The organism is Thalassobaculum sp., assembly GCF_040219615.1.
GTDB lineage: Bacteria > Pseudomonadota > Alphaproteobacteria > Thalassobaculales > Thalassobaculaceae > Thalassobaculum_A.
Genome location: NZ_JAVJSE010000029.1, coordinates 230,687 through 287,817 on the forward strand (window position 1 = coordinate 230,687; position 57,131 = coordinate 287,817).

The 57,131-nt window shown below is 69.9% G+C and carries 49 protein-coding genes (2 of these 49 running past the window's edge); 27 read left to right on the top strand and 22 right to left on the bottom strand.

Features of this window, described 5'->3' with window-relative positions; genetic code table 11:
• Positions 1–317 carry the 3' end of a serine hydrolase domain-containing protein gene (locus tag RIC31_RS15905; RefSeq protein ID WP_350109614.1) on the top strand. It extends 736 nt beyond the left edge of the window, so only the last 317 of its 1,053 coding nucleotides appear in the window; its start codon lies off the left edge, out of view; the stop codon is at positions 315–317.
• 17 nt (positions 318–334) lie between these two features.
• Here the strand turns inward: RIC31_RS15905 and RIC31_RS15910 are convergent, their stop codons facing one another.
• The gene (locus RIC31_RS15910; protein ID WP_350109617.1) at positions 335–1,141 is read right to left on the bottom strand and encodes a potassium channel family protein; all 807 of its coding nucleotides are present in this window, start codon (positions 1,139–1,141) and stop codon (positions 335–337) included.
• A 113-nt stretch (positions 1,142–1,254) separates the two neighbouring features.
• Between RIC31_RS15910 and RIC31_RS15915 the strand changes: the two genes are divergently transcribed.
• Complete coding sequence (locus RIC31_RS15915) at positions 1,255–2,181, top strand: aminotransferase class IV (protein WP_350109620.1); 927 nt, start codon at positions 1,255–1,257, stop codon at positions 2,179–2,181.
• A gap of 162 nt (positions 2,182–2,343) precedes the next feature.
• Here RIC31_RS15915 and RIC31_RS15920 read toward each other — a convergent pair whose 3' ends face one another.
• The gene (locus tag RIC31_RS15920) at positions 2,344–3,099 is read right to left on the bottom strand and encodes a class I SAM-dependent methyltransferase (protein ID WP_350109623.1); all 756 of its coding nucleotides are present in this window, start codon (positions 3,097–3,099) and stop codon (positions 2,344–2,346) included.
• Between the two features lie 152 nt (positions 3,100–3,251).
• Positions 3,252–4,160 (bottom strand): LysR substrate-binding domain-containing protein, encoded by a 909-nt coding sequence (locus RIC31_RS15925; protein WP_350109627.1) that lies wholly within the window; start codon positions 4,158–4,160, stop codon positions 3,252–3,254.
• Positions 4,161–4,255: 95 nt separating this feature from the next.
• On the opposite strand from RIC31_RS15925, the gene RIC31_RS15930 reads away from it, so the two are divergent.
• Together RIC31_RS15930 and RIC31_RS15935 are read left to right on the top strand one after the other, a co-directional pair.
• Positions 4,256–5,812, top strand: coding sequence for a trimethylamine methyltransferase family protein (locus RIC31_RS15930; RefSeq protein ID WP_350109630.1), 1,557 nt, complete (start codon positions 4,256–4,258; stop codon positions 5,810–5,812).
• A gap of 39 nt (positions 5,813–5,851) precedes the next feature.
• A complete protein-coding gene (locus RIC31_RS15935) occupies positions 5,852–7,888 on the top strand; it encodes an oxidoreductase (protein ID WP_350109633.1) in 2,037 nt (678 codons plus the stop codon).
• A gap of 47 nt (positions 7,889–7,935) precedes the next feature.
• On the opposite strand, the gene RIC31_RS15940 is transcribed toward RIC31_RS15935, so the two are convergent.
• Positions 7,936–8,946 (bottom strand): HNH endonuclease, encoded by a 1,011-nt coding sequence (locus RIC31_RS15940; RefSeq protein ID WP_350109636.1) that lies wholly within the window; start codon positions 8,944–8,946, stop codon positions 7,936–7,938.
• Positions 8,947–9,239: 293 nt separating this feature from the next.
• Between RIC31_RS15940 and RIC31_RS15945 the strand changes: the two genes are divergently transcribed.
• Together RIC31_RS15945 and RIC31_RS15950 are read left to right on the top strand one after the other, a co-directional pair.
• Positions 9,240–9,704, top strand: a complete 465-nt coding sequence (locus tag RIC31_RS15945) for a GNAT family N-acetyltransferase (RefSeq protein ID WP_350109640.1) — start codon at positions 9,240–9,242, stop codon at positions 9,702–9,704.
• A gap of 95 nt (positions 9,705–9,799) precedes the next feature.
• Positions 9,800–11,059: a serine hydrolase domain-containing protein gene (locus tag RIC31_RS15950; protein WP_350109643.1), complete on the top strand. Its 1,260-nt coding sequence runs from the start codon at positions 9,800–9,802 to the stop codon at positions 11,057–11,059.
• Between the two features lie 205 nt (positions 11,060–11,264).
• Here the strand turns inward: RIC31_RS15950 and RIC31_RS15955 are convergent, their stop codons facing one another.
• The 5 genes from RIC31_RS15955 to RIC31_RS15975 all read right to left on the bottom strand — a co-directional run bounded on the left by RIC31_RS15955 (position 11,265) and on the right by RIC31_RS15975 (position 16,174).
• Positions 11,265–13,193 carry an acyl CoA:acetate/3-ketoacid CoA transferase gene (locus tag RIC31_RS15955; RefSeq protein WP_350109646.1) on the bottom strand — a complete coding sequence of 643 codons (1,929 nt, stop codon included), beginning with the start codon at positions 13,191–13,193 and terminating at the stop codon, positions 11,265–11,267.
• 412 nt (positions 13,194–13,605) lie between these two features.
• The gene (locus tag RIC31_RS15960; protein WP_350109649.1) at positions 13,606–14,625 is read right to left on the bottom strand and encodes an energy transducer TonB family protein; all 1,020 of its coding nucleotides are present in this window, start codon (positions 14,623–14,625) and stop codon (positions 13,606–13,608) included.
• Positions 14,622–15,032 carry an ExbD/TolR family protein gene (locus tag RIC31_RS15965; protein ID WP_350109652.1) on the bottom strand — a complete coding sequence of 137 codons (411 nt, stop codon included), beginning with the start codon at positions 15,030–15,032 and terminating at the stop codon, positions 14,622–14,624. Before RIC31_RS15965 ends, RIC31_RS15960 begins: the two co-directional genes overlap by 4 nt.
• A 10-nt stretch (positions 15,033–15,042) precedes the next feature.
• Positions 15,043–15,474, bottom strand: coding sequence for an ExbD/TolR family protein (locus tag RIC31_RS15970; RefSeq protein WP_350109655.1), 432 nt, complete (start codon positions 15,472–15,474; stop codon positions 15,043–15,045).
• Positions 15,428–16,174 (bottom strand): MotA/TolQ/ExbB proton channel family protein, encoded by a 747-nt coding sequence (locus RIC31_RS15975; RefSeq protein WP_350109658.1) that lies wholly within the window; start codon positions 16,172–16,174, stop codon positions 15,428–15,430. The genes RIC31_RS15970 and RIC31_RS15975 overlap by 47 nt, the downstream gene beginning before the upstream one ends.
• A gap of 279 nt (positions 16,175–16,453) precedes the next feature.
• Between RIC31_RS15975 and RIC31_RS15980 the strand changes: the two genes are divergently transcribed.
• Positions 16,454–16,990 (top strand): RNA polymerase sigma factor, encoded by a 537-nt coding sequence (locus tag RIC31_RS15980; RefSeq protein WP_350109662.1) that lies wholly within the window; start codon positions 16,454–16,456, stop codon positions 16,988–16,990.
• Between the two features lie 10 nt (positions 16,991–17,000).
• On the opposite strand, the gene RIC31_RS15985 is transcribed toward RIC31_RS15980, so the two are convergent.
• Positions 17,001–17,315 (bottom strand): Mpo1-like protein, encoded by a 315-nt coding sequence (locus RIC31_RS15985; RefSeq protein ID WP_350109665.1) that lies wholly within the window; start codon positions 17,313–17,315, stop codon positions 17,001–17,003.
• Positions 17,316–17,612: 297 nt separating this feature from the next.
• Here RIC31_RS15985 and RIC31_RS15990 point away from each other — a divergent pair, with 297 nt between their 5' ends.
• The 4 genes from RIC31_RS15990 (at position 17,613) to lpdA (ending at position 22,715) form a co-directional block, all read left to right on the top strand.
• On the top strand, positions 17,613–18,845 hold the full coding sequence (locus RIC31_RS15990; RefSeq protein ID WP_350109668.1) for a 3-methyl-2-oxobutanoate dehydrogenase (2-methylpropanoyl-transferring) subunit alpha: 1,233 nt from the start codon (positions 17,613–17,615) through the stop codon (positions 18,843–18,845).
• 2 nt (positions 18,846–18,847) lie between these two features.
• The gene (locus RIC31_RS15995) at positions 18,848–19,861 is read left to right on the top strand and encodes an alpha-ketoacid dehydrogenase subunit beta (protein WP_350109671.1); all 1,014 of its coding nucleotides are present in this window, start codon (positions 18,848–18,850) and stop codon (positions 19,859–19,861) included.
• Position 19,862: 1 nt separating this feature from the next.
• Positions 19,863–21,128 carry a dihydrolipoamide acetyltransferase family protein gene (locus RIC31_RS16000; RefSeq protein ID WP_350109675.1) on the top strand — a complete coding sequence of 422 codons (1,266 nt, stop codon included), beginning with the start codon at positions 19,863–19,865 and terminating at the stop codon, positions 21,126–21,128.
• 192 nt (positions 21,129–21,320) lie between these two features.
• Positions 21,321–22,715 carry a dihydrolipoyl dehydrogenase gene (lpdA, locus tag RIC31_RS16005; protein WP_350109678.1) on the top strand — a complete coding sequence of 465 codons (1,395 nt, stop codon included), beginning with the start codon at positions 21,321–21,323 and terminating at the stop codon, positions 22,713–22,715.
• 17 nt (positions 22,716–22,732) lie between these two features.
• Here the strand turns inward: lpdA and RIC31_RS16010 are convergent, their stop codons facing one another.
• Both RIC31_RS16010 and RIC31_RS16015 read right to left on the bottom strand, forming a co-directional pair.
• A complete protein-coding gene (locus RIC31_RS16010; protein ID WP_350109681.1) occupies positions 22,733–24,136 on the bottom strand; it encodes a phospholipase D-like domain-containing protein in 1,404 nt (467 codons plus the stop codon).
• On the bottom strand, positions 24,133–24,903 hold the full coding sequence (locus RIC31_RS16015) for an endonuclease/exonuclease/phosphatase family protein (protein ID WP_350109684.1): 771 nt from the start codon (positions 24,901–24,903) through the stop codon (positions 24,133–24,135). The genes RIC31_RS16010 and RIC31_RS16015 overlap by 4 nt, the downstream gene beginning before the upstream one ends.
• A gap of 122 nt (positions 24,904–25,025) precedes the next feature.
• Here RIC31_RS16015 and RIC31_RS16020 point away from each other — a divergent pair, with 122 nt between their 5' ends.
• The 5 genes from RIC31_RS16020 (at position 25,026) to RIC31_RS16040 (ending at position 30,165) form a co-directional block, all read left to right on the top strand.
• Positions 25,026–25,799, top strand: a complete 774-nt coding sequence (locus tag RIC31_RS16020; RefSeq protein WP_350109687.1) for a GntR family transcriptional regulator — start codon at positions 25,026–25,028, stop codon at positions 25,797–25,799.
• Positions 25,800–26,025: 226 nt separating this feature from the next.
• The gene (locus RIC31_RS16025; protein ID WP_350109689.1) at positions 26,026–27,204 is read left to right on the top strand and encodes an acyl-CoA dehydrogenase family protein; all 1,179 of its coding nucleotides are present in this window, start codon (positions 26,026–26,028) and stop codon (positions 27,202–27,204) included.
• Positions 27,201–28,376, top strand: a complete 1,176-nt coding sequence (locus RIC31_RS16030; protein ID WP_350109692.1) for a CaiB/BaiF CoA transferase family protein — start codon at positions 27,201–27,203, stop codon at positions 28,374–28,376. Before RIC31_RS16025 ends, RIC31_RS16030 begins: the two co-directional genes overlap by 4 nt.
• A gap of 174 nt (positions 28,377–28,550) precedes the next feature.
• Positions 28,551–29,663, top strand: a complete 1,113-nt coding sequence (locus RIC31_RS16035; protein WP_350109696.1) for a CaiB/BaiF CoA transferase family protein — start codon at positions 28,551–28,553, stop codon at positions 29,661–29,663.
• Between the two features lie 10 nt (positions 29,664–29,673).
• Positions 29,674–30,165 (top strand): MaoC family dehydratase, encoded by a 492-nt coding sequence (locus RIC31_RS16040; RefSeq protein ID WP_350109699.1) that lies wholly within the window; start codon positions 29,674–29,676, stop codon positions 30,163–30,165.
• A gap of 159 nt (positions 30,166–30,324) precedes the next feature.
• Here RIC31_RS16040 and garD read toward each other — a convergent pair whose 3' ends face one another.
• Positions 30,325–31,881 carry a galactarate dehydratase gene (garD, locus tag RIC31_RS16045; protein WP_350109702.1) on the bottom strand — a complete coding sequence of 519 codons (1,557 nt, stop codon included), beginning with the start codon at positions 31,879–31,881 and terminating at the stop codon, positions 30,325–30,327.
• A gap of 202 nt (positions 31,882–32,083) precedes the next feature.
• On the opposite strand from garD, the gene RIC31_RS16050 reads away from it, so the two are divergent.
• Positions 32,084–32,572 carry a VOC family protein gene (locus RIC31_RS16050; RefSeq protein ID WP_350109705.1) on the top strand — a complete coding sequence of 163 codons (489 nt, stop codon included), beginning with the start codon at positions 32,084–32,086 and terminating at the stop codon, positions 32,570–32,572.
• A 65-nt stretch (positions 32,573–32,637) separates the two neighbouring features.
• Here the strand turns inward: RIC31_RS16050 and RIC31_RS16055 are convergent, their stop codons facing one another.
• The 5 genes from RIC31_RS16055 to RIC31_RS16075 form a co-directional block, all read right to left on the bottom strand.
• Positions 32,638–33,216, bottom strand: a complete 579-nt coding sequence (locus RIC31_RS16055) for a HigA family addiction module antitoxin (RefSeq protein ID WP_350109708.1) — start codon at positions 33,214–33,216, stop codon at positions 32,638–32,640.
• Between the two features lie 9 nt (positions 33,217–33,225).
• Entirely contained in the window at positions 33,226–33,507 is a 282-nt protein-coding gene (locus tag RIC31_RS16060) for a type II toxin-antitoxin system RelE/ParE family toxin (protein WP_350109711.1), read from the bottom strand.
• Between the two features lie 51 nt (positions 33,508–33,558).
• A complete protein-coding gene (gene arsB, locus RIC31_RS16065; protein ID WP_350109714.1) occupies positions 33,559–34,641 on the bottom strand; it encodes an ACR3 family arsenite efflux transporter in 1,083 nt (360 codons plus the stop codon).
• A gap of 38 nt (positions 34,642–34,679) precedes the next feature.
• On the bottom strand, positions 34,680–35,537 hold the full coding sequence (locus RIC31_RS16070; protein WP_350109717.1) for an arsenate reductase/protein-tyrosine-phosphatase family protein: 858 nt from the start codon (positions 35,535–35,537) through the stop codon (positions 34,680–34,682).
• A gap of 72 nt (positions 35,538–35,609) precedes the next feature.
• Positions 35,610–38,483, bottom strand: a complete 2,874-nt coding sequence (locus RIC31_RS16075; RefSeq protein WP_350109720.1) for an ATP-binding protein — start codon at positions 38,481–38,483, stop codon at positions 35,610–35,612.
• Positions 38,484–38,679: 196 nt separating this feature from the next.
• On the opposite strand from RIC31_RS16075, the gene RIC31_RS16080 reads away from it, so the two are divergent.
• On the top strand, positions 38,680–40,971 hold the full coding sequence (locus RIC31_RS16080; protein WP_350109723.1) for a DUF3604 domain-containing protein: 2,292 nt from the start codon (positions 38,680–38,682) through the stop codon (positions 40,969–40,971).
• 26 nt (positions 40,972–40,997) lie between these two features.
• Entirely contained in the window at positions 40,998–41,702 is a 705-nt protein-coding gene (locus RIC31_RS16085; RefSeq protein WP_350109726.1) for an aspartate/glutamate racemase family protein, read from the top strand.
• A 4-nt stretch (positions 41,703–41,706) separates the two neighbouring features.
• Here RIC31_RS16085 and RIC31_RS16090 read toward each other — a convergent pair whose 3' ends face one another.
• Positions 41,707–42,210, bottom strand: coding sequence for a hypothetical protein (locus RIC31_RS16090; protein WP_350109729.1), 504 nt, complete (start codon positions 42,208–42,210; stop codon positions 41,707–41,709).
• A gap of 137 nt (positions 42,211–42,347) precedes the next feature.
• Here RIC31_RS16090 and RIC31_RS16095 point away from each other — a divergent pair, with 137 nt between their 5' ends.
• Genes RIC31_RS16095 through RIC31_RS16105 form a run of 3 tightly spaced genes read left to right on the top strand, consistent with a single transcriptional unit; the run spans position 42,348 to position 44,386 of the window.
• Positions 42,348–43,826: an efflux RND transporter periplasmic adaptor subunit gene (locus RIC31_RS16095; protein WP_350109734.1), complete on the top strand. Its 1,479-nt coding sequence runs from the start codon at positions 42,348–42,350 to the stop codon at positions 43,824–43,826.
• Positions 43,823–44,164 (top strand): hypothetical protein, encoded by a 342-nt coding sequence (locus tag RIC31_RS16100; RefSeq protein ID WP_350109737.1) that lies wholly within the window; start codon positions 43,823–43,825, stop codon positions 44,162–44,164. The genes RIC31_RS16095 and RIC31_RS16100 overlap by 4 nt, the downstream gene beginning before the upstream one ends.
• Positions 44,165–44,182: 18 nt before the next feature.
• Positions 44,183–44,386 (top strand): hypothetical protein, encoded by a 204-nt coding sequence (locus RIC31_RS16105; protein ID WP_350109740.1) that lies wholly within the window; start codon positions 44,183–44,185, stop codon positions 44,384–44,386.
• Positions 44,387–44,407: 21 nt separating this feature from the next.
• Here RIC31_RS16105 and RIC31_RS16110 read toward each other — a convergent pair whose 3' ends face one another.
• On the bottom strand, positions 44,408–45,025 hold the full coding sequence (locus tag RIC31_RS16110; protein ID WP_350109743.1) for a hypothetical protein: 618 nt from the start codon (positions 45,023–45,025) through the stop codon (positions 44,408–44,410).
• Between the two features lie 213 nt (positions 45,026–45,238).
• Between RIC31_RS16110 and RIC31_RS16115 the strand changes: the two genes are divergently transcribed.
• The 5 genes from RIC31_RS16115 to RIC31_RS16135 all read left to right on the top strand — a co-directional run bounded on the left by RIC31_RS16115 (position 45,239) and on the right by RIC31_RS16135 (position 52,410).
• Positions 45,239–46,174 (top strand): metal ABC transporter substrate-binding protein, encoded by a 936-nt coding sequence (locus RIC31_RS16115; protein ID WP_350109745.1) that lies wholly within the window; start codon positions 45,239–45,241, stop codon positions 46,172–46,174.
• Between the two features lie 240 nt (positions 46,175–46,414).
• Positions 46,415–47,353 (top strand): metal ABC transporter substrate-binding protein, encoded by a 939-nt coding sequence (locus RIC31_RS16120; protein ID WP_350109748.1) that lies wholly within the window; start codon positions 46,415–46,417, stop codon positions 47,351–47,353.
• Entirely contained in the window at positions 47,340–48,197 is an 858-nt protein-coding gene (locus tag RIC31_RS16125; RefSeq protein ID WP_350109751.1) for a metal ABC transporter permease, read from the top strand. Before RIC31_RS16120 ends, RIC31_RS16125 begins: the two co-directional genes overlap by 14 nt.
• A 21-nt stretch (positions 48,198–48,218) precedes the next feature.
• Positions 48,219–51,335 carry an efflux RND transporter permease subunit gene (locus RIC31_RS16130; RefSeq protein WP_350109754.1) on the top strand — a complete coding sequence of 1,039 codons (3,117 nt, stop codon included), beginning with the start codon at positions 48,219–48,221 and terminating at the stop codon, positions 51,333–51,335.
• 70 nt (positions 51,336–51,405) lie between these two features.
• Positions 51,406–52,410: a hypothetical protein gene (locus tag RIC31_RS16135; protein WP_350109757.1), complete on the top strand. Its 1,005-nt coding sequence runs from the start codon at positions 51,406–51,408 to the stop codon at positions 52,408–52,410.
• 54 nt (positions 52,411–52,464) lie between these two features.
• On the opposite strand, the gene RIC31_RS16140 is transcribed toward RIC31_RS16135, so the two are convergent.
• Together RIC31_RS16140 and RIC31_RS16145 are read right to left on the bottom strand one after the other, a co-directional pair.
• Positions 52,465–54,504, bottom strand: coding sequence for a PAS domain-containing hybrid sensor histidine kinase/response regulator (locus RIC31_RS16140; protein ID WP_350109760.1), 2,040 nt, complete (start codon positions 54,502–54,504; stop codon positions 52,465–52,467).
• 38 nt (positions 54,505–54,542) lie between these two features.
• On the bottom strand, positions 54,543–57,131 hold the 3' portion of the coding sequence (locus RIC31_RS16145; protein ID WP_350109763.1) for a HAMP domain-containing protein. 2,934 nt of this gene lie beyond the right edge of the window; the window shows 2,589 of its 5,523 coding nt (coding positions 2,935–5,523); its start codon lies beyond the right edge, outside the window; the stop codon is at positions 54,543–54,545.

Below are 57,131 nucleotides of genomic sequence, written 5' to 3' on the forward strand. Positions count from 1 at the left end.
CGTGGCGCGCCGGCGGCGTGTGGAACGGCGCGCGGGTACTGAGCCGCGACTGGATCGAGGCGTCCTGGACACCGCGTACCACCTCGGTGTTCTCGGGCGACGACTACGGATACGGCTGGTTCCTGACCCGGGCCGGCGGCCACGACGTCGCTTACGCGCGCGGCTACGGCGGGCAGATGATCTACGTGGTGCCGGGCGCCGGGCTGACGGTGGCCGTGACCTCCGATTCCACGCAGTCGGCGCGATCCGAGGGCTATGCCGGCGATCTCAAGGCGATGCTGGCCGAGGACATCATCCCGGCGCTGGCAGCCGCCTGATACCCGGAGGAGGCGCCTCAGTCGGCGCCCTCGGTGTCGAGGTGGACGATGTTCCCGCAGTGCTTGCAGTGCACGGCGTCCGCCTCGTGGCGGTTGAGGCCGCAATGCTCGCACTCGTGGCGGACCTTCGCCGGGCGGAACAGCACCTGCGCCAGCCGCAGGAACAGGGTCACCCCGAATATCATGATCACGACGGCGAGGAGATGGCCGCCGGTACCCTCGAGCGTGATGTCGCCGAAGCCGGTCGTCGTCAACGCGGCGACCGTGAAGTAGAGCGCGTCGACGTAGTTGTTGATCTCGTCGTTGTGCGAGACCTGGGACTCGTAGACCAGGGCGGTGGTGACGAACATGAAGACGCCCAGATGCATGATCGCCATCAGCAGGTCCTCGTGGCGGCGGAACACCGGCAGGTCCGCGCGCAGCCGCCGCAGCATCTGGTAGGCGTGCAGCAGCCGCACGGTCCGGAGCACCCGCAGGAAACCCGCCGCCCCGCCCAGCACCGGCGCCAGGAACGACACGATGGCCGCCAGCTCCGCCAGCGCGATCGGGCTGGCCAGCATGGCGAACGGCCGGCGAACGATCCACAGCCGGGCCAGCAGGTCGGCGAGAAACACGACCCCCAGCACCGGGTCGACGACCCGCGTCAGCCCGTCGGCCTCCAGGAAGGAGGTCCCGACGATGTACAGCAGCGTCGCGAGATCGAGCGCCAGCACGCCGTAGCGGAACGCCTGGGCCCGCCGGCCGCCGCCTTCGTACAGCTCCCGGACGGCCTGCCGCGCCGCCCCGACCCTGCCGGCTCCCGCGCGCTCGTCCTTCTTGACCATGGCCCCGCCCCGGCTGTCGTCGTCCCGATGCCAACCCGTCCGGGGTCGACACGTTCCGCCCGTCTCGGGCTACCGTAGCGTCCCACCGCCGCCACCGCCACGAGGCCCGACCGATGCCCGCCGACCCGAACCAGCGCTCGACCCACGACGCCGAGGACGACCCGCGCAACGCCGACCTGATGCTGTACGTCGACGGCAGCATCGTGCACCGCAGCCAGGCGGTGGTGTCGGTCTACGACGCCGGCTTCATGCTGGGCGACGGGGTGTGGGAGGGGCTGCGCCTGTACAACGGCCGATGGGCGTTCCTGGGGGAGCACCTGGACCGGCTGTTCGAGGCCGCCAAGGCGATCGACCTGGACATCGGCAAGTCCGCGGCCGAGCTGAAGGACGCCCTCGACGCCACCGCCGCCGCCAACGCCATGCGCGACAACGCCCATGCCCGGCTGATGGTGACCCGCGGCGTCAAGGCCAAGCCGTTCCAGGATCCGCGGCTGTCGCGTACCGGGCCGACCGTCGTGATCATCATGGAGCACTCGGCGCCCAGCGCCGACACCGCCGACCGGGGCCTGCGCCTGCACACCGTGCCGATCGTGCGCGGCCTGCCGGTCACCCAGGACCCGAAGCTCAACTCGCATTCCAAGCTGAACTGCATCCTGGCCGGCATCCACGCCATCAAGGCCGGCGCCGACGAGGCGCTGATGCTGGACCCGCACGGCTTCGTCAACACCACCAACTCCTGCAATTTCTTCATCGTCCGCAGGGGCGAGGTGTGGACCTCGACCGGCGACTACTGCATGAACGGCATCACCCGCAGGAAGGTGATCGAGGTCTGCCGCGCCGACGGCATCCCGGCCTTCGAGCGCAACTTCTCGCTGGTCGACACCTACGGCGCCGACGAGGCCTTCATCACCGGCACCTTCGGCGGCCAGACCCGGGTGGCGGAGATCGACGGCCGCGCCATCGGCGACGGCGCCCCGGGCCCGGTCACCCGGCGGATCCGGGGGCTGTACAAGGCGCTGGTGGCACGCGACACGGCGTAGGGCAACCGGTTTCCCGGCGCGCTTGCGACGCCCGTCACCCCGTGGGTTCCGACTCGATCGCGCCACGGCGGCGCGCCCGTCCGGAATGACGAAGGGGAGGAGCCGCGTCGCTCCCCACTTCCTTTCGTCATTCCGGAGCAGGCCGCCACAGGCGGCAGGCACTCAATCCTGGGCTCGTCTCGCCACGAAATACCCGTAGCTGTAATACGCGGAGAAGCGTTCGTAGAGGGCGATCTCGCCTTTCTCCGCCTCGACGATCGCCTGCGCAGCTTCGGAGTGACCGTGGCGCGAGAGGAAGCGGGAAAACCTCGCCTGCATCGGACGGTAGTAGTTCTGCAACCAGCATCGCTCCGACAGCGCGAAGTATCCGATGGGCGCGTAACCGTTCGCCTCCAGATCGGCCATCTTGGCCGACGCCGTGGCGACCCCGGCGTATTCACGCAGCCAGTGCCGCTCGAGTTCGGCGGGCCGGTCGCGCGTGAGCCAGGTGAGATCGGAGACCGCCAGTACGCCCCCGGGTTTCAGGAAGCGTCTCCACGCCCTGATCCCGTGCTGGAAGCCCATGTTGTAGATCGCGCCTTCGGACCAGATCGCATCGAAGGATCGATCTTCGAACGGAAGCGCATCCATCGAGGCGGCGAGCGTCGCGACCCGTTCGCCGAGATTCCGCCGTTCCGCCGCAGTGTCGAGCCGTCCGAGGAAACTCGGCAGGAGATCGACGCCGCTGACCTGCGCATCGAGCTCTTCAGCAAGAACCAGCGTCGACGCGCCGGTTCCGCAACCGATGTCGGCGATCTTCAGGCCCTTTAGCGTCCTCAGGCCCGAGAGCGTCACGGCGAGGCGTGTCTCTTCGTCCCCGCCGGGCCCCTGACGTTCGGCATCCCGATGCAGGTCGATGAGAAGGTCGAGGTCGTTCATGTGCCTGCTCCGTTGCGCATGCCTGGTCCCCGTCCGGAATGACGAAGGGGAGGAGCCGCGTCGCTCCCCACTTCCTTTCGTCATTCCGGAGCAGGCCGCCACAGGCGGCAGGCATCCGGAACCCACCCGCCGCCGAGACGTCGGACGCCCCCTCACGCCTCCACCCCCGACAGCAGCCAGTCGCGGACCCGCCGTGCATTCTCCCCGATCTCGCGACCGGCCGGCCAGACCACGTGGAAGGCCCGGCCGGTGCGCAGCACGTGGTCGCTGGGATATTCCAGCAGGCCGTCGGCGACCATCCGGTCGGTCACGTAGCGCCAGCCGAGCGCGATGCCCTGGCCGCCCAGCACCGCCTGCACGACCAGCACGTAGTCGTTGATCAGCAGGCCCTTGGCGCGCGACGGCGGCGGCAGGCCGAGGTCGGCGAACCAGTCCTCCCAGGTGGCGCGCGGCCGGAACGGCTCCTCCAGGTGGATCAGCCGGTGCCCGGCGATGTCGGCGGCCATGGCCGGGCGGCCGTACTGCTCGATATAGGCCGGGGCGACGATCGGCGTGATCGCCTCCTCGATCAGCACCGCCGACTCGCAGCCGGGCCAGGACCGCGCCCTGCCGAGCCGGATGCCGAGCGGCAGCCCCTCGCTGGTGAGGTCGAGATCGCGGTCCGAGGTCTGGATGCGCAGGTCGATGTCGGGCAGGTCGGCGCGGAACCGGGCGAGCCGCGGCAGCATCCAGAAGCTGGCGAAGGTGGTGGACGCCGACAGGGTGACGTGGCGGTCGGGCCGGGCGGCGGTCAGGTCCTCCGCCGCCTTGCGGATATGCGTCAGGCCGAGCGCCACGTCCGGGTGGAACCGCCGGCCGGCCTCGGTCAGCTCGACCGAGCGGTGCCGGCGCCGGAACAGCGGCGTGCCCAGCTCGTCCTCCATCTTGCGGATCGCGAAACTGACCGCCGCCTGGCTGATGCCGAGCTCTTCCGCCGCCCGGGTGAAACTGCCCAGCCTTCCCGCCGCCTCGAACACGATCAGGGCATTCGCCGACGGCAGCAGGGAGCGCAGGGTTGCCATAAGCGGAGATTATCTGACGGGCCAGTATTTTCCATCGTCACAGCGACCCCCGGCGTCGCTTACGCTTTTCCCGAAGCCACCAGGGAGGGCTCGCCATGACTACCGTCATGCCGCACGCCGGGGACGCCGGCCCGCAACCCCGCGCCGGCCGCCGCCGCGACCGCCGGGCCGAGCGCCGCGGCCCCGCCGCCCCCGCCTACATCACCCGCCGGATCCCGACCTACGAGCTGCTGTCGGACGAGGCGCTGGCCCGCATCGAGGACACCGCCGACCGGATCCTCGAGGAGATCGGCATCGACTTCCGCGGCGGCGACGACCGCTCGATCGAGCTGTGGCGCCGGGCCGGCGCCGAGGTCGCGGGCGAGCGGGTGCGATTCCCGCGCGGCCTGCTGGCCGAGGTCCTGAGGACCGCGCCGGCCGAGTTCGTGCACCACGCCCGCAACCCGGCCCGGTCGGTCAGGATCGGCGGCGACGCGGTGGTGTTCGCGCCGGCCTACGGCTCACCCTTCGTCATGGACCTGGACCAGGGCCGGCGCTACGGCACCATGCAGGACTTCCGGAACTTCGTGCGGCTGGCCTACGCCTCGCCCTGGCTGCACCACTCCGGCGGCACGGTGTGCGAGCCGACCGACGTCCCGGTGAACAAGCGCCACCTGGACATGGTCCTTGCGCACATCAGGCACTCCGACAAGGCCTATCTCGGCTCGGTCACGGCGGAGTCGCGGGTCGAGGACTCGGTGGAGATGACCCGGATCCTGTTCGGCGCCGATTTCGTCGACGCCAACTGCGCGGTCATGGGCAACTTCAACGTCAACTCGCCGCTGGTCTGGGACGCCACCATGACCCGCGGCATGCGAGCCTATGCCCGGGCCAACCAGGGCACGATCGTCGTCCCGTTCATCCTGGGCGGCGCCATGGGGCCGGTGACCAGTGCCGGCGCCATCGCCCAGGCCCATGCCGAGACCCTGGTCGGCTGCGCGCTGAGCCAGCTGGAGCGGCCGGGCGCCCCGACCATCTACGGCAACTTCCTGTCCTCGATGTCGCTGCGATCCGGCTCGCCGACCTTCGGCACGCCGGAGCCGGCGCTCGGCTCGCTGGCGGTCGGCCAGCTGGCGCGACGGGCCGGGCTGCCGCTGCGCTGCTCGGGCGCCTTCACCACCTCCAAGCTGCCCGACGCCCAGTCGATGATGGAGAGCGTCACCTCCATGCACGCCGCCGTGCAGTGCGGCGCCAACTACATCCTGCACGCCGCCGGCTTCCTCGACGGCCTGCTGTCGATGTCCTACGAGAAGTTCGTGCTCGACGCCGACTACTGCGGCGCCCTGCACACCTACCTGGGCGGGCTGGCGGTCGACGACGAGACCCTGGCGCTCGACGCCTTCCGCGAGGTCGGGCCCGGCAACCACTTCTTCGGCTGCGCCCACACCATGGCGAACTACGAGACCGCGTTCTGGGATTCCGAGCTGTCGGACAACAACACCTTCGAGCAGTGGAGCGAATCCGGCTCCGAGGACTCCATGATCCGGGCCAACCGGCGCTGGAAGAAGACCCTGGCCGAGACCGGGGACCCGCCGCTGGACCCGGCGGTCGACGAGGCGCTCCGCGACTTCGTGGCCCGCCGCAAGGGCTCGATGCCTGACGCGTGGTATTGAGGACCCAGCCCTGACGTGATCCGCCCGGGAGTGCACCGCATGGCCGACGACCCGCTGCTGCAGCCCTACCGCCTGAAGCACCTGACCCTGCGCAACCGCATCATGTCGACCGCGCACGAGCCGGCCTATTCCGAGGACGGGCTGCCGAAGGAGCGTTACCGGCTGTACCACGCCGAGAAGGCCAAGGGCGGCATCGCGCTGACCATGACCGCCGGCTCGGCGATCGTCAGCCGCGACAGCCCGGCGGCGTTCGGCAACCTGCACGCCTACAAGGACGAGATCGTGCCGTGGCTGCGCGAGCTGGCCGATGCCTGCCACGAGCACGGCACCGCGGTGATGATGCAGATCACCCATCTCGGCCGCCGCACCAACTGGAACAAGGCCGACTGGCTGCCGGTGTTGGCGCCGTCGCCGATCCGCGAGCCGGCCCACCGGTCGTTCCCGAAGACCGCCGAGGACTGGGACCTGGACCGCATCGTCGCGGACTACGCCGACACCGCCGAGCGGATGCGGGCGGGCGGCCTGGACGGCATCGAGATCGAGGCCTACGGCCACCTGCTGGACGGCTTCTGGTCGCCGGCCACCAACCTTCGCGCGGACGAGTACAACGGCAGCCTCGACAACCGGCTGCGCTTCACCTGGCGGGTGCTGGACGCGATCCGCGCCCGGGTCGGGCCGGACTTCATCGTCGGCCTGCGCATGGTCGCCGACGAGGACTGGGACAAGGGCCTGACCCGCGAGGAGGGAGTCGAGATCGCCCGCCGGCTGGTGGCGTCGGGCCAGGTCGACTTCCTGAACCTGATCCGCGGCCATATCGAGACCGACGCGGCGCTGGCCGAGGTCATCCCGATCCAGGGCATGCGCTCCGCCCCGCACCTGGATTTCTGCGGCGAGGTCCGGGCCGAGACGAAATTCCCGATCCTGCACGCCGCCCGCATAGCCGACGTCGCCACCGCCCGCCACGCGATTGCCGAGGGCAAGCTCGACATGGTCGGCATGACCCGGGCGCACATCGCCGACCCGCATATCGTGCGCAAGATCAGCGAGGGCCGCGAGGACGAGATCCGGCCCTGCGTCGGCGCCACCTACTGCCTGGACCGGATCTACGAGGGCCACGAGGCGCTGTGCATCCACAACCCCGCGACCGGGCGCGAGCGCAGCATGCCGCATGTGATCACGCGAGCCGACGGGCCGCCCCGGCGCGTGGTGGTGATCGGCGCCGGCCCGGCCGGCCTGGAGGCGGCGCGGGTCTCGGCCGGGCGCGGCCACGCGGTCACCCTGCTGGAAGCCGCGCCCGAGGCCGGCGGCCAGGTGCGCCTGGCGTCCCGGCTGCCGCGCCGACGCGAGCTGATCGGCATCGTCGACTGGAGGGTCGCCATGTGCGAGCGCGCCGGCGTCGATATGCGGTTCAACAGCTATGCCGAGGCCGCCGACGTGCTGGCGCTGGAGCCCGACGTGGTGATCATCGCCACCGGTGGGCTGCCGAACACCGGCATCGTCGAGGGTGCCGAGCTGGCGGTCAGCACCTGGGACATCCTGGCGGGCGACGTGAAGCCGGCCGGGCGGGTGCTGGTCTACGACGACAACGCCGCCCATCCCGGGCTGACCGCCGCCGAGGCGATCGCCGACGCCGGCTGCAGCGTCGAGATCGTCACGCCCGAGCGGTTCTTCGCGGCCGACATCGGCGGCCTGAACCACGTCGCCTACGCCCGCGCCTTCGACCGCCACGGCGTGCGGATCACCATCAACAAGCGGGTGCTGGGGGTGCGCCGGTCCGGCAACGCCCTGGTGGCCGCGATCGGCTCGGACTACGGCGAACGGGTCGACGAGCGCGAGGTCGACATGCTGGTGGTCGAGCACGGCACCCTGCCGCTCGACGACCTGTATTTCGACCTCAGGCCGCTGAGCCGCAACGGCGGCGAGGTCGACCACGCCGCCCTGATCGACGTCCGCCCGCAAGCCGCGACGCGCAATCCCGACGGCCGGTTCCAGCTGTTCCGGATCGGCGACGCGGTGGCGTCACGCAACGTGCACGCGGCGATCTACGACGCGCTGCGGCTGTGCGTGGCGGTGTGAGGGGGGGCTTGGTCGGCGGGCTTTCCCGTTCAGATGCCCCCACCGTCTCACGCCACGAACACTGCCCTGCGGTGATAATCCATGTAGGCGCACTGCTCCGCTCGAAGACCGCTCGCCACGTACGGCGCCTGCGCCTCCGATAGTCCAAACACCCCTGGCGTCGCCCCGCCGAGGCCGAGCCGTTCCAGATCGCGCTGGTTGAACCGCTTGGACACCTCGGGCCGTCCGTCGTCATGGAAGGTGACGAAGCCGCGATCGAACAGCAGATCAGCATCAGGGGTGAGCATCAGTCCGTTCATGCCGTCGAGCCGTTCGGCCGCCGTCTCGCAGAGTCGCCAGGGCTTGATGTGGCTGGCGATCAGCAAGGTAGGGTTGGTGATCCCCGTCAATCGGCAGACGCGCTCGACCGCGTGTACGTTGTCGCGAAACCGGCCCTGGCCGCGCCGGGCCTGGATCACAGTCCTGCGCGTCGTGTCATCGAGTGTGAGGTCAGCGGCGACCCGCTTCTCAACCGCGTCGTCCATCTCCTCGCTGACCACACTGTAGGACAGACTGTTGGCCCCGCCCCGCCGGAGAGCGTCGACGTCGTAGGCTGCCGATCCGACCGCGGATCCCGCCCCGACAATGATATCGAACACCGATTGAGGGATCTCCGCCAGATAGGCACTCTGCAGACCGTAGCCGGTGGTCGGACTGATCGGCGAATACTTGCCCGGTAGTAGCGGGCCGAGGGTCGCGATCAGGTCGCGCGGCCGTACCGGGTTGGCAAGCGTGACCCAATAGACCGGCAACAGCCATCCGACCGCGCTCCAGTAGCCGCCAGTGCTGCCGAACTCCTCCGGCTTCGGTGCGGTAAACGCGAATTCCGCCACACGGCCCACATGACGGATCAGGCCGTCAGCGAAGGAGAGCACCAGGTCGCCAGGCACAGCGGCGCGCATGTTTTCGTAGAAGACGTTCCGGGCGCCATTTGCCTTGCGCTTCGGCGACCACAGGTAAGTGCCGTCAATTTCCTGACGAAAGGTCTGCTTGTGATTGACCCACCGGTAGCGCGGCATTTGGGAGCGTTATCGTGGGGACGGGACTATTCTTCATTCCTTACCGTAGGACGGGACCGTAGCATAGCACCGTCGAAGACGGTGTTGACAGAGAGCGTCGGCGGACTCTGGAGATGGTCGGCACTTCGACAACAACGAAGGGAATACCTCGTCATCCGGCCTCGCTGTTCCGGCGTTGCGCACCCGGAGGATGAACGAGCGACGCGGCTGCCGACAACCGGGACGGGTTTTCTCGCCAACGGCGCCATTCCGCGCTAGGAACCGGGCTCCCCGTGACCCCTCCGGAGGCCGCCGTGCCCGTCGCCCGTCCTGCCCGCGCCGAGGATCTTCCGGGCCTGCTGGCGCTGTACGCGGCCACCGAGGTCAGCGCCGCGGCGCAGCCGCCGGAGCGGGCCGCGCGGATCTGGCGGGAGACCCTGGCGCATCCCGGCGCGGCGGTGTTCGTTACCGACCACGACGACCGCATCGCCGCCAGCTGCATGCTGGTCACCGCCCCCAACCTGCTGCGCGGCGGGCGGTCCCACGCCTTCCTTGAAAACGTCGCCACACACCCCGAGCTGCAGGGCCGCGGATACGGCACGGCGGTGGTCGAGGCGGCGCTGGCACACGCCTGGGCCGCCGACTGCCACCACGTGCTGATGCAGAGCGGGCGGGCCGATCCGCGCGTGCACGCCTTCTACGTGGCACGCGGCTTCGAGGCCGGCCGCCGCGTCGCCTATGTCGCCCGCCACCCCGAGCAGCAGTCGCAGCCGGCCTGAGCGCCGCCGCCTATCGCCCTCTCTGCCCCTCGCCCTCTCCGCCTATCCGCGCTACGACTCGTCATATGCCCTGACGACCATTCCCGGACCCCGCCATGACCCCGCTCGCCTCGCACCCGTCGCTCGCCCCGTTCGCCGACCGCACCGCCGATCCGCTGGCCCTCGGCTTCGCGCCCGAACGGCTGGCCCGGATCTCGGCCTGGATGCGGCGCTATGTCGACGCCGGCAAGCTGCCCTACCTGACCACCCTGATCGCCCGCGACGGCGAGATCGCGTTCCTCGACGCCTGCGGCAGCGGCGACCCGGAGAACGCCGCCCCCACCCCGCCGGTCGACCACATCGCGCGCTTCTACTCGATGACCAAGCCGGTCACGACGGTGGCCGCCATGACCCTGCTGGAGGAGGGCCTGCTGCAGCTCGACGACCCGGTGGCGAAGTTCATCCCGGAATTCGCCGACACCAGGGTCTACGTCTCCGGCCCCTACGGCGACATGACGACCGAGCCGCAGGCGACGCCGGTGACGGTGCGCCACCTGATGACCCATTCGGCCGGGCTGACCTACGGGCTGTTCGACCCCGGCCCGGTCGGCGAGGCCTACCGCAAGACGCCCGTCAACTTCGGCGCCGCCAAGGGCAGCCTGGCCGAGATGGCGGTGGCGGCGGCGTCGGTGCCGCTGTGTTTCCAGCCCGGCACCAAGTGGACCTACTCGGTCGCCACCGACGTGCTCGGCCGGGTGGTCGAGGTGGTCGCCGGCCAGCCGCTCGACCGGGTGTTCCAGGAGCGCATCCTCGGCCCCCTCGGCATGGTCGACACCGCCTTCGGGGTGCCGGCCGACAAGACCGGCCGCATGGTCGCCTGCTACGAGAAGACCGCCTCCACCCTGATGAAGCGGATCGACGGCGGCGGCGACAGCCGGTTCGCCGGCACCCCGGCGATCCTGTCCGGCGGCGGCGGGCTGGTCTCGACCATCCCCGACTACCTGCGGTTCACCGAGATGCTGCGGCGCGGCGGCGCGCTCGGCGGCGCCCGGGTGCTGGGCCGCAAGACCGTCGACCTGATGATGACCAACCACCTGCCCGGCGACATCGCCTCGATGGGGGTCGAGACCTTCTCGGAGATGCCGATGGTCGGCATGGGCTTCGGACTCGGCGGCTCGATCCTGCTGGACCCGGCGCGCGCCCAGGTGCTGGGCAGCGAAGGCGAGTTCGCCTGGGGCGGCCTGGCCAGCACCGGGTTCTGGATCGACCGGACCGAGGGCATCTCGGCGATCGTCGTCACCCAACTGGTGCCGTCCTCGTCCTGGCCGATCCGCCGCGAGCTGCGCAACCTGGCGTATCAGGCGCTGGTCGACTGACCCTTCGAGGCCCCCGCTTGCGCGGCGGCACCTCAGGATGAAAGAGAGGCGGCGGGTGGGTCCCGGAGCCGGTCGCTGACGCGACCCCTCCGGGATGACGAAAGGGGATGGCCAGCCAGCCATCTCCTTTTCCGTCATTCCGGAGACGCGAAGCGGGCTCCGGAACCCACGATGCGACGGGCGCCGGCGGTTCAGGCGGCCGGCGCTACTCCCGGTCCTGCAGGAAGGCGCGCGCCTCGGCCTGGGTCTCGAAGATGTGCGGCGCCACCCGGCGGGTCAGCGCGCGGCCGAGCTTGAGCCGCATGAAGGCGCTGGTGGTGTAGCGCGAAACCTGGGTGTACCAGGTCTCCTCCATGCTGCGGACCATGTCGACATAGGCGTCGGCGACGTCGTCGTCGAAGCGGAACCGGTCGTAGTTGACGACCACGGCGACCCGCCGGCCGATCTGCCGGCAGCGCTCGCCGACCACCGTGCGGATCGCCTCCACGTCCTCCAGCCGCCGGACATGCAGGTTCTCGAAGTTCAGGAACAGGATGTTGCGCTCCGGGTCGTAGCCGACGCGGTCGGTCAGGTCGAGGTCGAGCAGCCGCTCGCGCAGCTCCATCGGCCGGTCCTCGAACAGCCGTGCGTCCATTGGCTTCAGGGCGTCGACGACCGGCCGGAACGCCATGTGGGCGAGGATATCGCGCTCGAGGTCGACGCCGGGCGCGATCTCGGCCAGCCGCAGCCCGTTGCGGTCCAGCGTGAACACGCAGCGTTCGGTGACGTAGAGCACGGTCTGGCCGACCTCCAGCGCCCGGCGACCGGAGAACGTGACCTGCTCGACCGCGGCGGCGAACTTGGCCGCCCGCCCTTCCCGGCGGACCGCCAGCCGCCCGTCCCCGACCTCGACGTCGAGCCCGCCGGCGGTGAAGGTGCCGGCGAACACCACCTTGCGCGCGCTCTGCGAGATGTTGATGAAGCCGCCGGCGCCGGCCAGCCTGGGGCCGAAGCGGCTGACATTCACGTTGCCGTCGCCATCGCACTCGGCCATGCCGAGGCAGGCCATGTCGAGGCCGCCGCCGTCGTAGAAGTCGAACTGCTGATTCTGGTCGATCACCGCCTCGGTGTTGACCGCGGCGCCGAAGTCGAGGCCGCTCGCCGGCATGCCGCCGATCACGCCGGGCTCGGCGGTCAGGGTGATCAGGTCGAGCAGGCGCTCCTCGTTGGCCACCGCGGCGACGCCCTCGGGCATGCCGATGCCGAGGTTGACGACGCCGTTCACCGGCAGTTCCAGGGCGCAGCGCCGGGCGATCACCTTGCGGGCGTCCAGCGGCATCCGGGCGAGGCCGTCGAGCGGCACCTGGATCTCGCCGGAATAGGCCGGGTTGTAGACCGTCGCGTAGGTCTGGTGGTGATGCTCCGGCTCGGCGACCACGACACAGTCGACCAGCGGCCCCGGGATGACGACGTCGCGCGCCTTCAGCGACCCGTCGCGGGCCAGCCGCTCGACCTGCACGACCACGATGCCGCCGGACGCCCGGGCCGCCATCGCCATCGCCAGGTTGTCCAGGGTCAGGGCCTCGCGCTCCATGGTGACGTTGCCGCCGGGATCGGCGGTGGTGCCGCGCAGGAAGGCGACGTGGACCGGCATGGCGCGGTACAGCAGCCACTCCTGGCCGTCGATCTCGACCAGGCTGACCAGGTCGTCCTTCGTAACCTCGTTGATCTTGCCGCCGCCGAGGCGCGGGTCGACGAAGGTGCCGATGCCGATCTTGCTGAGCGTGCCCGGCCGCTTCGCGGCGATGTCGCGGTACAGGTGCGAGATGCAGCCCTGCGGCAGGTTGTAGGCCTCGATCCGGTTCTCCAGCGCCAGCCGGCCGATCTTCGGCACCAGCCCGAAATGGCCGCCGACGACGCGCTTCAGCAGGCCGTCATGGCCGAGATGGTTGAGCCCGCGGTCCTTGCCGTCGCCCTGGCCGGCGGCGAACAGCAGCGTCAGGTCGCGCGGCTCGCCGGTGTCGACGAAGCGGTCCTCGAGCGCCGCCAGCAGCCCCTCGGGCGTGCCGATGCCGACGAAGCCGGAGGTCGCCAGGGTATCGCCGGACCGCACGACGGCGACCGCGTCCTCGATGGTCGTGACCTTGTTCTTCATCCCCGCCTCGGCGCTGCCCGGTCGCGTCTCCACGCCGCAAGGCTACGCCATTTTGCCGCGTCCGGCGCCATCGTAGACGCAGACGTGCCAGGCCGCATGACCATCGATCCGATGCCGGTCGGTCACCCGCCGGGAGCCCGTCACACCATCTATGGGATTCACATATCTCGCGGCGGCGGGTGGGTTCCGGAGCCGGACGCTCGCGCGTCCCCTCCGGAATGACGAAGGTGGGCAGGATTTGGCCGGCTTCCCTCCCGGATCCACCCCTCACTTCGTCATCCCGGAGGGGCTGCGCGAGCAGCCGGCTCCGGGATCCACTGCGTGACGGGCACTGCCAAATACTTCAAGAAGCTGACGTTTTCGCGATGTGTGAACACCATAGACGACGCGACGGGCGGCAGAGCGGCCGGATCTACCGCAGCAGGAACTGCACCGGCACCCGGACCTCGAGCCGGGCCTGAGGGAAGCTCTCCGGCAGCGGCGGCAGCGGCGCGGCGCGCTCGATCATCTCGACCACGGCCCGATCGAGCGACGCGTCGCCGGCGCTGCGGGCGATCCGGTGCGAGATCACCCGGCCGGCGCGGTCCATCACGAACACCAGCATCGCGGTCCCCTCGATCCGCCGGCGTCGGGCCTGGTGCGGATAGTCCTTGTGGCGCTCCAGCCAGGCCCGCAGCTGGCTCATGTAGTCGGCGGCGCCGCCCGGTGCCGCAGCCTGCGCGGCCGTGCCCGGCTCGGCGCGCGGTGACGGCTGACCGCCGGCCGACTGGCTGCTGGCCCGGCCCGTGGTCTCGGCGGAAGCCGAGGCGGCAGCGGTTGGCGGCGGGGCCTCGGCAGCCTGCACCGCCTCCACCGACGGCTTGCGGACAGGCGGCGGCTCCGCCCGCGCGACCTCGCGCTTCGGTACCTCGGGCCGCGGCTGCGGCACCGGCGGCGGTCTCACCTCCTCGGCCGATACCTGCTCGGGCTCGGGTGGCCTTGCAGCCTGCGGCTCGGGCATCACGGTAGGCACCACATCCGGCTTCGGCGGAACCACCGGCTCGGGCCGCTCCGGCTGCGGCGCCGGGACCGTCTCGACCAGCGGCGTCGGCGGCGGGGTGACCGGCGGCACGGTCTCCGGCACCACCTCGGCCTTCGGGGCCTCGACCGCCTCGGCCGTCGGCCGGGCAACCGTCTCGACCGGCGGCGCGGTCGGCGCGGTCGGCGCGACCGCCGCGGTCGTGACCTGCCGGGCGTCCTGCCGCGGCCCGACCGGCGACGGTGCGGCCGACGGGCCGGCGGCCGGCGCCAGCATGACCTGGACGCTGCCGCCACCGCCCGGGCTTGCGGCCGGCGGGCTCGGCGACTGCAGGACCCACATCGCGACCGCCGCGTGCAGGCCGAGGGCCGCGGTCCCGGCCATCGTCCAGTGGCGTGTCCGGACCTCGGTCATCCCTCGGGCACCGTCATCAGCCGCACCCGCTCGACCCCGGCCTCGCGCAGGGTCTCCATGACCGCGACCACCGCGGCCGCCTCGGCGCCGCCGTCGGCCTTCACGTGGACCTCCGGATGCGGCGCGTCCTCCAGCCGCCGGGCGATCGCCGCCGGCAGCCCGGCGGATTCGACCGCCGCGCCGTCGAGCGCCAGCCGGCCGTCGGCGCCGATCAGCAGCACGATGTCCTTCGGATCGCCGGCCTCGCCATTGGCCGAGCGCGGCGGCTCGATGGCGAACGGATCGGTGGCCGACAGGCTGCCCACCACCATGAAGAAGATCAGGAGCAGGAACACCACGTTGATCAGCGGCAGGATGCGGTCGTCCTCGTTGCCGGACCCGCCGGTCCGCGGGCGCTCCAGTCTCATGGTCGGTCCCTCAGCGCGTGCGGTCGCGGATCAGCGACAGCCGGGTCGCGCCCGCCGCCGTCAGCCGGTCGAGCACCGCCACCGCGCGCTGCAGCGGCACGCCGGCCGCCGGCTTCACGAAGATCGCCTGGTCCGGCTTGTCGGCCAGCCGCGACCGGACGCGGCTCTCCAGCGCCTCGAGGGTCAACGGCCGGCCGGACAGGCGCAGGCCCCGCGGGCGAACCTCGACCAGCAGCGTGCCCTCCATGGCGGCCGAGGCCGCTCCGGCCGACGGTGCCGACAGCACGATCGACCGCCAGTCCAGGAAGCTCGAGGCCAGCATGAAGAACACCAGCAGGATGAAGACCACGTCGATCAGCGGCGTCAGGCTGATCAGCCGGTGACGGCGCCGCAGCCTAGCGATCCGCCATGACGGCGGCCGGGCGAAGGCGGGGGAGTTCATGGCGCGGCTCCGCGTGGGCCAGGTTGGCGGCCGGTTCCGCCGTCAGGTCGCTGGTGAACACCTGGGTGACGACGGTCTCCATCTCGTGGGTCACCCGGTCGACGACCCGCTCCAGCCAGGCGAGCACCGCGACCACCGGGATCGCCACCGCCAGCCCGACCGCGGTGGTCAGCAGCGCCTCCCAGATGCCGCCCGACAGCACCGCCGGGTTGACCTGGGAACCGGCCTGCTCGAGCTGCTGGAAGGCCGAGATCATGCCCAGCACCGTGCCGAACAGGCCGAGCAGCGGCGCCACGCCGGCGATCACCTCCAGCGGCCGAAGATAGGCCCGCAGGGACTCCAGGCGGTCACCGGCCAGCCGGGCCACCTCCTCGCGGACCGTCGCCTCGGGCAGGTCGCGCCGCAGAGTGCCGCGGATCGCGCAGCCGAGCACATGGACGACCGGATTGCGCGACCGGGCCAGCAGCCCCAGTGCCTCGGCCGACCGGCCGGAGCGGTACAGCGCCAGGGCGCGCCGCGCGGTTCTGCGGTCGCCGACCCGGGCGGCCGCGAACTGCCAGAGCTTCACCAGCACGATGGCCAGCGCCACCACCGACAGGACGCCCAGGATGGCGACCACCGGCCCGCCGGCCCGAACCATCTCCAGGGCCTGGTCGAGCGCACCCGGCGGGGCGGGCGGGACAATCTGGTCGTCGGTCATCGGAACCGGAGTCTCCGTTCGCATGGAACCTTGGCCTGCGAGACGCTGGGCCGGCGTCATTTCTAATGATAGTCAGACGCATTATCAAGAATGGATTGCCGACTGCGCCAAGTCCGGGCGACCGTATGGCCGGCCTGCCCTTCAATCGGTCATCCGGCGCGAAGGGCCGGTGGCCGTATTGGCTCCACAACATTGACACAGAAGGCTTTCTCCCAGGTCACCAGGACATGCCTAGATTTCCCTGGCGGGCGGATATCGACCCAAGCCGGAGGCGCCAGCGTGACCGAACTGATCCACGACCCCGCCAGCCAGATCCGCGAGCTCACCAGGCTGGCGGCATTTCTGACGAGCAACAGCGCCGAGGCCGACGACCTGGTCCAGGAGTCGATGGTCCGTGCCCTCACCTATGTGAAGGACGGCGGAACCGTCCGGAACTGGCGGGCCTATCTCGGACGCATCCTGCGCAACGTCCGGGCCGACCACCTGGGCCGCCAGGCCCGGCGCGGACCCGCGGTGGCGCTGGACGACGTCGAGCATCAGCTCTCGGTTCCGGCTCCGCAGCACGCGGAACTGCTGCTGCACGAACTCGGCGAAGCCTTGGACCGGATACCGCACAGCCAGAAGCGCGTGCTGTGCCTGATCGGCGTCGACGGCCTTTCCTACCAGGACGCCGCCGAGCAGCTGAACATTCCAATCGGCACCGTGATGTCGCGGCTGCACCGGGGCCGCAGCGCCCTGCGGCGCGAGATGGGTGAGTTCTCGCCGGGCGGGGAGCCGCGGTCCACCGCGGAGCCCGCGCCGGCACCCGCGGCCTGATCCGCCCGGGTCAGCCGATCCCGTGTCGGTCCAGTTCGGCCCGCAGGCCACCGGTCAGCGCCAGCCACGTCATCCGCAGGTCGCGGGCCAGCGACCACAGCGGGTGCGAGAAGGTCTCCGGCCGGTTCCGCTCGACGAAGACATGGCTGAGCCAGGCGGCCCCGTAGCCCACCACGAGGGCCGCCGCCGCCAACCGCCAGTCCGCGTAGACGATCGCACCGACCAGCAACAGCACGCCGAGCAGAGTGCCGAGAACATGCACGCGCCGCGTGGCTGGACGGCTGTGCTGGCGCAGATACCGGGGCCAGAACTCCGCGTAGGTCATTTCCGATAACTGGCGCCGGACGCCCCTTGAATCAACCGCCGGCCGGCCGTGCCGTGAATTTTGCGCCGCAAACAACCCGAAGGACGAAACAAGCTTAAATCCGCCTGGCGGTATAATTTGCAAAGATTACAAGCCCCCGATTCGCCCGCCAGCCCGGTGACGATTTCGGCTGTTCTGACGTTACGTAAAGCGCCGGGACCATCTCGACAGGCCTGAACGAGCATATACTTTAGAGGGTGTTGAGCGTGACCGGACCGCCGGGGCAGCCAGCGGCCGGCGAGGAGAGGAATCCCGCCCATGAGCGACGACCAGCCCCTCAGCCTGCAGGTCCCGGAGCCGGAAGTCCGCCCCGGCGGCAAGCCGGACTTCAGCGGCGTCACCATTCCCAGGGCCGGCACCGTCCGTCGCCCGGAGGTCGACGCCGCGCCGGCCGACTTCCGCGACCTCGGCTACACCATTATCCGGGTTCTGAACCGCGACGGCGAGGCGGTCGGCCCCTGGGCCGGCGCGCTCGACGACGAGCAGGCGCTGCAGGGCCTGCGCGACATGATGAAGGTCCGGGCCTTCGACGCCCGCATGCTGATGGCGCAGCGCCAGGGCAAGACCTCGTTCTACATGCAGTGCCTGGGCGAGGAGGCGATCGCCTGCGCCTTCCAGCACGCGCTGTCGCCGGGCGACATGAACTTCCCGACCTACCGGCAGCAGGGGCTGCTGGTCGCCGGCGGCTACCCGCTGGTCGACATGATGTGCCAGATCTACTCGAACGAGCGCGACCCGCTGCACGGCCGCCAGCTGCCGATCATGTACTCCTCCAAGGATCACGGCTTCTTCTCGATCTCCGGCAACCTCGGGACCCAGTACATCCAGGCGGTCGGCTGGGCGATGGCGTCGGCGATCAAGGGCGACACCAGGATCGCCGCCGGCTGGATCGGCGACGGCTCGACCGCCGAGTCGGACTTCCACGCAGCCCTGGTGTTCGCCTCGACCTACAAGGCGCCGGTGGTGCTGAACATCGTCAACAACCAGTGGGCCATCTCGACCTTCCAGGGCATCGCCAAGGGCGGCTCCGGCACCTTCGCGGCGCGCGGCCACGGCTTCGGCATCCCGTCGCTCAGGGTCGACGGCAACGACTACCTGGCGGTCTTCGCGGTCGCCCGGTGGGCGATCGAGCGGGCCCGCCGCAACCTCGGCCCGACCCTGGTCGAGTACGTCACCTACCGGGTCGCGGCCCACTCCACTTCTGACGACCCGTCGGCCTACCGGCCGAAGGAGGAGTCCGACGCCTGGCCGCTGGGCGACCCGATCGAGCGCCTGAAGAACCACCTGATCGCCAAGGGCGCATGGTCGGAGGACCGGCACAGGCAGTTCGCCGCCGAGGTCGAGGCCGAGGTGATGGCCGCCCAGAAGGAGGCCGAGAAGCACGGCACCCTGCATTCCGGCGGCAAGCCGTCGGTGCGCGACATGTTCGAGGGCGTCTACAAAGAGATGCCGCCGCATCTACGCCGCCAGCGCCAGCAGGCGGGAGTCTGAGCATGCCGCGCATGACCATGATCGAGGCCATCCGCGACGCCATGCACGTCAAGATGGCCGCCGACCCCAACGTCGTGGTGTTCGGCGAGGACGTCGGCTATTTCGGCGGCGTGTTCCGCTGCACCCAGGGCCTGCAGCAGAAGTTCGGGCGCGAGCGCTGCTTCGACACCCCGATCAACGAGAGCGGCATCGTCGGCGCCGCCATCGGCATGGCCGCCTACGGCCTGCGGCCCTGCATCGAGGTGCAGTTCGCCGACTACGTCTACCCGGCCTACGACCAGATCGTCTCGGAGGCGGCGCGGCTGCGCTACCGCTCGAACGGCGACTTCACCGCACCGCTGACCATCCGCATGCCGACCGGCGGCGGCATCTTCGGCGGCCAGACCCACAGCCAGAGCCCTGAGGCCCTTTTCACCCACGTCTCCGGGCTGAAGGTCGTGGTGCCCTCGAACCCGCACGACGCCAAGGGCCTGCTGATCGCGTCGATCGAGGACGACGACCCGGTGATCTTCCTGGAGCCCAAGCGGCTGTACAACGGCCCGTTCGACGGTCACCACGACCGGCCGGTCACGCCCTGGTCCAAGCACCCGCTCGGCGAGGTTCCGGAGGGCCACCACACCGTCCCGCTCGGCAAGGCCGCGGTCCGGCGGCCCGGATCGGCGGTCACGGTGCTGGCCTACGGCACCATGGTGCACGTCGCCGAGGCGGCGGCCGAGGAGACCGGGATCGACGCCGAGATCATCGACCTGCGCACCCTGCTGCCGCTCGACCTGGACGCCATCGTGGCGTCGGTGACCAAGACCGGGCGCTGCGTGGTGGTGCACGAGGCGACCCTGACCTCGGGCTTCGGGGCCGAGCTGTGCGCGCTGGTGCAGGAGCACTGCTTCTACGCCCTGGAGGTGCCGGTGGCGCGGGTGGCGGGCTGGGACACGCCCTACCCGCACGCCCAGGAATGGGACTACTTCCCCGGCCCGAAGCGGGTCGGCGAGGCATTGCTCCAGGCCGTGGAGAGCTGAGATGGGCGAATACGTCATCAAGCTGCCCGACGTCGGCGAGGGCGTGGCCGAGGCCGAACTGGTGGAGTGGAACGTCGCGGTCGGCGACGTGGTCCAGGAGGACACGATCCTGGCCAGCGTCATGACCGACAAGGCGGCGGTCGAGATCCCGTCGCCGGTCGAAGGGACGGTCAAGTGGCTCGGCGGTGAGATCGGCGACGTGGTCGCCGTCGGATCGCCCCTGGTCCGCCTGGAGGTCGCGGGCGAGGGCAACGTCGCGCCCGGGGCGCCTGCCGAAGCGGCGTCGGATCCCGAGCCCGCACCGGTCGCGACCGCCGGCACGGAGACGGCGCCAACACCCCCTGCCCCTCCGAAGCGCGAAGCCCCCCGGCCGGCATCCACCGGCGCGCCGCGGCGCCAGGGCGACAGGCCGATCGCCTCGCCGGCGGTGCGGGGGCGGGCGCGCGAGGCCGGGGTCGACCTGCGCCAGGTCCGCGGCAGCGGGCCGGCCGGGCGGATCACCCACGAGGATCTCGATGCCTTCATCGAGGCCGGCCCGCAGCCGGCGGCCGGGCTCGGCCTGCGGCCCGACACCTCGGTCACCGACGTCAAGGTCATCGGCCTGCGCCGCCGGATCGCCGAGAAGATGGCGCTGTCGAAGAGCCGTATCGCGCACATCACCTATGTCGACGAGGTCGACGTCACGGCGCTGGAGGAGCTGCGCGCCCAGCTGAACAAGAACAAGCAGGACGGCCAGCCGCGCCTGACCATCCTGCCGTTCCTGATGCGCGCCATGGTCAAGGCGATCGCCGAGCAGCCGGCGATCAACGCGCATTACGACGACGAGGCCGGGGTCATCCACCGGCATGGCGGCGTCCATATCGGCATCGCCGCCCAGACCCCGACCGGCCTGGTGGTCCCGGTGGTCAGGCACGCCGAGGCGCGCGACGTATGGGGCTGCGCGGCCGAGCTGAACCGGTTGAGCGACGCCGCCAAGGCCGGCACCGCCGGTCGCGACGAGCTGACCGGATCGACCATCACCATCACCTCGCTCGGCGCCATGGGCGGGCTGGTGACCACGCCGGTGATCAACCACCCGGAGGTGGCGATCGTCGGGGTCAACAAGATCCAGGTCCGCCCGGTGTGGGACGGCAGCCAGTTCGTGCCGCGCCGGATGATGAACCTGTCGTCCAGCTTCGATCACCGGGTGATCGACGGCTGGGACGCCGCGGTGTTCGTGCAGCGCATCAAGGCCCTGCTCGAGACCCCGGCGATGATCTTCATGTGAGGGGTCAATGCCTGACCTCGACAAACGCCCGTCGCTCCGTGGGTCCCGGAGCCGGCCGCTGTCGCGGCCCCTCCGGGATGACGGAATGAGGAATGTGATCTCCTTGCCCTTCGTCATTCCGGAGGGGGCGCACAAGCGCCCGGCTCCGGAACCCACCCGCCGCCTCGGACCCTTCGCAGTGAGGACAAACCCATGAAGGACATCACCTGCCAGGTACTGGTGGTCGGCGCCGGCCCGGGCGGCTATGTCGCGGCGATCCGGGCCGGCCAGCTCGGGCTCGATACCGTGGTGGTCGAGGCGAAACGGCCGGGCGGGACCTGCCTGAACGTCGGCTGCATCCCGTCGAAGGCGCTGATCCACGCCGCCGACGAGTACCTGAAGGTCCGCGAGATGGCGGCCGGCAGGCGGGTGCCCGGGATCCGGGTGGCCGAGCCCGAATTCGATCTCGCGGCCTGCCGGGAGTGGAAGGACGGCATCGTCAACCGTCTGACCAACGGGGTCGCGGCGCTGCTGAAGAAGGCCCGGGTGAAGACCGTCGAGGGCTGGGCGCGGTTCCGCGACGGCAAGACGGTCGAGGTCGAGACCGCGCTCGGCGTCCAGGTGATACGGGCCGAGCACGTGATCATCGCCACCGGCTCCCAGCCGGTCGAGCTGCCGTCGCTGCCGTTCGGCGGGCGGGTGATCTCGTCGACCGAGGCGCTGGCCCTGGAGACCGCGCCGGAACGCCTGGTGGTGGTCGGCGCCGGCTATATCGGCCTGGAGCTCGGCATCGCCTTCCGCAAGCTCGGCTCGGCGGTCACCGTGGTCGAGGCGACCGACCGCATCCTGCCGCTGTACGACGGCGAACTGACCCGGCCGGTGAAGGCCAACCTGGACGAGCTGGCCATTACCCTGCACCTGAAGGCCAAGGCCCGCGGCATGGCCGGCGGGGAAGCCCTGCTGGTCGAGGCTGCGGACGGCAGCGAGCTGCGGCTGCCGGCCGACAAGGTGCTGGTCACCGTCGGCCGCCGGCCGCTGACCGGCGACTGGGGGCGCGAGGAGCTGGCGCTCGACATGAACGGCCCGTTCATCGCCGTCGACGACCGCTGCCGCACCTCGATGCGCGGGGTCTACGCCATCGGCGACGTCACCGGCGAGCCGATGCTGGCGCATCGCGCCATGGCCCAGGGCGAGATGGTCGCCGAGGTGATCGCCGGCGAGAAACGCGCCTGGGACAAGGTGGCGATCCCGGCGGTCTGCTTCACCGACCCGGAGATCGTGACCGCCGGCCTGTCGCCCGATCAGGCGCGTACCGCCGGCATCGAGATCCGCACCGCGCAGTTCCCGTTCCAGGCCAACGGCCGGGCCATGACCACCGAGGCCGAGGACGGCTTCGTGCGGATCGTCGCGCGCGCCGACAACCACCTGGTGCTCGGCCTGCAGGCGGTGGGGTCCGGGGTCTCGGAGCTGTCGGCGTCCTTCGCCCTGGCGCTGGAGATGGGCTGCCGGCTGGAGGACGTGGCCGCCACGATCCACGCCCACCCGACCCTGGGCGAGGCGATCCCCGAGGCCGCGATGCGGGCGCTCGGCCACGCCCTGCACATTTGAAGCGGGGCCCGACCTCCCTATACCTGCCGCTCGATCGGCAGCAGCGCCAGCAGGCGGACCAGCAGCAGCCACCAGCGCGAGGCCCCCGGCTCCCGCCGGGTCGGCTGGGGATCTTCACCGACCAGCCAGGCCAGCCGGCCGTCGTCCAGCACCGCCCGGTACGACCTGGCCGGCGACATGCCGTCCTCGATAAAGGCGGCGACCTGCGCCGCCAGTTCCTCGCTGTCGACCAGCAGGCCGATCTCGGTGTTCAGCACCGCCGAGCGCGGGTCCATGTTCAGCGACCCGACGAACACCCTGCGACGGTCGATCACCGCCGCCTTGGTGTGCAGGTTCAGGCCCCAGTCGACCGCCGAATCGGCGCGCAGCTCGTACAGCTCGACCCCGGCGCGCAGCAGCGGCCGCCGGTACTTGCGATAGGCCGCGTGCGCCACCGCGACCTCGCCGGACGCGGCCGAATTGGTCATCACCCGCACCCGCACCCCGCTCCGCGCCAGGTGGCTGAGGAGGCTGACGCCGTGGCGGGCCGGCACGAAATATGCTGATTCCAGCAGCAGCTCGCTGACCGGGCCCTGCTCGATCCGCGCCAGCAGGCTCTCCAGCAGCCGCGGCTCGCCGGTCTCCGGCTTGTCCGGCGCGTCGACCAGCACCGTCGCCCGCTCGGCGACGACCAGCCGGGCGAAGCGGTCGCGGACCAGGGATCGGTAGGACCGCCACTGCAGGCCGACATTGCCGGGATAAGGTCCGGCACCGGCCCGCAGGATGCGCCGCCGCAGCCCGCGCCGCACCGTGCTGCGAACGTCGGCCAGCCGCCAGCGGCCGCGGTCGATGGCCCCGACCGGCCGGCTCCAGGAGCTGTCCCAGAACGCGTCGAAGGACTGCGCCACCTGCTCCACCACCGGTCCGGCCGCGAACAGGTCGAGGTCGCGGAAGTTGCGGCGCGGGTCGAACTCGAAGTAGCGGTCGCCGACGTTGCGGCCACCGACCACCGCTGCCACCCGGTCGGCGACGAACGCCTTGTTGTGCATGCGCCGGGTTACCCGCCGGGACTGGAACAGCAGCGCGAACACCAAGCCGAAACGGTGCGGGAACGGGTTGTACAGCCGGATCTCGACATTCGGATAGGCGTCGAGCCGGGCCAGTTCCGGATCGCTGCTCGGCGCGCCGATGTCGTCCAGCAACAGGCGCACGCGGACGCCGCGATCGGCGGCGTCGAGCAAGGCGGTCAGCAGCCGGCGGCCGCTGCCGTCGTCCTCCCAGAGATAGTACTGCACGTCGAGGGTCCGCTCGGCCGCGACGGTCAGCCCGTGCAGGGTCAGGAACGCTGCGGGCCCGGTCGACAGCAGCGTGAAGCCGGAGCCGCCGCCGTCCGGCAGGTGCCGGCGGCACAGGCGCTGCAGGCGGATCTCCCGACCGGTCATATCAATGGCGACTGTGCGACATGGTGGCGCTCGGCGGCGGCCGTCGGTCCGGCCGGGACGATGTCGGCCCAGACCGGCAGGTGGTCGGAGGCCACCCGCGACTTCGGCGACAGGTGCACGCCGGCCGCCTCGACCCTGAGGTCCAGGCTGGTGATGATCCGGTCGAGTGCCGCCATCGGCCGCCGCGAATGGAAGCTCGGGCCCGGTGCCGCGACGTGGTGGTGGCGGGCGAACAGCTTCAGGCAGCCACCGTCCATCACCCACTCGTTCAGGTCGCCCATCATCACCGTCGGAAGCGGGTCCTCCAGCGCCTCGAGGCACATCAGCACGGCGCGCGCCTGGCGCTTGCGCCAAAGGCCGAGCAGCCCGAGATGCATGCCGATCACCCGCACCGCCGTCCCGCCGACCCGCAGGTCGGCGAGCACGGCGCCGCGCGGCTCCAGGGCCGGCAGTTCGATGCGCTGGGTCGACATCACCTCGGTGTCGCGGCGCACCAGCAGCATGTTGCCGTGCCAGCCCAGGCTTTCCGGCCGGATGCCGAAGCGGACCGGCATGTACCCGGTCTCCTCGGCGATGACTTCCGGCGGCAGGGCGGTGCTGCGGTCGCCGAACCGCCGGTCGACCTCCTGCACCGCCACCACGTCGGCGTCGAGCTCGCGCAGCACCGCCAGCACGCGCTCGGGCCGCCGCCGGCGGTCGGTGCCGATGCTCTTGCGGATGTTGTAGGTGGCGACACGCAGCTTGGGGCTCCTGGTCGAGGCGGACATTCCGGCAAACCCTGCCCGACCATATTGGTTCGCCCCGGGGCGCGCCATCTTCCGGGTCGGCGGCGTGCGCGTCCGTCGGTCACTCGATTGTCCGGTCCAATTCCCGATGCTAGCCTGCCGCCATGCCCTCGGCCCCCACCCGTCCCGATCCGCCGTTCGCCGACCATCCGCTGCCGCTCTACCAGCGGCTGGCCCGGACCCTGCGCGATGACATCGCCGCCGGCACCCATCCGGTCGGCACGACACTGCCGACCGAGATCGAGCTGTGCGAGTCGCACGGTGTCAGCCGCCACACCGTCCGCGAGGCCCTGCGGCTGCTGGTCGACCAGGGCCTGATCGAACGCCGCCAGGGCGCCGGCAGCCGGGTGATCGCGGCAGCACCCCCGGTCGCCTATGTCCACACCATCCGCTCCCTGACCGAGTTGTTCAGCTACACCCAGGACACCCGGTTCGAGGTCGCGAGCGTCGAGCTGGCGCCGCTCGGCGAGGCCGACGCGGCGGCCATCCGCTGGCCTGCCGAGACCCGCTGGCTGCGGATCTCCGGGGTACGCTGGACCGCCGACCGCCGCGAGATGGTCTGCCACGTCACGGTGTTCGCCCATGCCCGGTTCGCCGGCCTGCTGTCCGACGTCGGCCGCCAGGACGGTCCGATCCACGCCCTGATCGAGGCCCGTTCGGGCGAGCGCGTCGAGGAGGCGGTGCAGGAGGTCTCGGCCGCCCCGATGCCGCCGGCCGCCGCCAAGGCGCTGGGCACCCGCGTCGGCGCCCCCGCCCTGCGGATCGTCCGGCGCTACCTGGACGCCAGCGGCGGGCCGATGATGGTCGCGGTGAACTGGCACCCGGGCGACCGCTTCGCCTACACCATCCACCTGCGGCGCGACGACGAGTCGGCATAGGCGGCGGCGCGCGGCCGTGACGCCCGTCGCTCCGTGGGTCCCGGCTCCGTTCCGCCTCCGGCGACCCGGTCCGGAATGACGGGGGATATGATGTCGTCATTCCGGACGGGCGCGCCGCCCCGGCGCGGCCGAGCCGGAACCCACCCGCCGCTCCGATCCGGTCCACGGTTGACTCCGCTCAGAACTCGCGGAAGATTTGTCCGAACAAATTCCGAGAGGACACCCCATGCCCGAGGCCCTGCAGGGGCGCAGCATCGACCCCGCTGACGAGGCGCAGCTGCTGGCCACCATCGATCGCTGGGTGGAGCGCGAGGTCAAGACGATCGCCAAGGAATACGACCACGCCGACCGCTACCCGGAGAAGACCGTCGAGCAGATGAAGGAGCTCGGCCTGTTCGGCGCGACGATCTCGCCGGAATACGGCGGCCTCGGGCTGCCGGCCGGCACCTACGCCAAGATCGTCATGCGGATCTCGCGCGACTGGATGGCGGTCACCGGCATCTTCAACTCGCACCTGATGCTGGCCCTGGCGATCGAGAAGTTCGGAACCCAGGACCAGAAGGACGCCTGGCTGCCCCGGCTCGCCACCGGCGAGGTGCGCGGCGGGCTGGCGCTGACCGAGCCGGACGCCGGGACCGACCTGCAGGGCATCCGGATGACCGCCCGGCGCGACGGCAACGGCTACGTCATCAACGGCACCAAGACCTGGATCTCCAACGGCATCGAGGGCAGCTGCTTCGCCCTGCTGGTGAAGACCGACCCGCAGGCCGACCCTCGCCACAAGGGCATGAGCCTGTTCATCGCGCCGAAGCAGGAGGGCTTCCGGGTCGGCCGCAAGCTCGAGAAGCTCGGCTACAAGTCGATCGATTCCGGCGAGCTGGTGTTCGAGGACTACCGGATCCCGGCCGACAACCTGATCGGCGGAGTCGAGGGCCAGGGCTTCTACCAGGCGACCGGCGGGCTGGCGCTGGGGCGCATCAACGTGGCGGCCCGCGGGGTCGGCGTCGCCGAGGGCGCCCTGCAGCTGGCGGTCGACTACGCCCAGGTGCGGAAGACCTTCGGCAAGCCGATCGCCGAGCACCAGGCGATCCAGCTCAAGATCGGCGAGATGGCCGCCAAGGCCCGGGCCGCCCGCCTGCTCACCCTCGACGCGGCGGCGAAGTTCGACAGCGGCGAGCGCTGCGACCTGGAGGCCGGCATGGCCAAGCTGTTCTCGACCGAGACCGCGCTGGAGAACGCCACCGAGTCGCTGCGCATCCACGGCGGCTACGGCTACTCCAAGGAGTTCGACATCGAGCGGCTGTACCGCGACGCCCCGCTGCTGTGCATCGGCGAGGGCACCAACGAGATGCAGCGCATCATCATCGCCCGCCAGCTCGTCAAGCAGGGCGGGCTGCCGACATGAGCCCGCAGGATGCGCCGACGCGCGGCGGCACGCGGCCATTGGAGGGCATGCGGGTCCTGACCCTGGAGCAGTTCGGCGCCGGCCCCTACGGCTCGATGTACCTGGCCGACCTCGGCGCCGAGGTCATCAAGGTCGAGAACCCGGAATCCGGCGGCGACGCCGGCCGCGGCGTCGGGCCGCATTTCCTGGGGCCGCACGACAGCCAGTACTTCCAGACCTGGGGCTCCAACAAGAAGAGCGTGGCGCTCGACCTGAAGACCCCCGAGGGCAGGGCCGGCTTCCGGAAGCTGGCGGCCGGCGCCGAGGCCGTCATCAACAACCTGCGCGGCGACCAGCCGGAGAAGCTCGGCCTCGACTACGCCAGCCTGCAGGACGTCAACCCGGCGATCGTCTGCCTGCACATCTCCGCCTACGGCCGCGACAACGAGCGCAAGTCCTGGCCCGGCTACGACTTCCTGATGCAGGCCGAGGCCGGGCTGATGAGCATGACCGGCGAGCCGGACCGGGCCCCTGCCCGTTTCGGCCTGTCGATGATCGACTTCATGACCGGCATGACCGGGATCGTCGGGCTGCTCGGCTGCGTGATGCGGGCGCGCGCCACGGGACAGGGCTGCGACGTCGACACCTGCCTGTTCGACGTGGCGCTGCACCAGCTGTCCTACCCGGCCACCTGGTACCTGAACGGCGGGGCCGAGCCGACCCGGGCACCGCGCAGCGCGCATCTGTCGATAGCGCCCGTCCAGACCTTCCGGACCGGCGACGGCTGGATCTACGTGATGTGCATGACCGAGCGGGCCTGGCGGATCCTGGCCGACCGGATCGACCGGCCGGAACTGAAGGACGACCCGCGCTTCGCCGACCAGGGCGCGCGCCGGGAGCATCGTGCCGAGCTGGAACGGGTGCTCGACGCGGCCTTCGAAACCCGGCCGACCGCCGCCTGGCTGGAACGGCTGACCGGCCATGTGCCGGTGGCCCCGGTCTACGACGTCGCCCAGGCCTTCGCCAACCCGTTCACCGAGACCGCCGGCATGGTCCGCACCGTGCCGCACCCGGCCAAGCCGGACTTCCGGATGCTGGCCAACCCGCTGAAGATCGACGGCGAGCGACCGCAGCAGGCCGTGTGCTCGCCGCTCGGCGGCGACAACGCCGCACTGCTGGGCGGTGAAGGATGACCACGGCACGTCGCTCCGTGGGTTCCGGCTCCGTCCGGCCTGCGGCCGACCGGTCCGGAATGACGTATGAGAAAGAAGCGATGAGGATACCCCCCATCCTCGTCATTCCGGACCGGACCGCCTGCCGCGGGACGGAGCCGGAACCCACCCGCCGCTCCATCGCTTGAGGACCGCATGAAACTCGAAGGCGTGAAGGTGGTCGACCTGTCGGTATTCCTGCCGGGGCCGTACCTGACCATGGCGATGGCCGACCACGGGGCCGAGGTGATCAAGGTCGAGCCGCCCGGCGAGGGCGATCCCGGCCGGCACATCGGCGTCGCCGACGGGCCCAGCTCGGTGTTCTTCAGGAACGCCAACCGCGGCAAGAAGAGCGTGGTGCTGGACCTGAAGTCGGACGCCGGCCGCGACGCCCTCTACCGGCTGTGCGACGCCGCCGACGTGTTCGTCGAGAGCTACCGGCCGGGGGTGATGCGGCGGCTGGGCTTCGACTGGGAGACCCTGTCGGCCCGCAACCCGCGGCTGGTCTACTGCTCGATCAGCGCCTTCGGCCAGGACGGGCCGTACCGCGACCTGCCGGCCCACGACCTGGCGACCGAGGCCTATGCCGGGGTGCTCAGCCTGACCCACGGCCGCGACGGCGTGCCGGCGATGCCCGGGATGGCGGCGGCCGACATCGTCAGCTCGCTGCACGCCCTGTCCGGCGTGGTCATGGCGTTGTACCGCCGGCACGCGACCGGCCGCGGCGACCGCATCGACGTGTCGATGCAACACGCCTCGCTCGCCGCCCTGCCGAACGTGATGGGGCCGGCCATGGCCGGGCGGCCGCAGCCCGACCCGAAGCACGAGCGCACCACCGGCGGCAGCGCCTTCTACCAAGTCTACGACACCGCCGACGGCCGCCATCTCGTGCTCGGCGGCCAGGAGATCAAGTTCGTGCGCAACCTGCTGGGCCGGCTGGAGCGCCTGGACCTGGTGCCGCTCTGCGAACGCGGCCCCGGCCCGCACCAGGCGCCGGTGATCGAGTTCCTGCGCGGGGTGTTCCGCGGCAAGCCGCTCGCCGAGTGGATGGCTTGGTTCGAGGGCATGGACGTCAGCGTGGCCCCGGTGAACACCCTGCACGAGGCGCTCGACGACCCGAACCTCCGCGCCCAGGGCGCGATCCTGACCGATGACCGCGGCCGGGAGCATATTGCCCCGGTGGTGCGGTACGCGCTGGAGCCGGCCCGCCCGTCGCTGCGCGAGCCGGGGCTGGACGAACACCATTCCATCCTCGACGACCGGCACTGAGGAACACGCCATGTACGGCAGCAAGCAGATCGCGCCCGGCCGCTTCCGCGAGGACATCGGCCGCACCTACGACGACTTCGAGGTCGGCCACGTCTACGAGCACCGGCCCGGCCGCACCATCGGCGAGGCCGACAACACCTGGTTCACCCTGCTGACCATGAACACCCACCCCCTGCATTTCGACGCCGAGTTCGCGGCACAGAGCGAGTTCGGCAGGCCGCTGGTGAACTCCTGCCTGACCCTGGCGATCGTCACCGGCATGAGCGTCAGCGACGTCAGCCAGAAGGCGATCGCCAACCTGGGCTGGAGCGACATCAGGCTGACCGCGCCGGTGTTCGTCGGCGACACCATCTACGCCGAGAGCGAGGTGACCGCGAAGCGCGCCTCGAAGAGCCGGCCGAACCAGGGCATCGTCGGGGTGCGCACCCGCGGCCTGAAGGCCGACGGCACGGTGTTCATGGAGTTCGACCGCAGCATCCTGGTGCCGCTGACGGCCGATTGATCCGTATGCCCGTCGCTTCGTGGGTCCCGGGTCGCCGCTGCGCGCCGCCCGGGATGACGTCAAAGAAGGGGGCGCCACGAACCACCCTTACCGACGTCATCCCGGACGGCCCGCGCCAGCGGGACGATCCGGGACCCACCCGCCGCCCCGACGCTCCCGTCAGGTCACCGGCGCCGGGTTGAACAGCACCAGCGCGTTGTGCAGCCGCCATTTCTCGGCCCAGGTGCGCCTGGCGCCGCCGGCGACATCGAGCATCAACCGGAACAGCTCCCAGCCGACCTCCTCGATGGTCGCCTCGCCGGTGGCGATGCGGCCGGCGTCGACGTCCATCAGGTCGTGCCAGCGCCGGGCCAGGTCGCTGCGAGTCGCCACCTTGATGACCGGCACCTCGGCCAGGCCGTAGGGCGTACCGCGGCCGGTGGTGAAGACCTCGAGGTTGCAGCCGGCCGCCAGTTGCAGGGTGCCGCAGATGAAGTCGCTGGCCGGGGTCGCAGCGTACAGCAGCCCCCTGGTCGCCGCCCGCTCGCCCGGCGCCACCACGCCCGAGATCGGCGCGCTGCCCGACTTGACGATCGAGCCCATCGCCTTCTCGACGATGTTCGACAGCCCGCCCTTCTTGTTGCCGGGGGTGGTGTTGGCACTGCGGTCGACCTGCCCCAGCGCCAGGTAGTCGTCGTACCACCGCATCTCGCGGACCAGGGCCTCGGCGACCTCGGGCGTGGCGGCGCGGGACGTCAGCTGGTCGATGCCGTCGCGCACCTCGGTGACCTCGGAGAACATCACCGTGGCCCCGGCCCGCACCAGCAGGTCGCTGGCGAAGCCGAGTGCGGGATTGGCGGTGACGCCGGAGAACGCGTCGCTGCCGCCGCACTGCAGGCCGACCACTAGGTCGGAGGCCGGGCAGGTCTCGCGCCGCCTCCGGTCCAGCCTGTCGAGATGCGCCTCGGCCATCTCCATGACCGAGCGGATCATCGACTCGAAGCCGACATGGCGGTCGTCCTGCAGGGTCACCAGGCCGAAGTCGGTCGCGCCGCCGGGGAACAGCCGGTCGGGCTGCAGCTTCTCGCAGCCCAGGCTGACCACCATGGCGGTGCCGCCGAAATTCGGGTTCAGGCTGATGTTGCGCAGGGTGCGGATCGGCACCGCCGCGGCCGGCGCGTCGATCGCCACGCCGCAGCCGTAGCCGTGCTCCAGCCCGATCACGTCGTCGACGTTCGGGTAGCGCGGCAGCAGCTCCTCGCGGATCCGCTTCACGGCATGCTCGACGACGCCGGAGACGCACTGCACCGTGGTGGTGATGGCGAGGATGTTGCGGCTGCCGACCGAGCCGTCGGCGTTGCGGTAGCCCTGGAAGGTATACCCCTCCAAGGGCGGCATCGGTTCCGGCCGGCGGGTCCCGACCGGCAGGTTCGACAGCGCCGGCGGCTCCGGCATGCGGATCTTGAATTCGTTCACCCAGGCCCCGGCCGGGATCGCGTCGATCGCGTGGCCGATGATCACGTCGTAGCGCCGGACCGCCGCACCGGCCGCCAGGTCGGTCAGCGCCACCTTGTGGCCCTGCGGCACCTGCTCGCACAGGGTCAGCCCGCAGGGGAACGCGGTGCCGGCCGGCAGCCCGCCGTCGTTCGCGACGATCGCGACGTTGTCGGCCGCGTGCATGCGGATATAGAGCGGCTGGCCCTGGCCCCTGGTGAGCGACTGGGTCGACGGCGCCATGCGCGGCTTCCTTCCTGCGATTGCGTCGTCACACACCGTAGCGAGCCTCGGCGCGTCACCCAATACGGATCCGCCGATCATGGTGTCGTCGACTTGACCCGAGCATTTTACGTTGATATCAACTATAGAATGAGCGGCGCCCGACCGTACCGTCGAACCACGCCGATCCCCATCGCAACGACCCGCAGGAGAGGTCCCGTCCATGGCCCCGTCCCCCAAGAAGGTTCCCGACAGTTTCCATTCCGTGACGCCGCACCTGGTGGTGAAAGGCGCGAAGGATGCGATCGCGTTCTACAAGAAGGCCTTCGGCGCGACCGGCGAAGACTGCATGACGATGCCCGGCGCTCCGGACAAGGTCATGCACGCGCAGATCCGGATCGGCGACTCGATGATCATGCTGGCCGACGAATTCAGCGGCTGCTCGGAGGGCCCCGACGGCTCCGGAGCGACCCCGGTGACCCTGCACCTGTATGTCGAGGACGCGGACGCCGTCTTCGCGCAGGCGATCGCGGTCGGTGCCACGGTGGCGATGCCGCTCGCCGACATGTTCTGGGGTGACCGCTACGGCCAGGTGGTCGACCCGTTCGGCCATCGCTGGTCGATCGCGACCCACATGCACGACTACACGCCCGAAGAGATGGCGAAGGGCGCCGAAGAGATGTTCGCTGCCCATGCGGCTCAGCAGGGCTGACAGGTCCCGCGAACCTCATCCGCGGCCCGGCGGGACGGTCACTCTCCCGTCCCGCCGGCCGAAGCCTAGGCGGCGACCAGTTCAAAGCGATCGACGTCCGCCGAAGCTTCGCGAGTATAGGCTGGGCGGGTCGCCACTTCCTTCGAGCCGCAGACGCCGCACCGCATCCGGCTGCCGATGCCCGGGACAGGAAAGTCCGGCCCGAGCTGTGCGATCAGAAGCGCGGTCGGGGCCTGCGCCTTGTGGCCGCACTGGTTGCACCAGCAGAGCACATCGACGCCGGCGTTCTGGAGGTCGGACAATCGGCCCGCCTGCGGCTCGACGCTCTCCCTGATCTCGGCACCATGCTCGCGCCGCGCCACGTCGAGGTCGTAGCTGCTCTGTAGGTTTGCCCAGAATTCCGCTGAGACCCCGAAGAACCGGGACAGACGCAACGCCGTGTCGCTGGTGATGGCGCGCGAGCCGTTGACGATCCCGCCAATGCGGTTTTTCGGAACGCCGATAGCCTTCGCGAGCCGGTAGGAAGAAATACCAAGCGGCTCCAGGAACTCCTCGCGAAGAATCCTGCCCGGATGGGTCGGATCCATGGCCTCGCCGGTCGTCAGATCGTCGAGGTCGAGAGCGTCGTCGCGCTGATAAGCCATCCCGTCCTCCTAGTGGTAGTCGATTAGCTCGACGTCATAGGCGCTGTCGTCGCGCCAAACGAAGCAGATCCGCCATTGATCGTTCACTCGGATGCTGTGCTGGTCTTTCCGGTCACCGCTCAGCTTCTCGAGCCGGTTCCCTGGTGGAACCAGGAGATCCGCGATCCGGGTCGCCGCGTCGATCATCAAAAGCTTCTGCCGAGCCTTGCGCTGGAGCACCGGGTCCACCGATTTGACGTACAAGCCGCGAAAAATCGCCAGTGTCGCGCGATCGGCGAATGACCTGATCATCGAGAGGTTATATGAGGCGTAACCAGGTTACGTCAACCGTACCCCCTGGCCTCAGCGCTCGGGAAACCAGCCCCTGGTGGCGTTGGCGAACGCCACCAGGGACAGCATCACCGGCACCTCCACCAACACGCCGACGACGGTGGCCAGCGCCGCACCCGACTGCAGGCCGAACAGGCTGATCGCGACGGCGACGGCCAGTTCGAAGAAGTTCGAGGTGCCGATCAGTGCGCAGGGAGCCGCGACCGGGAACGGCACCCGCCAAGCCCAGGCGGCGGCGTAGGCGACCAGGAAGATGCCGTAGGACTGCAGCAGCAGCGGCACCGCGATCAGCGCGATCAGCAGCGGCCGTTCCAGGATCACCTGGCCCTGGAAGCCGAACAGCAGGACCACGGTCGCCAGCAGGCCGAGCACCGAGGCCGGCTTGACGCGGGCGGTGAACGCCGCGACCCGGCGCTCCCGCTCGGCCGGATCGCCGGCACCGGCCGCCAGCCGGGCCCGGGTGGCGGCGCCGGCCACCAGCGGGATCACCACGTACAACGCGACGGACAGCAGCAGCGTCTGCCACGGCACCTGGATGTCGGTAACCCCCAGCAGCAGGGCCACGATCGGGGCGAAGGCGAACACCATGATGATGTCGTTCACCGACACCTGGACCAGGGTGTAGTTCGGATCGCCGCGCGTCAGTTGCGACCAGACGAACACCATCGCGGTGCATGGCGCCGCCCCAAGCAGGATCAGGCCAGCGATGTATTCGCGCGCCGAGGCCGGGTCGATCAGGTCGGCGAAAACGACCTCGAAGAACAGCACGCCCAGCGCCGCCATGGTGAACGGCTTCACCAGCCAGTTGACCACCACGGTGATGATCAGGCCCTTCGGCCGCTCGCCGACCCGCCCGAGACTGGCGAAGTCGACGTTGACCATCATCGGGTAGACCATCGCCCAGATCAGCACCGCGACCACGAGATTGACCGACGCGACCTCCAGGCCGGCGACGCCGGCGAACAGGCCGGGGACGACGTTGCCGAGCAGCAGGCCGGCCCCGATGCACAGCGCCACCCAGACCGACAGCCACTTCTCGAAGAAGCCGATGCCGCCCGGCGCCGATCCGGCCTGGCCGGAGACTTCGCTGGTCATCGCAGTGTCCCTTTCTGGTGGCTGGCCGGCGCGCCGGTTCAGGCGCTTTCCGGCAGGCGCCGGCCGATCGCGTCGAGCCGTTCCTGCAGCGCCAGCCGGTCGAGCGAATGCATCGGCAGGCTGACGAAGATCGAGATCCGGTTGCCGAGCATCCGGAAGGCGTCGGCGAAGGCGAACCGGCGCTCGGCCTCGCTCCCCCCGGCCGCGGCCGGATCCGGCACCCCCCAGTGGGCCGAGATCGGCTGCCCGGGCCACAGCGGGCAGACCTCGGCGGCGGCATCGTCGCAGACCGTGAACACGAAATGCATCTCGGGCGCGCCGGCGACAGCGAACTCGTCCCAGCTCTTGGACCGCAGGTCGTCGACCGGGAAATTCTGGTTCCGTAGCAGGTCGAGCGCATAGGGATGCACCGCGCCCTTCGGATGGCTGCCGGCACTGAACGCCCGGAACCGACCGGCCCCGGCCCGGTTCAGAATGGCCTCCGCGAGAATGCTGCGCGCCGAGTTGCCGGTGCACAGGAACAGCACGTTGTAGACATTGTCGCTCATCCGCTCCGTCTCCGTTCCGCAGGCCTGCCCCCAGGGTCCCGCCAGGTCGCCACAGATCTCCGGGTGCCCGTCGCAGCATTCCTCGGTCAGGAACGCCAGCACCCGACGCATGCCCTCGATGTCCACCGCATAGATGACGTTGCGCTGCACGCGCCAGGACCGCAGCAGTCCGGCGCGCTCCAGGGCACCGACGTGAAAGCTCAGGCTCGACGGGCTGATCCCGACGGATTCGGCGATCGCACCGGCCGTCATGCCGGACGGACCGCGCGCCATCAACAGCCGGAACAGCTGCAGGCGGTGCTCGTTGGCGAGTGCGGACAGGGCGGCAACGACGGAGCTGGCTTCCATTTCAATAGTTCATGTATCATTGAAACATAAGCCCGTCGAGCATCTATCTCGACCGTCACAGGCGACCATGCGTCAGCGGCCGATGCCGGTGCCGCGCCCTTCGATCGGCCGATCCGGGTGGGTTGCCGCCGGGCGGCTCAGGGCGGCGTCGACGCCGGCCAGGAACTCGTCGAACTTCAGGGGTTTCGTCAGGTATCGGAAAAAGCCGGCCGCCATGCCGCGCCGAACGTCGTTCGGCATTGCCGACGCGGTCAGGGCGATCACCGGGATCGTCGCGGTCTCGGGGTCCCGTCTCAGACGTTCCAGCACCTCGAAACCGTCCATCTCCGGCAGGTTGAGGTCCAGGACGATGACCTCCGGCTTCTGCGCCCGCGCCAGATCCAGGCCGATCTGCCCGGACGGCGCGGCGTACATGGTCACGTCCGGGAGGGTTTCGAGCAGATACGCCATCAGGGAGACGTTCAGCGGGTTGTCCTCGATATACAGGACCGAGTAGCCGCCGGCTGCCGCCAGCGGCGAGGCCAAGTGCGCGATCACGCCCTCGTCGGCGTTGTTCGGAACGCTCGAAACCGGCACCTCGATCCAGAACGTGCTGCCGGTTCCGAGTTCGCTCGTCACCCCGATCCGGCCGTCCATCGCCTCGACCAGGCGCTTGCTCAGGGCGAGACCGATACCGGTGCCCTCGACATGGGTGAACTCCGCGCCGAGGCGCTGGAACGGCACGAACAGCTGCTTCCTGTTCTCCTCGGATATGCCGGCTCCGGTGTCGGTCACGGAGATCCGCACGACGCCCGCGCCCGGCTCCTCGACCTTCACCGTGACCGTCCCGTCTGGCCGATTGTACTTGATGGCGTTGGACAGCAGGTTCAGCAGGACCTGGCGCAACCTCTGGGCGTCGGCGCGGACGGCCAGGTCGGCCGGCGCCGGGAGCTTGTGCAAGTGGACCGCGGCGCCGGACGCGACCGGCTGCATGGTGCGGACCGCCTCGCGGACCACCCCGGCGATGCCGACCGGCTCGAGCGACAGCCGCAGGCGCCCGGCCTCGACCCCGGCCAGGTCCAGCACCTCGTCGACCAGGCTCAGGAGATGTCCGCCGCTCTTGACGATGTGGTCGCAGTACTGCTGCTGATCGGGGTTCAGGCGTTTCTCGCGATCGATCTTGAGGATCTGGCCGAAGCCGATGATGGCGTTGAGCGGCGTCCGCAGTTCGTGGCTCATGCTGGACAGGAACTCGGACTTCGCCCGGTTCGCCTCGTCGGCGGCATCGTGGGCCGCCTGCGCCGCCTCGCGGGCCTGTTCGAGAGCGGTGATGTCGAACCGCAGCACCATGATCCCGCCGTCGCTGGTCGGACGCTCGACCACCTCGACCACCCGCCCGCCGAAGCGCACGGTCGTACTGCCCTTGGCGGACAGGTGCTGCTCTACGCGGCGCGCGATCCAGCCATCGGGGTCCGACACCGCGTCGGTTATCGCGCCGGCGGCGACGCAGCGCCGCAGGATCTGCTCGAAGGTGTCGCCGATCCGGTACTGGTCCGCGAGTTCGGGCATGACGTCGGTTCTGTGACCGTTGGTGTAGACCAGCCGGTCATCGGCGTCGAACAGCAGGAAGCCCGCCGGCAGCGACTCGACCGCGTCGTGCAGTCGCTGCTCGGCACGCCGCAGTTCCGTGATGTCGCGCCCGGACCCCCGGAAGCCCATGAAGCCGCCGTCGTCGCGGAATACCGGCACGCCGCTGACCCGCAGCCAGCGGTCGCCGGTCGGCCCGCGCCGGATGTACTCGAAATCGCGAAACGGTCGGTGTTCCCGAAGGTCGGCGAGATGCGCCGCCCATGCCTCGGAGGTGACCTGACCCGGTGCCGCCAGTTCCACGCGACTGCGCCCGATATGCCATGACGCCACCACCCCGGTCGCGCTCTCGATGGAATCGGATATCCAGACGAAACGATGCTCCGCGTCGGTCTCCCAGAACCAGTCGCCGGACGACGCCGCGAAGTCCCGGAACCGCGCCTCGCTGAACCGCAGTTCGATGGCCAGCTGCTCGCGTCTCCGGGTCTGCCGGACCAGAAGCCAGGTCCCGAGCGCCAGCGCGAGCACGATGAGCCCCATGCGCGTGCCGCCGGCCGCAAGGCCGTTCCAGAAGATGGCCAGGATCTCGTCGTGGCGCGCCGCCACGGTCACGATCATGCCGCTGCCGGGTGCTACCGCATAGCCGATCACCCGCCTCTCCTGATCGGACAGCCCATAGGCATGGAAGGCGCCGGCCGGAGCGCTCGGCACGATCTCGGTCATGAAGGGCCGACCCGCGAGCGAGGTCCCGAGCAGCATCTCGTCCATGGGCTCGCGCACCAGGATGGTCCCATCGCCCCGGAACAGCGTGACGACGTCGTGCTGACCGAACTCGATCCCGCGGAACACCCGCGCGAAATACTCGGGGTCCACGACCCCACCGGCGATTCCGTCGAAGCGGCCGTCCGGCTTGTCCAGTCGGAGCGACACGCTGAGGATCCAGCCGTCCAGCAGACGCGAGCGTACCGGCGCCGCCACGTAGAGACGCCCGGGACGGCCGTCGCCGTCGCGCAGGGCCAGGAACTGTTCCTGGTCCGCCACGTTGAGCGGCGGCGGATCGGCGAACAGCGAGGACATCAGGCGGTCGCCGTCGGCGTTCACCCATCCGATCGACCGAAGCACCGGCGACCCGCCATGAATCGCCTTCAGGAGCCGGTGGATGGTTGCGTCGCTGTAGGTATGCCGGTCGGCGTCGTCGTGGACCCGGGCGACCGCCTTGAGGGCGCTCTCGGCGGCTTCGAACGAGCGGGCGGTGTGCTCGGCCAGCAGCGTGGCCGAGGTCCGAACGCTGCGTTCGGCCTGCGCCAGTTCCTCGCGATAGTCGCGCCACTGGTCGAACGCGAACGACAGCAACAGAACCGCGATGCCGGCCGCGGACACCAGAGAGATCTGCTGACTGGGGCCAAATGCCCACCGTGAACGCACCAGGCCTGCACTCCTAACGGCAATCGACATCCGACGTATTTATCGGAATCGCGGTTAAGAGTGTCTTAGCGTCGCGGAACGGTCCCGGTTGCCGAGGGTGCGCCCCGCAGGAATCACCCCTACGATCGCCCGGTGACCGGGAGGAGCTTCGATGTCCGACGGCCTGATCGACGACGACGAGATGGGCGATGTCTGGCCGGCGGTCCATCCCGGCCGCGAAGCCGGCGACTACGGGTCGGCCCGAATCGACGCTCGCGGCCCGTTCGCGGTCCGGTCGTTCCAGACCGTCGATCTGACCTACACCGTCGGCCGGTTCGGGCTGGACGACAGCGGCAGCATCAAGATCGTCCAGCGCTTTCCCAACGACGGCGGCCGGCTTCAGGTCGCCGACCCGACGGCCATGAACTTCGTCTCGGCGCGGGCCAGCAACGGCTGCAGCCTGATCCTGGTGCCGGAGCCCGACGGCCATCAGCGCCCCTGGGAACGGTCGCTGCGCATCACCGTCCGCGGCGGGTCCATGCATCCGGGGGACAGCATCACCGTGACCTTCGGCGACCGCGGCGGCGGATCGCCCGGCCTGCGACTGCAGACCTTCTGCGAGACCGCGCACGAGTTCCGGGTGCTGGTGGACCCGTGTGCGACCGGGCACTTCTTTCCGCTTACCGACCGCCCTTGCATCGAGATCGTGGCCGGCACGCCGGTGCGCTGGAAGGCGGTGCTGCCGACCCATGGCCGGCCGGGAGGGCCGTTCTCGCTCGGCCTCCGGGCCGAGGACCTGTGGGGCAACCCGTCGCATCGGGCCGGCCGATCGCTGCGGCTCGAGGCCGACGGCGGGATCCTCGGCCTGCCCGGGCGGGTCGACTATCCCGACGGCGAGCTGGCCTGGCGAATCACCGGGCTGACGGCGCTGGCGGCGGGAATCGTCCGGGTCCGCGTGCTGGACGACGACGGCGCCGAACTGGCCCGGTCCAACCCGCTGGTGGTCCGCGCCGGCCAGACCGGCGGGTACTGGGGCGACCTGCACGGCCAGAGCGGCGAGACCGTCGGGGTCAACCCGATCGACGAGTATTTCGCCTTCGGCCGCGACCTGGCCTTTCTCGACGTGATGAGCCACCAGGCCAACGACTTCCAGGTCACCGGCGCGTTCTGGGCCCGGATCAACGCGGTCACCGACGCCGTGAACCGCGACGGCACCTTCGTCGCCTTCCCCGGTTACGAATGGTCCGGCAACACCCCGGTCGGTGGCGACCACAACGTGTTCTTCCGCCATGCCGGCCGGCCGATCCGCCGATCCTCGCACGCCCTGCTGGAGGACCGCAGCGACCTGGACGGCGACGCCAATACCACGACCGAACTGTTCGAGGCGCTGCGCGACGAGGACTGCGTAGTCTACGCCCATGTCGGCGGTCGCCCGGCCGACATCGGCCGCGACGACGGCGGCCGGATCCGAACCGCCGTCGAGGTTCATTCCGACTGGGGCAGCTTCGAGTGGATCATGAAGGACAGCTTCGCCCACGGGTACCGGCTGGGCCTGGTCTGCAACAGCGACGGCCACAAGGGGCGGCCGGGCGCGAGCCACCCCGGCGCCTCGCAGTTCGGAGCACTGGGCGGACTGACCTGCTTCCTGGCGGACGACCTGACCCGCGACGGCATCTTCGCGGCGCTGCGCCGGCGCCGCCACTACGGCACCACCGGCTGCCGGATGTTCCTGGACGTAGTGGCCGCGTTCCCCGGCGGCGCGACACTGTACGACGGCGATCCGCGGCTGGGACCGGCGGCTTCCCGGCCGTCCGCCGAGGCAGGGATGGGCGACATCGTCGAGACCGCGGGCGGCCGGGCGCGGCTGCGGGTCGAGGTCGCAGCCCATGCCCCGATCCTGCGGATCGACGTCCTGAACGGCCCGGACGAGGTCGCCGGGGTTTCCGGATACGACGCGGCCGACCTCGGCGACCGGATCCGGGTGAGCTTCCACGGCGCCGAGTACCGCGGCCGCGGACGCCAGACCTCCTGGAAGGGCAGCGCCCGGTTCTCGGACGCGCGGATCGAGCGTTTCGACCGCATCAACGCCTGGAACCACGAGCGGCCGCTGGCGCCGGACGGCCCGTCGAGTGTCGCGTTCGACGTCCTGACCACCGGCAACTTCATCGGGTTCGACGCCTGGCTGTCCGACAGCCGGGCCGGGACGCTGACGGTGGCCGCCGGACATGCCGACGCGCAGGTCGTCCTGGACGAACTCGGCACCGATCCGGTCGTGGTCGAGGCCGGCGGGCTGGACCGGCAGCTCAGGATCTCCCGGCTGCCCGACCGCTGCCGCCGCGACCATCTCGTCCACGATTTCGACATCGAACTGCGGCCGGGCCGGGACAACCCGCTATGGGTGCGGGTGACGACCGAGGACGGCTACAATGCGTGGTCGAGCCCGATCTACGTCGTGCGCCCCTGATCCGCAATCTTGAGGACCCGACCGCCATGCCCCGGCACATCGGTATCGTCGGCTGCTCCGCCGAAGGCGCCTCGCTCTGCTACCGGACGATCTGCGTCGAGGGCGCCGCCCTGCTCGGCCCGCACGCCCATCCCGAAGTCTCGATGCACACGCCGTCGCTGGCCGACTACACCGCCTGCCTGTACCGCGGCGACTGGCAGGGCGTCGGCGACCTGATGCTGGCATCCGCCGAGAAGCTCGCGCGGATCGGCGCCGACTTCCTGATCTGCCCGGACAATACCATTCACCAGGCGATGCCGCATGTGCTGCCCCGCTCGCCCCTGCCCTGGCTGCACATCGCCGAGGTCGTGGCGCAGGAGGCGGCCGGGCGCGGCTTCCGGCGTCTCGGCTTGACCGGCACGCGCTGGCTGGTGGACAGCGAGGTCTATCCGGAGAAGCTCGCGGCCTTGGGGCTCGAGTTCCGGCGGCCGAACGACGAGGAGCGCGACGAGATCGACCGCATCATCATGGACGAACTGGTCTGCGGTATATTCCGGCCGGAGGCGGTCGCGGCCTTCCGGCGGATCATCGGCCGGTTGCAGGCGGAAGGCTGCGACGCGGTGGTGCTGGGCTGCACCGAGATCCCGCTGATCATGAGCGACGCGAACTCGCCGCTGCCGACCCTGGATTCCACCCGACTGCTGGCGCGCGCGGCTCTGCAACGAGCGGTCGAGGGCGAGCCGGCGGCATGAGGCCCTAGCGGTTCGCCAGCCCGCCGGTATTGACGCTGCGCCAGGACTCCAGAAAGGTGTCGGAAAGCCTCGTCACCGCGGCCCGCACGGCGTCGGCATGGTCGGGGGACGTGGTCGTGGTGGCTGTTCCGCGCTGCCAGAGCACCACCTGCCCGCTGCGCAGCCAGCCCGCCTTCTCGTCGAAGTAGGACACCTGGCGGTAGGCCCCCAGCATCGGGGCGCTGGCACACGCGCCGGTGGTCCGGTCGTAGCCTGTCAGAATCGACAGCGTGATCGTCACGTCGGCAGCCGGATCGATCGACAGACCGCCCGCGACGATCCGGCCGGAAACCAGCGGCTGAAGTTCGCGGAGGTCGATCCCGCAAGCGCTCGCGTCCGGCGTGACCTGGCTGATCGCGATGCGAATCTCCTTGATTCCCGCGAGATCGGCGGGCGTTCCGCCGGCGCTCCCAGCCGCCGCCGGCAGCGTCGACAGCAGGACCGCCAGCAGCACGGCGAGCCGCCGCACCGTGGCTGTTCCGATTCTTCGCCCTGTCGCCACCGCGCCGTCTCCCTGCCGCTTCGAGTATGCGGAATACTAGCCTGTACACCATGTGGTCGCTATGCTGACGCAACCGAGGCACGCGTCAAGACAAGGCACCTGAAATGGGAACGATCCTGACGGTGATCGCAATCACCCTGGGCGCCACGGCCCTCAAGCTGACCAGCGAGACCACCGCGGAATACTTCGCGATGTTCGTGGTCAACGAGGATAATCTGGGCGCAAGCACACAGGAGCCGGAGTCACTGGAGCCGCCCGCGGTCGAACCTGCCCGGGCCGGGTCTGCGTCTGCGTCTGCGTCTGCGATGGTTGCACGGGACGACGGGAACGCGGCAGCCCACCGGGAGACGGCGCCGGCGCCGGTCCCCGTCCTGCTGGCCGCGGCCGGTCGGGATGACGCCGTTGCCGCACCGGCCGGAGCGCGCCTGCCGTCCAGTTCGGGCGAGCGTGTCGTACCGGCCTCGTCGACGACCTCGACCACCGTCGCGACCGAGACCACCGCGACGGCATCGGCGGGCCCGGCAGCGCCGGTAGCCGCGGTCGCCGGCGAGGTGAGCGACCCGCTGCTGTCGCTGATCGGCGACACCCCGTTCCGGCGCCCGGACGGCACGGTCTTCATGCCGATCGCGGCCCAGCACGTGTTCGGCCTGCGCACGGTGATCGGGCAGCGCGCGGCGGTTCCGGCGACGGTCGAGTTGCCCGGCCGGATCGTCACCAACCCGAGTACCGCCCATCTGATCCAGACCGCCCAGGACGGCTTCGTGCAGGTCGCGCGGGGCGCCTTCCCCTATGCCGGACAGCGGGTCCGACGCGGCGAGTTGCTCGCCTACCTGCAGCCGTCGCTGACGACCGTCGAGCAGGCCCAGATCGACGGCCAGATCCAGCAACTGGTCAACGACATCGATCTGGCCCGCAAGCGGATGGCCCGGCTGGAAGAGGTGCTGCTTATCCGCTATCGCGCCAACCGGATCGAGCAGATCCGCGTCGAGATCGAGGGCATGCGCCGCCAGCTCGAGGTGCTGCGCGGCAGCGTCGAGCGTCCGATCGAGCTGCGCGCCCAGACCGACGGCGTGGTGTCCGACGTCAATGCCGCCTCCGGGCAGTTCGTGCACGCCGGCCACACGATCTTCGAGATCGTCGATCCCACGCGGCTCTGGGTTTCCGCCTCGGCCTTCGAGCCGGGCCTGCAGGACCGGATCGCCAGTGCGTCCGCCCTGACCACCGACGGCCGCAAGCTGGATCTGCAGTTCGTCGGCGGCGGGCTGACCCTGCGCCAGCAGGCGCTGCCGCTGCACTTCGAGATCGTCGGCTCGCCGGCGGACCTCAGTGTCGACACCCCGGTCTCGGTGGTCGTGCAGTTGGAGGGACCGGCCGCGACCGGCCTGCGCGTGCCACGCGCCAGCGTCACCCGCACCAGCGACGGCCGCGAACTGATCTGGGAGCGGCGGTCGGCCGAGAGTTTCCTGTCCCACCACGTCGCCGTGACGCCGATCGATGCCGACTGGGTGCTGGTCACCAGCCCGATCGGCAATGCCGTGCGCGTCGTCACCAGCGGCGTCGCCACCCTGGGGCAGGTCCAATGACCCGGACGGTCGTCGGCAGCGGCGCATTCCTGGCGATCGCCTCGATGATCGCCGCGGTTCTGCTCCTGTCGGCGCCCGCGTCGGCCGCCGGGCCGACGCCTGGCATCGGCACCTCCGCGCCGGCTTCCCCGCGCGACCTCCGGCCCGATACCCGCGCCGCCGACCAGGGCATGCGCCTCGATCGACGCGCCAGCGTATTCGAGGCGACCGGCTACCAGACCCTAACGGTGGTCGGGCTGGCCGGGGGGGCGATGGTGATCGGCGCCCTCGCCGCCGGCGCGCCGGGTGCGTTGACCGGCGCCGCAGCCGTCGTGCTCGTCTACACCCTGATGCGTTGACCGGAGCCGAGGTGCGGTATGGGTACGTTGCTCGTCATCACGGTGGTCGCCGCCACCATGTTCTCCGACATGATTGTCGAGGTGTCGGCGGAAATTGCCTCCGACACCGTCCTGGACGATGAAGCCGGAGTGATCTCGGAGACCCTGCCGGAACCCCGGAACGCGATCGTAGACATGATGCCGGAAGCCGCGGTGGTCCGCTGGGTGTCGGCGCCGCGCTGAAGCGCAGAGCCGGCACTCCGATCAGTGCGGGTGGCCCTCGACGACGGCGTCCCGGGCGCTGCGCGACCGCCGGAGCAGGAACAGCCCGGCAGCGATGCCATAGACGGCCAATCCGGCCACGACGAACACCCAGCTCGGGATCGCGACCGGCCGCACCGCGGTGACTCCGGCGGCCGATGCCACCGCGTCGGCGCTGCTGCCGCCGGCAACCACCAGCAGCATCTCCACGGTGCCGGCCTCGTCGCCGATCGTGTAGGCGATCTCGACGTCGTTGCGGCCACCGCCGAGGACCACTTCCCCGGTGACATAGACACCCGGCGCGATCTCGGACATCGCCTCGGGCAGGAAGTTGATGTTCGCTTCGACCTCGGCGCCCGCCACCGGCTCCGCGGTGGCGAAGTCCTCGACGAACAGCGCCAGCCTCGGCCGGTCGAACTTCGGTCGCTGGATATTGCCGAAGAACTGGAACTTGCGGTCCTCGAACAGCTGCCGGTTCGCGTAGACCAGCACGAACTGCCGGGTCCCGACCCGCGCCTCGGCCCGCGGGGCGACCGTGATCGCCTTGGGGCCGCCGTGGTCGCCGGCCGCCCATACTCCCTGCAGTGGTGCCAACGACAGGACGACCGTCGCGCAGGCCAATCTCAAAAATCCGATCATCGGAATCCGTGAATGCAGCCGTTTGAACGACAGAATACCGCACTCACCCCTGCACACAAACCCCGATGACGAAATCGACACACCCCGGAAAACATCGGTTCCGCCGACCGCTTGTGCGGCTATGCTTAATGCGGTTGGATTGTGTACCCACATCTCCTGCTTGAGTGTGGTTAGTCGTTCGGGAGGGTTGCTTATATGAGACGTTTGTTATTTGGGACCATCGGCCTCGCGTTGATCGTCGCGGCGCCGCAGGCAGCGGACGCCAAGCTGAAGGTGTTCGCCTGCTTCCCGGAATGGGAGGCGTTGACCAAAGAGATCGGCGGCTCTTCCGTCGAGGTCTTCACGGCCGTCTCGCCGCTGGTGAACCCGGACCACGTCACCGTGACGCCGGAGCTGCTGGCCTTCCTCAAGACCGCCGACCTGCTGGTCTGCACCGGCGGCGGCTTCGAGGACGAATGGCTGCCTGCGGCCCTCGCCCGGGTACAGAATCCGAAGCTGGCCGAGGGTCAGAACGGCCGGTTCTTTGCCGGCGACTTCGTCGAGACGCTGGAGGACGACCACCACGACGAGGGCGAGAAGAAGGAGGAAGGCCACCTGCACGAGGGCGGCAATCCGCACATCCAGGGCGATCCGTACCGGATCAGGACGCTCGGCGGCCAGCTCGGCAAGCGCATGATCGACATCGACCAGGCCGATGCCGCCGTGTACTCGGCGAACACCAAGAAATTCGTCAAGGAACTCGGGGAGCTCACCAAGGAACTCGAGAAAAAAGCAGCTGCGTTGCAGGGCGTCAACATCGTCGCCCAGCATGAGCATTCGGTCTATCTGCTGGCCTGGCTCAAGATCCACAGCGCCGGCATCGTCGAACCCGAAGTCGGCATACCCCCGGGGCCGGGGGACCTGGCGCGGATCATCGAACAAGTCCCGCGGGACAACGTGAAGTTCGTCATTCACGCCGCCTACGAGGATCCGCGACCGTCGAAATACGTCACCGACCGTGCCGGCATTCCGCTGGTGAAGGTTCCGTTCACGGTCGGCGGGACCGAGGCCGGCGGCCCCACCTTCGCCGCGTTCTACCGCGATTCGGTCGACCGGCTGCTGGACGGTCTCGCCGGCAAGGACCGGCCCTGACGCACCGGCGGGCAGGTCCATCGGCGCGGACCTGCCCGCCTACGGGAGAGGCGCCGCGGACGGCACGCCTCGGCAGCGTCCGCGGCCCCACCCGCCACCGGCGGCTGTGGCTGTCGAAAACGACAGACGCATCAGATCGGCGGTTTCGTTCACGGCCTAACTCGTTATGCTGGCTAGACTTGCGGACTTCCGTCCGACCATGCGCTTCGTGAGAGCGCCGGGCCCGGGAGGGGCGACGAAATGAGAGGATTGCTGGCCGGGACCCTCGGCATGCTGCTGGCAGCGACAGCGCCGCAGGAGGCAGAGGCCAAGCTCACGGTCGTCGCCTGTTTCCCGGAATGGGCGGAACTGGCCCGGGAGATCGGCGGGCCGGCCGTCGAAGTGTTCGCCGCTTCGGCACCGGGCAGCAACCCCGACCAGATCTCGGTCACGCCCGAACTCCTGGCGTCCCTGAAGACCGCGGATCTTCTCGTCTGCCCCGGCGGCGGCTACGAGGACGACTGGCTCAACCCGGCGCTCGATCGGATCGGGAATCCGAAACTCGCCGACGGACAGCCCGGACGGTTCTTCGCGTCCGACTTCATCGCCCCGCTGAAGGACGACCATCACAATCATGCGGGTCCGCCGAAGCCGCACGATCACATGCACCCGACCGGCAACCCGCACATGCAGGGCGACCCGTACCGGATGCGGACGCTCGGCGGCCAGCTCGCGAAGCGCATGATCGAGATCGACCCGTCGGCCGCCGCGACCTATTCGGCCAATGCCCGGGCCTTCGTGAAGGAGATCGGCGCGCTCGCCAAGGAACTGGAGAAGAAGGCGGCCCCGCTGCGCGGGATCAACGTGGTGACCCAGCACGAGAACGCCGTCTATCTGCTGAACTGGCTGAAGATGCGGAGTGCGGCGGTGATCGAGCCGCAGGTCGGCCTGCCGCCGGGGCCGGGCGATCTCGCGCGGATCATCGAACTGGTGCCGACCGACAACGTGAAATTCGTCGTCCACGCCGCCTACGAGGACTCGAAGCCGTCGCAGTACATCGCCGGGCGCACGGGCATTCCGATCGTGAACCTGCCGTTCACGGTCGGCGGGACCGCGGGCGGCGGGCCGACCTTCACGGAATTCTATCGCGACACGGTCGAGCGGCTGCTCGACGGGCTGGCCGGCAATGACCGGCCTTGACCTCCAGGTAATGGGGCCGGCCCTGGTCGCCGGCCTGCTCGTCCTGGCGACGCATGTGCCGCTGGGCGGCATCGTGCTCAACCGCGGGATCATCTTCATCGACATCGCGCTGGCCCAGGTCGCGGCGACCGGCGTGGTGTTCGGCACGATGATGTGGGGTCCGGACATAAACGACTGGATCGTGCAGGCCAGCGCCGTCGGCGCCGCCCTCGCCTGCGCCGCCTTCCTGGTCTGGACCGACAAGCGGTTTCCGGCCGTCCAGGAGGCCATCATCGGGGTGGCCTACGTCTCGGCCGCGGCGGTCCAGCTGATGATGCTGGCAGCCAACCCGAGCGGCGCCGAACACCTCAAGAAGCTGCTGATCGGGCAGATCCTGTGGGTGACGCCGATGCAGCTCCTCGGGGTCGGCCTGGTCTACGCAGTCGTCCTGGCGCTCTGGTACTACCGCGACCTGCAGCGCGAGCGGATCCTGTTCTACATCGCCTTCGCAATCGTCATCACGCTGTCGGTGCAGATCGTCGGCATCCTGCTGGTGTTCGCGTCGCTGATCGTCCCGGCGCTGGCGGCGCGCGGGGCGCCGGCGCCGCTGCGGCCGGTGATCGCCTTCAACATCGGTGCCGCCGGGTACCTCGCCGGCATTGTGGCCTCGGCCCTGTTCAACACGCCGACGGGCGCGACCATCGTCTGCACACTGGTACCGATCGCCGCAGTGTCGGCCATGCTCGTCGGGTCGCTTGCCGGCCGGTGGCGGGACGACGCGGAAGCGCCGGCCGCCCGGGAATCCAGTCGACCGTCCAACGAACGGCCGGGCGGTTCTCCGCTCGGCCGCGCGCCGGGCGAGTGAGCGAAAGGCCCTGAAGGCGGAATGTTCGCTTATCTCGTCAGCGCCAGCCTCCGCAGCCGCCTGATCGTCATGATCGTGGCGCTGATCGTTGCCGGCTACGGCATCTACACGCAGCGCGACCTCGCCATCGACGTCTTCCCGGACCTCAACAAGGGCATCGTCACCATCGTGACGGAGGCCAAGGGCCTTGCGCCCGAGGAGGTCGAGGTCCTGGTGACCACGCCGATCGAGGCGGCGATGAGCGGCGCCGCCGGCCTCACCCGGGTGCGCACGAGCTCGAGCACGGGAATCTCGATCATCTACGTGGAGTTCGACTGGGACGTCGACATCTACCGGGCCCGCCAACTGGTGGCCGAGCGCCTGGCGCTGGCGGAGGAGGATCTGCCCGAGGACGCGGTCCCGCTGCTGATGCCGGTCTCCTCCTACATGGGCGAGATCCTGCTGGTCGCGATGACCGGCGAGAACGCCGACCCGATGGTGATGCGGGAACTCGCGGACTGGGTGGTCGCCCCGCGCCTGCGCGCCGTCCCCGGAGTCAGCCGGGTGGTGCCGATCGGCGGCCTGGTCAGGCAGTACCGGGTCACCCCGAACCTGCTGCGCCTCAACGACCTGGGCATCCCGGTATCGGCGATCGAGGAGGCGGTGACCCGGTTCGGGACCAACAGCGGCGGCGGCGTCGTCGACCAGAGCTCCCAGGAATATCTGATCCGCAATGTCGGCCGCTCCCGCAGCCTCGAGGATCTTCGCAACGTCACCGTGACGATCCGGGAAGGCCATCCGATCCCGCTGCGCCAGGTCGCCGAGGTCGAGTTCCTGCCGCAGCAGCGGCGCGGCGACGCCGGGTTCAACGGAATGCCGGCGGTCATCCTGTCGATCCAGAAGCAGCCGACGGCCGACACCCTGACCCTGACGCGGAATCTCGAGGAGGCGATCCGCGACCTGAGCGACAACATGCCCGACGGGATCCGCACCGACAACGTGGTGTTCCGGCAGGCCGACTTCATCGAAGCCTCGGCGAGCACGATGCAGAGGGCGATGCTCGAGGCGGTGCTGGCGGTCTCGGTGGTGCTGTTCCTGTTCATGGCCAACGCCCGGGCGACCGCGATCTCGCTGGTGGCCATCCCGCTGTCGGTGCTGGCGACCTTCATCGTGTTCCGGCTGAGCGGCCTGACCCTCAACACCATGACCCTGGGCGGGCTGGCGATCGCGGTCGGCGAACTGGTCGACGACGCGGTGGTGGACGTCGAGAACATCTCCCGGCGGCTGTCCGAGAACCGGCGGCTGCCGACCCCGCTGCCGACCCTCCGGGTGATCGCCGATGCGTCGCAGGAGATCCGCTCCGGCATCGTCTACTCGACTATCATCATCATCCTGGTGTTCCTCCCGGTGTTCGCGGTGCCGGGGCTGGAGGGCCGGCTGTTCGCCCCGCTCGGGGTCGCCTACATCGTGTCGATCCTCGCCAGCCTGATCATATCGATCACGCTGACCCCGGTGCTCTGCTCGCTGCTGCTGCCGCGAATGAAGAACCTCAACCACGGCGAAACCCGGTTCATCCGGGGCCTGAAGCGGTTCAATTCCTGGATCCTCGTCCGGGTGTTCGACAGCCCCCGCCCGCTGCTGATCGGAACCGGTGCGGCGGTGTTCCTCGCCCTGTCGGTCATCCCGACTCTGCCGCGGTCGTTCCTGCCGCCATTCAACGAGAAGTCGGCGATCGTCGAACTCATCCTCGACCCGGGAATCTCGCTCGAGCAGTCGTTGCGCATCGGCGCCATTGCAGAGCGGCTGATGCTGCAGATCCCCGAAGTCACCTCGATCGGCCGGCGCACCGGCCGCTCCGAGGCCGACGAGCACAACCTCGGGGTCCATGTCAGCGAGTACGAGGTCCGCATCACCCTGCAGGACCGCCGCATGCACACCGTCATGCGCGAGATCCGCAGCCGGCTGGCCGGCCTGCCGGGGCTGATCAACGTCGGCCAACCCATGTCGCATCGGCTGATCGACCACATCCTGACCGGCGCGCCGGCCGAGGTCGTGGTGAAGGTGTTCGGCGACGAGCTCGACGTCCTGCGCACCATCGCCCAGGACATCAAGCGCCGGATGGAGGCCGTGCCCGGCCTGGTCGACCTCAATGTCGAGAAGCTGGTCCCGGTGCCGCAGATCCAGATCCGGGTCGATCCGCGCAAGGCACAGCTCTACGGCCTGCACCCGGGCGACCTGACCCGCCAGCTCGCACACATGACCAACGGCGCGACCGTCTCCCAGATCGTCGACGGGGTGCGCTACTTCGACGTGGTGATCCGGCTCGGCGACGCCGGTCGTGGCACACGGGCACTGGCATCGACCCTGATCGACACCGACTCCGGCCCGGTTCCGCTCGCGCACCTGGCCACGGTCGAGGAGACCGCCGGTCCGAACGAGATCAGGCGCGAGAACGGGCGGCGACGCCTGCTGGTCATGGCCAACGGCAACGGCACCAACAACAACGGAATCGCTGCCGAAGTGAAGAGCATCGTCGAGCAGGTGCAGGTCCCGACCGGCTACTACGTGACCTTCGAGGGGACCTTCGCGCAGCAGACGCGCTCGGCGCTCCGGCTGTTCGGCCTGTCGGCCATCTCGCTGCTGCTGATCTTCGGCGTGCTGTACCAGCGCTATCGCTCGGTCCGGCTGTCGCTGATCATCATGACCAACGTCCCGCTGGCGCTGGTCGGCAGCCTCCTGGCGATCAAGATCGCCGGCCTGGAGCTGTCGGTCGCCACCATGGTCGGCTTCATCACCCTGACCGGCATCAGCACCCGCAACGGCATCCTGAAGATCAGCCACTACATCAACCTGGTGCTGCACGAGGGCGAGACCTTCGGGCGGGCAATGATCGTGCGCGGCTCGAACGAGCGGCTGATGCCGGTGCTGATGACCGCGGCGTCGGCCTGCGGCGGCCTGCTTCCCCTGCTGCTGGACCCGTATTCGCCGGGCAAGGAGATGCTTTTTCCCGTGGCGGTGGTAATCTTCGGGGGACTGATCAGCGCGACGGTCCTGGATGCGATCCTGACGCCGTGGCTGTTCCTGCGGTTCGGACAGGCTCCCCTGCGGACGCTGATAGGACAGGCGAACAGCGGTCGAAGAACCGCGGAGGCATTCTGATGTGCTACGCTTACAGGGATGCACCGGCAAAGATCGCGGCAGACGTCACAGGGCATAGGGGAACGAACCGATGAACGCCTTCGAGAAGCGACAGGCCAATGTCGAGAGTTTCGCGCGTCGCGATGGCCCGGAGTCTTCGAAAGACACGGTCCTGGAGGAGGCCAGACAGGCCGCCGCCGCGGAGAGCAGTTCCCCGTCGGAACCGACGGCAGCCGCGTTCCGCCTGAGGTCCTCCTCACTGCCGGCGGTGGTCGGCGGGCTGGCCGGTGCCCTACTGGCGGTGGTGGTCGTGCTCACCATGACCGAGCTGCGCCCGCCGCTGGATCCGCGGCTTCCCGGACTGGCCCAGCAGGTCGCGGGCTTCCAGCAGTCGCTGTTCACCCTCGAAACCACGGTCCGCAGTGCCGAAGCCGACCTCGTGCGCGCCCTGGAGTCCGACTCGACGCTGTCGGCCCGTCTCGACGAACAGGCCGCCGGCTTCCGGTCGGCGATGGACGGCATCGCCAAGGCCCGCCAGGACCTGCAGGTCGAGACCGGTCCGGGCTCGGTGGTGTTCGGTGTCTCGGTTGTGCAACTCGCCGACGCGGTGGCCGACGGCCGACCGTTCGAGAGCGAATGGGTGAACCTCTACGCCCTGACCGCCGGCAACGACCAGCTGCGCGACGGGCTGCGGCGCCTGATGCCGATGGCCAGCGCCGGTGTCCCGACCATCCAGGCCCTCCAGGCCGACCTCCGGGCCACTGCGGCACAGGCCGGAACGCCGGTGGTCGACCCGAACAGCATGTATCTGTACAGCCTGAACCTCGTTCAGTCCGGCCTCGGCGTGCCCATCGGCACCACGGCCGAGGGCCAGGTCGTCGGCGGGCTCGTGACCGAGGCCGATCGGCGGTTGACGGAAGGCGACCTCGCCGGCGCGCTTGCGGCCCTCGGCAACCTGACCGAGGCGGCGGCCGTTCCGTTCGAACCCTGGCTGACCCAGGCACGGCGACGGGCCGCCGCCGACGCGGTGGTGGCCGGGTTCAGCCGCGTGTCGAAGGAAGCGTTGCAGGCGCGCGCCAAGGACGGCCAGGGCTGACCGCCCGCGATACCGAATAGAGGGCCGGACACCGGCGCCCGCGCAGTCCCGGCCTCAGGCGATGGCGTCGCGGATCGCCTGGGCGAGTTCGTAGTCGCGGTACGGCTTGCGCAGGAACCGGCCCGGCGCCTGGTCGATCGCCGGCCCGAGGATGTCGCCGTCATAGGCGGAGGTCAGCAGCACCTTGAGGCCGGGCCACCGGCTCCTGGCCTCGTGGGCCAGTTCATGTCCGTTCGCCGAGCCGGGCATCACGACATCGCTGAACAGCAGAGTCACCGCGCTGTCGCGTTCGAGAACTTTCAATGCGGCGGCCGCCGTGCCCGCCTCCAGCACCCGGTAGCCCAGCTCGCGCAGTGTGTTGACCGCGGTTCGGCGAACCGTCTCCTCGTCCTCCACCACCAGGACCACTTCGCCGTCCAATGCCGCCGGCAGGTCGGCACGCGGCCCGGATGCCTCGGCGCTCCCCGACTGCCCGGCCCCGCTCACATGCCGCGGCAGATACATCCGCACGGTGGTTCCCCGGCCGGGGACGCTCTCGATCGTCAGGTCGCCGCCGGTCTGCCGTACGAAGGCATGGATCGTGCTCAGCCCGAGACCGGTCCCGTGACCCGCCTCCTTGGTGGTGAAGAACGCCTCGCAGGCGCGTTCCAGAACCTCCGGCGGCATGCCGACACCGTTGTCTGACACCTCCAGGACGACGTACTGCCCGTCCGGAAGATCCGGACGACGGTGCCTGGCCATCGCGCCCGGTCGGGTATTTGCGGTGCGGATGGTGACGCGGCCGCCGTCGGGCATGGCGTCGCGGGCGTTGACCAGGAGGTTGAGCAACGCGGCTTCGATCTGACCGGGGTCGCAATGGGTCTGCCACAGGCTGGCGGCCGGCTTCAGTGCGATCTCGATGCGCTCGCCGAGCGTGCGCGTCACCAGGTCCGAGAGGCTGTTGATCAGCCGGTTGAGGTCGAGGGCCTGGGGCGACAGACTCTGCTGCCGGGCAAACCCGAGCAGCCGCCGGGTGATGTCGCGGCAATGCAGCGCCCCCTGCAGCGCGTGGTCCACGCGTCGGGCGGACCGCTCGTCCAGGCCCGCGGTGCGCTGCATGCGGTCGAGGTTGCCGATGACGACCGTCAGCATGTTGTTGAAATCATGCGCGATCCCACCCGTCAGCTTGCCGATCGCATCGAGCTTCTGGGCGTGCAGGAGCTGTTGCTCGAGCAGGCGACGATCATGCACGTCGAACATCGTGCCGAAGATCCTGGGGCGATCGCCCGGACCGGCCAGGGCCGACACGCCCTGGTCCAGGAAATACCGCTCGCCGCCGTCGGCGCGGCGCCATCGGTACTCGACGGAATAGGTGCCGCCGGGACCGGCCTGCCGCATCGCCTGGACGGCGGCGTCGCGATCGTCCTCGTGGATGCGGTCGACCCACAGCCGGTCGTCGCCGTCGAGGTCGTCCAGGCCGAATCCGAGCAGCCGGCGAACCGCGTCGTCGTGCAGGAAGGTCCGGGTCACGCCCTGGTCGGCGACCTCGGCCTCGTAGATCGCGATCGGCAGCGACCGGAGGATCGCGGCCTCCCGCTTCTCGCTGGAGCGCAGCCGCCGCTCGGTCTCCACGCGCTCGCCGCGGATCCGGAGGTTTTCCTCGAGCAGCCGCCGCTCCTGCTCGGCCTTGGCGCGGATCTCCTGGGCCTGCTTGTAGAGCTCGACGAACACCGACACCTTGGCCTTCAGGACCAGCGGCTCGACGGGCTTGAACACGTAGTCGACGGCACCCTCCGAGTAACCGCGGAACACCTGCGCCTTGTCGGTATCGTGCGCCGTCAGGAAAATCACCGGGATCCGCCGGGACCGCTCGCGCTGACGGATGATCGCCGCCGCTTCGTAGCCGTCCATGCCCGGCATCCGGACGTCCATCAGGATCGCGCAGAACTCGCGCAGCAGCACCTGCCGCAGGGCCTCCAGCCCGGAGGCGGCGACGACCACGTCGGCGCCCAGCCCGGAGACGACCTCCGAGATCGCAACGCGGTTGGCCTCGTCGTCGTCGACCACCAGCAGGGCCGGCCGCGGCGACGCGACGGATGTCCCCGGGTCGGTCACCGCGGGTCCCGCCGGCTCGCCTGTGTCGCTCGCCGGGATCAAGAGCTGCCGTCCCCGGCCCGCGTCCGGTGCAGCCAGGTGCGGACCGTCGAGATCAGCTGGTCCGGGTCGACCGGCTTGGAGACATACTCGGAGGCGCCGGCGCTGATCGACTTCATCCGGTCCTCCGGCATCGCCTTCGCGGTGACCGCGATCAGCGGCAGCCGGGCGAACCGGCCGTCCAGGCGGCGGATGCGCTGGATGGTCTCGTAGCCGTCCATCTCCGGCATCATGATGTCGACCAGGACGATGTCGATGTCCGGCGTATTCCGAACCATCTCGATACCGCTTCGGCCGTCCTCCGCGTGGATGACGTCGATCCGGTGGCGCTCGAGCAGGCTGGTGATCGAGAAGATGTTGCGGATGTCGTCGTCGATGATCGCGACCTTGGAGCCGGCCAGCACCGGGCTCGCCTTGGCGATCGCGTCGATCGCCGCCTGCGCCGGCGCCGACAGCCCGGCAATCTCCTGGTGCAGGCAGAACGCCACGGTGTCGACCAGCGCCTCGGTGCTGTCGGTGGTCCAGCGGTTCACCCACGGCATCGGCTGACGGAGAGCGTCGGCCGTCGCCTGCTCTGGCTCCGTCCGGGCGTCGATGACGATCGGCAGCGTGTCCGGCACCTGCCCGTCCTTCAGGGCGATCAGGAAGTCCAGAACGCCGACCGGGTCGACCGCCAGGTCGACCGCGACGCAGTCGTAGCCGCCGGCCTCCAGCTCGCGGACCGCCTTGTTCGCCGCGACGCTACGGACCACCACCTTGCGGGAGGAGCCGAGTTGCTCGGCGAACTCGTTGCCGCCGTCGCCGTCGACCAGCAGCAGCCGGCGCTCGCGACGTTCGCAGAACTCCTTCAGGCGAGCGAAGGAGGCCAGCAGTTCCTCGCGCTCGGCCGGTTTGCCGGTGAAGCCGAAGGCCCCCATCCGCAGCCCATAGGGCCGCTGCTCCTGAACCGAGATGATGTGCACCGGAATGTGACGGGTCGCCGGGTCGTGCTTGAGCCGGTCGAGCAATGCCCAGCCGTCGGTGTCGGGCAGCCCGATGTCGAGGGAGATGGCGTCGATGGCGGCCTCCCGGGCAATTGCCAGCACCTCGCGCCCCCGTCCCGCGACGACACCCTTCATGCCGGTCTCGCGGACCACGTCGAGCAGCACGTTCGCGAAGGACATGTCGTCCTCGACGATCAGGACGGCCGGGACGGACCCGTCCAGTTGACGCCGGTCGTCGGTGATCGCGCGGGGCAGCGGTACCTCGGACAGATCCGCCGCATCGGCGTCGGCGGTCCCGGACTGCTCGGGGGCCTCCTGCGCCTCGTCGGGAGTCAGGTCGGCCGGCATGAACAGGGTGAAAGTGCTGCCCTTGCCGGGGACACTCCGCACGATGATCTCGGCACCCAGCAGGCGGGCGATCTCGCGGCAGATCGACAGCCCGAGCCCGGTGCCGCCGTATTTCCGGCTGGTCGAGCCGTCGCCCTGCTGGAAGGCCTCGAAGATGATCCGCTGGTTCGCCTCGGTGATCCCGATCCCGGTATCCGAGATCGCGAAGGCCACCACCGTGCCGGCGATCCCGAGCACCGGATGGTCGGGGCTCCAGCCCTCGGTCGCCCGTTCCGCGCGCAGCGTGACCCCGCCCTTCTCGGTGAACTTGAAGGCGTTCGACAGGAGGTTGAACAGCACCTGCTGCAGGCGCATGGCGTCCGTGACGATATGTTCGGGCAGCGACTCGTCCAGCTCGATCGTGAAATCGAGCTTCTTCTCGGTCGCGACCGGGTCGAAAGTGCGGCGCAGATGCGCCTCGATGGCGTCGAACCGCAGCTCGTCGATCTCCACCCGCATGGCGCCGGACTCGATCTTGGACAGGTCCAGGATCTCGTTGATCAGTGACAGCAGGTCGTTGCCCGACGAGTGGATGGTGCGGGCGAACTCGATCTGCTTGTCGGACAGGTTGGTGTCGTTGTTCTCGGCCAGCAGCTTCGACAGCACCAGCATGCTGTTCAGCGGCGTGCGCAGCTCGTGGCTCATATTGGCCAGGAACTCCGACTTGTAGCGCGAGGTCAGGGCGAGCTGCTCGGCCTTCTCCTCGACCGCCTGCTTGGCGCGCTCGACCTCCATGTTGGTCGCCTCGACCTGGCGCTTCTCGACCGCCAGCAGCTGCGCCTTCTCCTGCAGCTCGTCGTTCTTGCGGCGAAGCTCCTCGCGCTGCGCCTTCAGCAGGTCCTCGGACTGCCGCAGGGTCGCGGCCTGCTGCTCCAGCCGGTCGTTGGTGTTGCGCAGCTCCTCCTGCTGGCTCTGCAGCTCGCTGGTCAGGCGCTGCGACTGCTTCAGCAGGTCCTCGGTGCGCATGTTGGTCGCGATGGTGTTGAGGACGATGCCGATGCTCTCCATCAGCTGGTCGAGGAACGACAGATGCGCCTCGTTGAACCGGTTGAACGAGGCCAGCTCCAGGACCGCCTGGACCTCGCCCTCGAACAGCACCGGCAGCACCACGATGTTGAGCGGCGGCGCCTCGCCGAGGCCGGAATTGATCTGGATGTAGGAGCTCGGCACCTCGGTCAGCAGGATGCGCTGCTTCTCGAAGGCGCACTGACCGACCAG

Bases quoted from the DNA above. Each gene is read 5' to 3' on its own strand.
- RIC31_RS15910 (WP_350109617.1), bottom strand. From the start codon at position 1,141: ATGGTCAAGAAGGACGAGCGCGCGGGAGCCGGCAGGGTCGGGGCGGCG.
- RIC31_RS15915 (WP_350109620.1), top strand. From the start codon at position 1,255: ATGCCCGCCGACCCGAACCAGCGCTCGACCCACGACGCCGAGGACGAC.
- RIC31_RS15920 (WP_350109623.1), bottom strand. From the start codon at position 3,099: ATGAACGACCTCGACCTTCTCATCGACCTGCATCGGGATGCCGAACGT.
- RIC31_RS15925 (WP_350109627.1), bottom strand. From the start codon at position 4,160: ATGGCAACCCTGCGCTCCCTGCTGCCGTCGGCGAATGCCCTGATCGTG.
- RIC31_RS15930 (WP_350109630.1), top strand. From the start codon at position 4,256: ATGACTACCGTCATGCCGCACGCCGGGGACGCCGGCCCGCAACCCCGC.
- RIC31_RS15935 (WP_350109633.1), top strand. From the start codon at position 5,852: ATGGCCGACGACCCGCTGCTGCAGCCCTACCGCCTGAAGCACCTGACC.
- RIC31_RS15940 (WP_350109636.1), bottom strand. From the start codon at position 8,946: ATGCCGCGCTACCGGTGGGTCAATCACAAGCAGACCTTTCGTCAGGAA.
- RIC31_RS15950 (WP_350109643.1), top strand. From the start codon at position 9,800: ATGACCCCGCTCGCCTCGCACCCGTCGCTCGCCCCGTTCGCCGACCGC.
- RIC31_RS15955 (WP_350109646.1), bottom strand. From the start codon at position 13,193: ATGAAGAACAAGGTCACGACCATCGAGGACGCGGTCGCCGTCGTGCGG.
- RIC31_RS15960 (WP_350109649.1), bottom strand. From the start codon at position 14,625: ATGACCGAGGTCCGGACACGCCACTGGACGATGGCCGGGACCGCGGCC.
- RIC31_RS15965 (WP_350109652.1), bottom strand. From the start codon at position 15,032: ATGAGACTGGAGCGCCCGCGGACCGGCGGGTCCGGCAACGAGGACGAC.
- RIC31_RS15970 (WP_350109655.1), bottom strand. From the start codon at position 15,474: ATGAACTCCCCCGCCTTCGCCCGGCCGCCGTCATGGCGGATCGCTAGG.
- RIC31_RS15975 (WP_350109658.1), bottom strand. From the start codon at position 16,174: ATGACCGACGACCAGATTGTCCCGCCCGCCCCGCCGGGTGCGCTCGAC.
- RIC31_RS15985 (WP_350109665.1), bottom strand. From the start codon at position 17,315: ATGACCTACGCGGAGTTCTGGCCCCGGTATCTGCGCCAGCACAGCCGT.
- RIC31_RS15990 (WP_350109668.1), top strand. From the start codon at position 17,613: ATGAGCGACGACCAGCCCCTCAGCCTGCAGGTCCCGGAGCCGGAAGTC.
- RIC31_RS15995 (WP_350109671.1), top strand. From the start codon at position 18,848: ATGCCGCGCATGACCATGATCGAGGCCATCCGCGACGCCATGCACGTC.
- RIC31_RS16000 (WP_350109675.1), top strand. From the start codon at position 19,863: ATGGGCGAATACGTCATCAAGCTGCCCGACGTCGGCGAGGGCGTGGCC.
- lpdA (WP_350109678.1), top strand. From the start codon at position 21,321: ATGAAGGACATCACCTGCCAGGTACTGGTGGTCGGCGCCGGCCCGGGC.
- RIC31_RS16010 (WP_350109681.1), bottom strand. From the start codon at position 24,136: ATGACCGGTCGGGAGATCCGCCTGCAGCGCCTGTGCCGCCGGCACCTG.
- RIC31_RS16015 (WP_350109684.1), bottom strand. From the start codon at position 24,903: ATGTCCGCCTCGACCAGGAGCCCCAAGCTGCGTGTCGCCACCTACAAC.
- RIC31_RS16020 (WP_350109687.1), top strand. From the start codon at position 25,026: ATGCCCTCGGCCCCCACCCGTCCCGATCCGCCGTTCGCCGACCATCCG.
- RIC31_RS16025 (WP_350109689.1), top strand. From the start codon at position 26,026: ATGCCCGAGGCCCTGCAGGGGCGCAGCATCGACCCCGCTGACGAGGCG.
- RIC31_RS16030 (WP_350109692.1), top strand. From the start codon at position 27,201: ATGAGCCCGCAGGATGCGCCGACGCGCGGCGGCACGCGGCCATTGGAG.
- RIC31_RS16035 (WP_350109696.1), top strand. From the start codon at position 28,551: ATGAAACTCGAAGGCGTGAAGGTGGTCGACCTGTCGGTATTCCTGCCG.
- RIC31_RS16040 (WP_350109699.1), top strand. From the start codon at position 29,674: ATGTACGGCAGCAAGCAGATCGCGCCCGGCCGCTTCCGCGAGGACATC.
- garD (WP_350109702.1), bottom strand. From the start codon at position 31,881: ATGGCGCCGTCGACCCAGTCGCTCACCAGGGGCCAGGGCCAGCCGCTC.
- RIC31_RS16050 (WP_350109705.1), top strand. From the start codon at position 32,084: ATGGCCCCGTCCCCCAAGAAGGTTCCCGACAGTTTCCATTCCGTGACG.
- RIC31_RS16055 (WP_350109708.1), bottom strand. From the start codon at position 33,216: ATGGCTTATCAGCGCGACGACGCTCTCGACCTCGACGATCTGACGACC.
- RIC31_RS16060 (WP_350109711.1), bottom strand. From the start codon at position 33,507: ATGATCAGGTCATTCGCCGATCGCGCGACACTGGCGATTTTTCGCGGC.
- arsB (WP_350109714.1), bottom strand. From the start codon at position 34,641: ATGACCAGCGAAGTCTCCGGCCAGGCCGGATCGGCGCCGGGCGGCATC.
- RIC31_RS16070 (WP_350109717.1), bottom strand. From the start codon at position 35,537: ATGGAAGCCAGCTCCGTCGTTGCCGCCCTGTCCGCACTCGCCAACGAG.
- RIC31_RS16080 (WP_350109723.1), top strand. From the start codon at position 38,680: ATGTCCGACGGCCTGATCGACGACGACGAGATGGGCGATGTCTGGCCG.
- RIC31_RS16085 (WP_350109726.1), top strand. From the start codon at position 40,998: ATGCCCCGGCACATCGGTATCGTCGGCTGCTCCGCCGAAGGCGCCTCG.
- RIC31_RS16095 (WP_350109734.1), top strand. From the start codon at position 42,348: ATGGGAACGATCCTGACGGTGATCGCAATCACCCTGGGCGCCACGGCC.
- RIC31_RS16100 (WP_350109737.1), top strand. From the start codon at position 43,823: ATGACCCGGACGGTCGTCGGCAGCGGCGCATTCCTGGCGATCGCCTCG.
- RIC31_RS16105 (WP_350109740.1), top strand. From the start codon at position 44,183: ATGGGTACGTTGCTCGTCATCACGGTGGTCGCCGCCACCATGTTCTCC.
- RIC31_RS16115 (WP_350109745.1), top strand. From the start codon at position 45,239: ATGAGACGTTTGTTATTTGGGACCATCGGCCTCGCGTTGATCGTCGCG.
- RIC31_RS16120 (WP_350109748.1), top strand. From the start codon at position 46,415: ATGAGAGGATTGCTGGCCGGGACCCTCGGCATGCTGCTGGCAGCGACA.
- RIC31_RS16125 (WP_350109751.1), top strand. From the start codon at position 47,340: ATGACCGGCCTTGACCTCCAGGTAATGGGGCCGGCCCTGGTCGCCGGC.
- RIC31_RS16130 (WP_350109754.1), top strand. From the start codon at position 48,219: ATGTTCGCTTATCTCGTCAGCGCCAGCCTCCGCAGCCGCCTGATCGTC.
- RIC31_RS16135 (WP_350109757.1), top strand. From the start codon at position 51,406: ATGAACGCCTTCGAGAAGCGACAGGCCAATGTCGAGAGTTTCGCGCGT.